51 protein-coding genes and 2 pseudogenes (2 of these 53 cut by a window edge) are annotated in these 57,671 nt (G+C 72.9%); 17 read left to right on the top strand and 36 right to left on the bottom strand.

The annotated features are described in order from the left end of the window. From FE251_RS04840 to ileS, 18 genes are all read right to left on the bottom strand, one after another. On the bottom strand, positions 1-254 hold the 5' end (the start) of the coding sequence (locus tag FE251_RS04840; protein WP_230976551.1) for an alpha-galactosidase. Its footprint begins 1,924 nt before the window's first position; the window shows 254 of its 2,178 coding nt (coding positions 1-254); its start codon is at positions 252-254; its stop codon lies off the left edge, out of view. Between the two features lie 213 nt (positions 255-467). Next, positions 468-1,481, bottom strand: a complete 1,014-nt coding sequence (locus FE251_RS04835) for a LacI family DNA-binding transcriptional regulator (protein WP_176554797.1) — start codon at positions 1,479-1,481, stop codon at positions 468-470. Positions 1,482-1,568: 87 nt separating this feature from the next. Then, positions 1,569-2,657, bottom strand: coding sequence for an amidohydrolase family protein (locus tag FE251_RS04830; RefSeq protein ID WP_139948136.1), 1,089 nt, complete (start codon positions 2,655-2,657; stop codon positions 1,569-1,571). A 1-nt stretch (position 2,658) separates the two neighbouring features. Continuing rightward, entirely contained in the window at positions 2,659-4,236 is a 1,578-nt protein-coding gene (gene ffh, locus FE251_RS04825) for a signal recognition particle protein (protein WP_139073640.1), read from the bottom strand. Positions 4,237-4,384: 148 nt separating this feature from the next. After that, positions 4,385-6,175 (bottom strand): [protein-PII] uridylyltransferase family protein, encoded by a 1,791-nt coding sequence (locus FE251_RS04820; protein ID WP_139948135.1) that lies wholly within the window; start codon positions 6,173-6,175, stop codon positions 4,385-4,387. Between the two features lies 1 nt (position 6,176). Further along, the gene (locus tag FE251_RS04815) at positions 6,177-6,515 is read right to left on the bottom strand and encodes a P-II family nitrogen regulator (RefSeq protein WP_139073642.1); all 339 of its coding nucleotides are present in this window, start codon (positions 6,513-6,515) and stop codon (positions 6,177-6,179) included. After that, positions 6,512-7,831, bottom strand: a complete 1,320-nt coding sequence (locus FE251_RS04810) for an ammonium transporter (RefSeq protein ID WP_139948134.1) — start codon at positions 7,829-7,831, stop codon at positions 6,512-6,514. Before FE251_RS04810 ends, FE251_RS04815 begins: the two co-directional genes overlap by 4 nt. A 158-nt stretch (positions 7,832-7,989) precedes the next feature. Next, positions 7,990-9,153, bottom strand: a complete 1,164-nt coding sequence (gene ftsY, locus FE251_RS04805) for a signal recognition particle-docking protein FtsY (protein WP_139073644.1) — start codon at positions 9,151-9,153, stop codon at positions 7,990-7,992. Between the two features lie 127 nt (positions 9,154-9,280). Beyond that, a complete protein-coding gene (locus FE251_RS04800) occupies positions 9,281-9,607 on the bottom strand; it encodes a hypothetical protein (RefSeq protein ID WP_139073645.1) in 327 nt (108 codons plus the stop codon). 44 nt (positions 9,608-9,651) lie between these two features. Continuing rightward, a complete protein-coding gene (gene smc, locus FE251_RS04795; protein WP_179954776.1) occupies positions 9,652-13,212 on the bottom strand; it encodes a chromosome segregation protein SMC in 3,561 nt (1,186 codons plus the stop codon). Between the two features lie 188 nt (positions 13,213-13,400). Then, positions 13,401-13,835 (bottom strand): nucleoside-diphosphate kinase, encoded by a 435-nt coding sequence (ndk, locus tag FE251_RS04790; RefSeq protein ID WP_139073646.1) that lies wholly within the window; start codon positions 13,833-13,835, stop codon positions 13,401-13,403. A 9-nt stretch (positions 13,836-13,844) separates the two neighbouring features. Further along, a complete protein-coding gene (locus FE251_RS04785) occupies positions 13,845-14,267 on the bottom strand; it encodes a DUF4233 domain-containing protein (RefSeq protein WP_139073647.1) in 423 nt (140 codons plus the stop codon). A gap of 10 nt (positions 14,268-14,277) precedes the next feature. Next, positions 14,278-15,078, bottom strand: a complete 801-nt coding sequence (locus tag FE251_RS04780) for an HAD-IIA family hydrolase (RefSeq protein WP_139073648.1) — start codon at positions 15,076-15,078, stop codon at positions 14,278-14,280. A 62-nt stretch (positions 15,079-15,140) separates the two neighbouring features. After that, positions 15,141-15,821 (bottom strand): dihydroxyacetone kinase phosphoryl donor subunit DhaM, encoded by a 681-nt coding sequence (dhaM, locus tag FE251_RS04775; protein WP_139948133.1) that lies wholly within the window; start codon positions 15,819-15,821, stop codon positions 15,141-15,143. Next, on the bottom strand, positions 15,818-16,468 hold the full coding sequence (dhaL, locus tag FE251_RS04770; RefSeq protein WP_139948132.1) for a dihydroxyacetone kinase subunit DhaL: 651 nt from the start codon (positions 16,466-16,468) through the stop codon (positions 15,818-15,820). The genes dhaM and dhaL overlap by 4 nt, the downstream gene beginning before the upstream one ends. Before the next feature lie 7 nt (positions 16,469-16,475). After that, entirely contained in the window at positions 16,476-17,477 is a 1,002-nt protein-coding gene (gene dhaK, locus FE251_RS04765; protein ID WP_139948131.1) for a dihydroxyacetone kinase subunit DhaK, read from the bottom strand. Between the two features lie 219 nt (positions 17,478-17,696). Continuing rightward, positions 17,697-19,220, bottom strand: a complete 1,524-nt coding sequence (locus FE251_RS04760) for a bifunctional folylpolyglutamate synthase/dihydrofolate synthase (protein WP_230976550.1) — start codon at positions 19,218-19,220, stop codon at positions 17,697-17,699. Beyond that, on the bottom strand, positions 19,217-22,465 hold the full coding sequence (gene ileS, locus FE251_RS04755) for an isoleucine--tRNA ligase (RefSeq protein WP_139948130.1): 3,249 nt from the start codon (positions 22,463-22,465) through the stop codon (positions 19,217-19,219). The genes FE251_RS04760 and ileS overlap by 4 nt, the downstream gene beginning before the upstream one ends. A 378-nt stretch (positions 22,466-22,843) precedes the next feature. Here ileS and FE251_RS04750 point away from each other — a divergent pair, with 378 nt between their 5' ends. The 4 genes from FE251_RS04750 to FE251_RS04735 are packed head-to-tail and all read left to right on the top strand — an operon-like array spanning position 22,844 to position 25,675. After that, positions 22,844-23,143, top strand: coding sequence for a hypothetical protein (locus FE251_RS04750; RefSeq protein WP_139072100.1), 300 nt, complete (start codon positions 22,844-22,846; stop codon positions 23,141-23,143). Beyond that, positions 23,143-24,306: a hypothetical protein gene (locus FE251_RS04745; RefSeq protein WP_139948129.1), complete on the top strand. Its 1,164-nt coding sequence runs from the start codon at positions 23,143-23,145 to the stop codon at positions 24,304-24,306. The genes FE251_RS04750 and FE251_RS04745 overlap by 1 nt, the downstream gene beginning before the upstream one ends. Next, positions 24,303-25,001, top strand: a complete 699-nt coding sequence (locus FE251_RS04740; protein ID WP_139948128.1) for a hypothetical protein — start codon at positions 24,303-24,305, stop codon at positions 24,999-25,001. Before FE251_RS04745 ends, FE251_RS04740 begins: the two co-directional genes overlap by 4 nt. Continuing rightward, on the top strand, positions 24,998-25,675 hold the full coding sequence (locus FE251_RS04735; protein ID WP_139948127.1) for a hypothetical protein: 678 nt from the start codon (positions 24,998-25,000) through the stop codon (positions 25,673-25,675). The genes FE251_RS04740 and FE251_RS04735 overlap by 4 nt, the downstream gene beginning before the upstream one ends. A 252-nt stretch (positions 25,676-25,927) precedes the next feature. On the opposite strand, the gene FE251_RS04730 is transcribed toward FE251_RS04735, so the two are convergent. After that, positions 25,928-27,412 carry an ATP-dependent nuclease gene (locus tag FE251_RS04730; protein ID WP_456237479.1) on the bottom strand — a complete coding sequence of 495 codons (1,485 nt, stop codon included), beginning with the start codon at positions 27,410-27,412 and terminating at the stop codon, positions 25,928-25,930. A 291-nt stretch (positions 27,413-27,703) separates the two neighbouring features. Then, a pseudogene (locus tag FE251_RS04725) lies at positions 27,704-27,911 on the bottom strand (ISL3 family transposase); the annotation flags it as partial. On the opposite strand from FE251_RS04725, the gene FE251_RS15470 reads away from it, so the two are divergent. Next, positions 27,876-28,040: a hypothetical protein gene (locus FE251_RS15470; RefSeq protein ID WP_168202592.1), complete on the top strand. Its 165-nt coding sequence runs from the start codon at positions 27,876-27,878 to the stop codon at positions 28,038-28,040. The pseudogene FE251_RS04725 and the gene FE251_RS15470 overlap by 36 nt on opposite strands. Positions 28,041-28,193: 153 nt before the next feature. Continuing rightward, positions 28,194-29,174 carry a DUF2332 domain-containing protein gene (locus tag FE251_RS04720; protein WP_139948126.1) on the top strand — a complete coding sequence of 327 codons (981 nt, stop codon included), beginning with the start codon at positions 28,194-28,196 and terminating at the stop codon, positions 29,172-29,174. Between the two features lie 13 nt (positions 29,175-29,187). Here FE251_RS04720 and FE251_RS04715 read toward each other — a convergent pair whose 3' ends face one another. Further along, positions 29,188-29,955: an SDR family oxidoreductase gene (locus FE251_RS04715; RefSeq protein ID WP_139948125.1), complete on the bottom strand. Its 768-nt coding sequence runs from the start codon at positions 29,953-29,955 to the stop codon at positions 29,188-29,190. 76 nt (positions 29,956-30,031) lie between these two features. Here FE251_RS04715 and proC point away from each other — a divergent pair, with 76 nt between their 5' ends. From proC to FE251_RS04690, 5 genes and pseudogenes are all read left to right on the top strand, one after another. Then, entirely contained in the window at positions 30,032-30,847 is an 816-nt protein-coding gene (gene proC, locus FE251_RS04710; protein WP_139948124.1) for a pyrroline-5-carboxylate reductase, read from the top strand. Between the two features lie 68 nt (positions 30,848-30,915). Next, on the top strand, positions 30,916-32,349 hold the full coding sequence (locus FE251_RS04705) for a sugar porter family MFS transporter (RefSeq protein WP_139948123.1): 1,434 nt from the start codon (positions 30,916-30,918) through the stop codon (positions 32,347-32,349). Between the two features lie 147 nt (positions 32,350-32,496). Continuing rightward, positions 32,497-33,483, top strand: coding sequence for a putative F420-0 ABC transporter substrate-binding protein (locus FE251_RS04700; RefSeq protein WP_139948122.1), 987 nt, complete (start codon positions 32,497-32,499; stop codon positions 33,481-33,483). Then, positions 33,480-34,580, top strand: a complete 1,101-nt coding sequence (locus FE251_RS04695; protein WP_139948121.1) for an iron chelate uptake ABC transporter family permease subunit — start codon at positions 33,480-33,482, stop codon at positions 34,578-34,580. Before FE251_RS04700 ends, FE251_RS04695 begins: the two co-directional genes overlap by 4 nt. Positions 34,581-34,684: 104 nt before the next feature. Beyond that, positions 34,685-35,380: pseudogene (locus tag FE251_RS04690) on the top strand (ABC transporter ATP-binding protein); the annotation flags it as partial. A gap of 12 nt (positions 35,381-35,392) precedes the next feature. Here the strand turns inward: FE251_RS04690 and FE251_RS04685 are convergent. From FE251_RS04685 to FE251_RS04655, 7 genes are all read right to left on the bottom strand, one after another. Beyond that, on the bottom strand, positions 35,393-36,469 hold the full coding sequence (locus tag FE251_RS04685) for an ABC transporter ATP-binding protein (protein ID WP_139072084.1): 1,077 nt from the start codon (positions 36,467-36,469) through the stop codon (positions 35,393-35,395). Further along, positions 36,469-37,533, bottom strand: coding sequence for an ABC transporter ATP-binding protein (locus FE251_RS04680; protein WP_139948120.1), 1,065 nt, complete (start codon positions 37,531-37,533; stop codon positions 36,469-36,471). Before FE251_RS04680 ends, FE251_RS04685 begins: the two co-directional genes overlap by 1 nt. Continuing rightward, positions 37,533-38,444, bottom strand: coding sequence for a carbohydrate ABC transporter permease (locus tag FE251_RS04675; RefSeq protein WP_139072082.1), 912 nt, complete (start codon positions 38,442-38,444; stop codon positions 37,533-37,535). Before FE251_RS04675 ends, FE251_RS04680 begins: the two co-directional genes overlap by 1 nt. After that, positions 38,444-39,382 (bottom strand): carbohydrate ABC transporter permease, encoded by a 939-nt coding sequence (locus tag FE251_RS04670; RefSeq protein ID WP_139948119.1) that lies wholly within the window; start codon positions 39,380-39,382, stop codon positions 38,444-38,446. Before FE251_RS04670 ends, FE251_RS04675 begins: the two co-directional genes overlap by 1 nt. An 8-nt stretch (positions 39,383-39,390) precedes the next feature. After that, positions 39,391-40,761, bottom strand: coding sequence for an extracellular solute-binding protein (locus FE251_RS04665; protein WP_223147567.1), 1,371 nt, complete (start codon positions 40,759-40,761; stop codon positions 39,391-39,393). 113 nt (positions 40,762-40,874) lie between these two features. Next, a complete protein-coding gene (locus FE251_RS04660; protein ID WP_139948117.1) occupies positions 40,875-42,356 on the bottom strand; it encodes an NAD-dependent succinate-semialdehyde dehydrogenase in 1,482 nt (493 codons plus the stop codon). Further along, a complete protein-coding gene (locus FE251_RS04655) occupies positions 42,353-43,624 on the bottom strand; it encodes an iron-containing alcohol dehydrogenase (RefSeq protein WP_139948116.1) in 1,272 nt (423 codons plus the stop codon). The genes FE251_RS04660 and FE251_RS04655 overlap by 4 nt, the downstream gene beginning before the upstream one ends. Positions 43,625-43,782: 158 nt before the next feature. Between FE251_RS04655 and FE251_RS04650 the strand changes: the two genes are divergently transcribed. The 3 genes from FE251_RS04650 to FE251_RS04640 all read left to right on the top strand — a co-directional run bounded on the left by FE251_RS04650 (position 43,783) and on the right by FE251_RS04640 (position 46,036). After that, entirely contained in the window at positions 43,783-44,505 is a 723-nt protein-coding gene (locus tag FE251_RS04650) for a GntR family transcriptional regulator (RefSeq protein WP_223147566.1), read from the top strand. 132 nt (positions 44,506-44,637) lie between these two features. Beyond that, on the top strand, positions 44,638-45,201 hold the full coding sequence (locus FE251_RS04645) for a DJ-1/PfpI family protein (RefSeq protein ID WP_139948115.1): 564 nt from the start codon (positions 44,638-44,640) through the stop codon (positions 45,199-45,201). Positions 45,202-45,223: 22 nt separating this feature from the next. After that, positions 45,224-46,036, top strand: coding sequence for an alpha/beta fold hydrolase (locus FE251_RS04640; RefSeq protein WP_139948114.1), 813 nt, complete (start codon positions 45,224-45,226; stop codon positions 46,034-46,036). A 17-nt stretch (positions 46,037-46,053) separates the two neighbouring features. Here FE251_RS04640 and FE251_RS04635 read toward each other — a convergent pair whose 3' ends face one another. From FE251_RS04635 to FE251_RS04620, 4 genes are all read right to left on the bottom strand, one after another. Then, positions 46,054-46,500: a DUF1801 domain-containing protein gene (locus tag FE251_RS04635; protein ID WP_139948113.1), complete on the bottom strand. Its 447-nt coding sequence runs from the start codon at positions 46,498-46,500 to the stop codon at positions 46,054-46,056. Between the two features lie 135 nt (positions 46,501-46,635). Further along, complete coding sequence (locus FE251_RS04630) at positions 46,636-46,998, bottom strand: hypothetical protein (protein WP_139948111.1); 363 nt, start codon at positions 46,996-46,998, stop codon at positions 46,636-46,638. Positions 46,999-47,073: 75 nt separating this feature from the next. Continuing rightward, positions 47,074-48,693 carry an ABC transporter permease gene (locus tag FE251_RS04625; protein WP_139948109.1) on the bottom strand — a complete coding sequence of 540 codons (1,620 nt, stop codon included), beginning with the start codon at positions 48,691-48,693 and terminating at the stop codon, positions 47,074-47,076. Continuing rightward, positions 48,690-49,610 (bottom strand): ABC transporter ATP-binding protein, encoded by a 921-nt coding sequence (locus tag FE251_RS04620; protein WP_139072072.1) that lies wholly within the window; start codon positions 49,608-49,610, stop codon positions 48,690-48,692. The genes FE251_RS04625 and FE251_RS04620 overlap by 4 nt, the downstream gene beginning before the upstream one ends. Before the next feature lie 92 nt (positions 49,611-49,702). Between FE251_RS04620 and FE251_RS04615 the strand changes: the two genes are divergently transcribed. After that, positions 49,703-50,338: a TetR/AcrR family transcriptional regulator gene (locus FE251_RS04615; RefSeq protein WP_139948107.1), complete on the top strand. Its 636-nt coding sequence runs from the start codon at positions 49,703-49,705 to the stop codon at positions 50,336-50,338. Positions 50,339-50,413: 75 nt separating this feature from the next. Here FE251_RS04615 and cofE read toward each other — a convergent pair whose 3' ends face one another. Both cofE and FE251_RS04605 read right to left on the bottom strand, forming a co-directional pair. Continuing rightward, on the bottom strand, positions 50,414-51,199 hold the full coding sequence (gene cofE / locus FE251_RS04610; RefSeq protein ID WP_407925284.1) for a coenzyme F420-0:L-glutamate ligase: 786 nt from the start codon (positions 51,197-51,199) through the stop codon (positions 50,414-50,416). Beyond that, positions 51,199-52,191, bottom strand: a complete 993-nt coding sequence (locus FE251_RS04605) for a TIGR03557 family F420-dependent LLM class oxidoreductase (protein WP_139072070.1) — start codon at positions 52,189-52,191, stop codon at positions 51,199-51,201. Before FE251_RS04605 ends, cofE begins: the two co-directional genes overlap by 1 nt. Before the next feature lie 131 nt (positions 52,192-52,322). On the opposite strand from FE251_RS04605, the gene valS reads away from it, so the two are divergent. Both valS and FE251_RS04595 read left to right on the top strand, forming a co-directional pair. Further along, positions 52,323-55,031 carry a valine--tRNA ligase gene (valS, locus tag FE251_RS04600; RefSeq protein WP_139948106.1) on the top strand — a complete coding sequence of 903 codons (2,709 nt, stop codon included), beginning with the start codon at positions 52,323-52,325 and terminating at the stop codon, positions 55,029-55,031. 105 nt (positions 55,032-55,136) lie between these two features. Continuing rightward, positions 55,137-56,900, top strand: coding sequence for an AMP-dependent synthetase/ligase (locus tag FE251_RS04595; protein WP_230976549.1), 1,764 nt, complete (start codon positions 55,137-55,139; stop codon positions 56,898-56,900). Between the two features lie 9 nt (positions 56,901-56,909). Here FE251_RS04595 and FE251_RS04590 read toward each other — a convergent pair whose 3' ends face one another. Then, on the bottom strand, positions 56,910-57,212 hold the full coding sequence (locus tag FE251_RS04590; protein ID WP_139072067.1) for a chorismate mutase: 303 nt from the start codon (positions 57,210-57,212) through the stop codon (positions 56,910-56,912). A 92-nt stretch (positions 57,213-57,304) separates the two neighbouring features. Further along, on the bottom strand, positions 57,305-57,671 hold the final stretch of the coding sequence (locus tag FE251_RS15465) for a baeRF2 domain-containing protein (protein ID WP_168202653.1). The gene runs 815 nt beyond the window's last position; the window shows 367 of its 1,182 coding nt (coding positions 816-1,182); the start codon falls outside the window, past its right edge — the gene reads right to left on this strand; the stop codon is at positions 57,305-57,307.

Raw genomic sequence — 57,671 nt, 5'->3', positions numbered from 1 at the left:
GACCACGCCCGGCCCAGCCGGTGACCGGCCAGCCCCGGCGTGCCCGTCCACCCGGACCACGCCTCGGGCAGGACCGCGACCCGGTGTGGCTCGTCGAGACCGTTCGCGGCGTTAGGGGCGCTCGTCACCCGGCCGAGGGCGGTGAGGTCGACGTCGGTCAGATCGCCGGTGTCACGGCCCCAGTGCACCACCCGGGGCAGCGACCCCTCCGGGAGCTCGAGGACGAGGGCGACACCGTCGGCGGCGAACCGCACGCGACGAGGCGCCGGCACATTCTGGCCGGTCGCCGCCCGGACGGCCGGTGGGAACAGCACCACGTCAGTTGACCCCCCCTTGGTTTGACCAACGTTTGCGCAAACGTTGGTCAGACCGTACAGGGCTCGTCTCGAGCCACGCAATGGTCCTCAGGACGGAGCTGTCGGGGTCTCACCTCGGTCGATCGTCGGTGTGACGAGGGCGGGCCCCTCCTAGGCGCCGGGCCTCGGCCCCGCGGTGCTCTGCCGCAGCACAAGCCTCGGGAGGACGGTCGAGTGCGCGGGCTGCTCGTTGGAGAGGATCCAGGAGTGGAGCATCGCGAACGTGCGCTTGCCGAGGCCCACGAAGTCCTGGCCCACGGTGGACAGCGACGGCACCCACATCGCGGCGAAGGGCTGGTCGTCGAACCCCATGAGGCTGACGTCGCGCGGGATCGAGACGCCTCGCTCCTGGAGGCGCCGGGCGACGCCGATCGCGACCTCGTCGTTGCCGCACAGCACGGCGGTCGCCCCGGGATCGAGCCGCTCGGCGGCCGCGTACCCGGACTCGGGGTCGTACCCCGCCCGGACCACGTCCGGCACGACACGGCCCGCGTCCGTCAGCGCGCGCCGCCACCCCCACTCCCGGCCGGAGTGCTCGCTCGTGGACGGGATGGCGACGTGATGAACCGTGTGGTGTCCGAGCGAGAGGAGGTAGTCGGTCGCCTGGCGGGCGCCCTCGAAGTCGTCGAGGTATGCATGTGGCCGATCCGCCCCCGGCTGCCAGGCACCGGACGCCGCGACGACGGGGACGTTGTGGGGCAGGGCATCGAGAGTTGCCGCACCGACCGCGTCGAAGTCGATGACGACGGCCCCGGCGATCGGCTGCGACCACACACCGTCGATGGCGCGACGGACCTCGGCCGGGTCGCTCGACTCGACGACCGCGATCATGACCGAGAAGCCGGCCGCGCGCGCCTGCTCCTCGATGCCGTGCAACGTCGCCGCGTATCCCCAACGCAGGGTGTGGTTGGCGATGACCGCGACCGTCGACGAGCGGCCGTTGACGAGCGCCTGCGCCGCGGCGTTGGGCCGGTACCCGAGCTGGGCGACCGCCTCCATGACGCGGCTCCGGGTCTTCTCCGACACCGGCGCGCGACCGGTGATCACCCGTGACACCGTCGACAGGCTGACACCTGCTGCGGCGGCCACGTCCGCCAGCACGGGGACCCTGTCGATTGCGTCCATCATGCGCAGGATAGCCAGCGCCGGTCGTCCGAGCCCGCACGGCGGCACCGGACCGGCTGCACCCTCGGAACGCCGGTCATCCCGTGCTCAGAAGAGCTCGCCGCGCAGCACGACGGCGGTCGGCCGGGTGAGCACGGAGACGTCCTCGCGCGGGTCCTGCGGGTAGACGACGACGTCGGCGGGCGCGCCGTCGGCCACTCCGGGCACCCCGAGGATGTCGCGGCCGCGCCAGCTCGCGGCGGCGACGACGTCGTGGACCGGCACCCCGGCCCGGACCACCTCGGCGAGCTCGGCGGGCAGCGAGCCATGGCGGATGGTGCCGCCGGCGTCGGAGCCCATGAGGAGCGGGACGCCGGCCTCGTGGAAGGCGCGGACCTGCTCGTGGCGGCGCGCGTGCATCCGCAGCATCCGCTCGGCGAAGACCGGGTACTTCGCCCCGGCCTGCGCGGCGAAGTCGGTGAAGTGGGCGACCTGGAGGAGCGTGGGGGTCACCGGGATCCCCCGGCGTGCGGCCTCGGCGATGTGGTCGGCCGTCATCCCCGTGCCGTGCTCGATCCCGTCGATCCCGGCGGCCAGGAGGTCGTCGACAACCTCCCGGGAGAAAGCGTGGGCGGTCACCCGCGCCCCGTTCTCGTGGGCGGCGGCGATGCCCTCGGCGAGGACGTCGGCGGGCCACAGCGGGCGCAGGTCGGACTCGGCGCCGTCGGACCGGTCGATCCAGTCGGCGACGATCTTCACCCAGCCGTCGCCGTAGCGGGCCTCCTGCGCCATCGCCTCGGGCAGCTGCGCGACGTCGTCGAGCTCGCGCCCGTAGTGGCGCAGGTAGCGCTTGGGGCGGGCGAGGTGGTGGCCGGCACGGATGAGCCGCGGCAGGTCCGGGCGGCGCTGCACCCACCGGGTGTCCTGCGGGGAGCCCGCGTCACGGACGAGGAGGGTGCCGGCGTCGCGGTCGGCCCGGGCCTGGGCCTCGGCCTCCTCGACGCTCACCTCGCCCTCGGGTCCCAGGCCGATGTGGCAGTGGACGTCGACGAGGCCCGGCAGCACCCAGCCCTCGAGCTCGCGCGCGGGCACGTCCGGAGGGTCGAGGGTCAGCCGACCCTCGACCACCCAGCACTCGTCGAGTTCGGCGCCGTCCCCGACGACGACCGTGCCGGTGAGGTGCAGCGGCCGCGCCACGTCAGCGCAGGTACTTCTGGAGCTGCTCGAGGTCCGGTACGGCGTCGGGCTCGCTCGCCGTCTGGCCACCACCCAGCCCGAAGGCCGAGCCGGCCGGCGCCGACGGGCGCTCCTGGGCCTGGCGCGCGGCCTCGGCCTCCTGCTGCGCACGCTTCGCGGGGTTGCCCGACTTGCCCTTCTTGCCCTTCTTCGGCGGCGGGGCCATGCGTCCGCGCGACTTCTTGCCACCGCCCGGCAGGCCACCGGGACCGAAGCCGCCGCGCGGCAGCTTCCCGCCGGAGCGCGCCATCTGGCGCATCATCGTGCGCGCCTGCTCGAAGCGCTCCATGAGCTGGTTGACCTCGGTCACCGTGGTGCCCGAGCCGCGGGCGATGCGCGAGCGGCGCGAGCCGTTGAGGATCTTGGGGTTCGCGCGCTCCTGCGGGGTCATCGAGCGCACCATCGCCTCGATGCGGTCGACCTCGCGCTCGTCGAAGTTCTCCAGCGCCTCGCGCATCTGCCCGGCGCCCGGGAGCATCCCGAGCACCTTCTTCATCGAGCCCATCTTCTTCAGCTGCTGCATCTGGTCCAGGAAGTCCTGCAGCGTGAAGTCCTCGCCGCCGGCGACCTTGGCCGCCATGCGCTCGGCCTCGTCCTGGTCGAAGGCCCGCTCGGCCTGCTCGATGAGGGTGAGGACGTCACCCATGTCGAGGATGCGCGAGGCCATGCGGTCGGCGTGGAAGCGCTCGAAGTCGGTGAGCTTCTCACCGGTCGAGGCGAACAGGACCGGCCGGCCGGTGACCTTGGCGACCGACAGGGCGGCGCCACCACGGGCGTCGCCGTCGAGCTTGGTGAGGACGACGCCGGTGAAGTCGACGCCCTCGAGGAACGCCTGGGCGGTGGCCACGGCGTCCTGACCGATCATCGCGTCGAGGACGAAGAGGGTCTCGTCGGGCTGGACTGCCTCCTTGATGGCGGCGGCCTGGGCCATCATCTCGGCGTCGACGCCGAGGCGGCCCGCGGTGTCGACGATGAGGACGGAGTGGAGCTTGTCCTGCGCCTGGGCGAGGCCGGAGCGGGCGACGGCGACCGGGTCGCCGACGCCGTTGCCGGGCTCGGGCGCCCACACCGGCACCCCGGCCCGCTCCCCCACGACCTGGAGCTGGGTGACGGCGTTGGGGCGCTGGAGGTCGGCGGCGACGAGGAGCGGGGTCTGGCCCTGGTCCTTGAGCCACTTGGCGAGCTTCCCGGCGAGCGTCGTCTTACCGGCGCCCTGGAGGCCGGCGAGCATGATGACCGTCGGCGGGCGCTTGGCGAAGCGCAGGTCTCGCGCCTGGCCGCCGAGGATCTCGATGAGCTCGGCGTTGACGATCTTGACGATCTGCTGGCCCGGGTTGAGGGCCTTGGAGACCTCCTCGCCCAGCGCGCGCTCACGGACGGCGGCGGTGAACTCGCGCACCACCGGGAGGGCGACGTCGGCCTCGAGGAGGGCGCGCCGGATCTCGGAGACGGTGGTCGTGATGTCCTGCTCGGACAGCCGTCCCTTGCCGCGAAGGTTGCGGAAGGTGGCTGTCAGGCGGTCGGAGAGGCTGGCGAACAAGGAGGGTCCTCGCGTGCTCGATGGGGTGGTCTGTCTCCCAGGGTATCCGCCCTGCGGCCGGTTCAGCGGGCCGGGGCTCTACCTGGCGGCGAAGTCGGCCCTTGTCCGGCACTCCCGCGGAGCACCGCCGCGCCCGCCGCGGGCCGGGTCAGGCAGCCCCCGGGTCCCGCGCGACGGTCCCGCGCAGGCGCTCGGTGGCCGCTCCGACGAGCCGGGCGACCAGGCCCGCCCGCCACGGCGTCCAGGCGGTCGGCCCGGCGGCGGAGGCGTCGGCGGCCGTGAGCAGGTGCAGCGCCTCGAGCAGCGCGGGGTCGTGCCGGACGGCGTCGAGCAGCTCCTGCGCCACGGCCGGGTCGGCGACGTCGCGGGTAGTCGCGAGGTCGGCGAGCGTGAGGTGCTCCCGGACGAGCAGGACGACGGCCTCGCGCACCGCGGGGTCCACGCCGAGCCTGTCGAGCACGTCGGCGGCGCGCCGCGCGCCCTCCTCGGAGTGGTCGCCCGCCCCGGCCACCTTCCCGATGTCGTGGAGGATCGCGGCGAGGAGCACGCGCTCCTCGAGCGCGGGCGCCAGGTCGCGGCGCTCACGCAGCAGCACGGCGGCGTTCGCAGCGGTCTCGACCAGGTGGCGGTCGACCGTGTGCCGGTGGACGGGGGCGCGCTGGGGGCGGTTACGCACGTCGGCCCACTGCGGCACCCAGCGGGTGACGACCCCGGCGAGGTCGAGTGCCTCCCACACGGGCACCTGCGCCGGACCGGCGGCGAGCAGGGCGAGCAGGTCGGCGCGGGCCTCGGCAGGCCACGGCACCGGGGGCGCCGGTGCCCTGTCCAGGGCGGTGAGGGTCACCGGGGAGAGCGGCAGCCCGGTGCGCGCGGAGGCGGCGGCGGCCCGCAGGGTGAGCCCGCTGTCGCCCTCGAGGTCGACGTCCCCGGCGAGGACGAGCTCGCCGTCGTGCTCGGCGAGACCGGGCGCCACGAGCCGCAGCCGCGGCGGCACCCGCTGCCCTCGCACCGTGCGCGGGCCGCGCCAGCGGGGGGTGGTGCGCCGTAGCGCCTGGCGGGCCCGGCGGGTCGTGACGTCGAGCGCGGCGCTCACCACCCGCGCGGCCTGCGCGAGCTCGGTGAGCAGGGCGTCCGAGTCGGTCAGCCCGAGCCGGGCGGCGACGTCGGGAGCGTCGGCCCGCAGCAGCCGGTTCGTGCGGCGCCGGGAGACGAGGGCGACGGCGTCGCGGACGTCGAGGAGGAAGGCGGCGGCGTCGTCGACCTCCCCGTGCGGGCGGTCCGCGAGCCACGTCGCGGTGAGCGCGTCGAGGACGACGACGTCGCGCAGTCCGCCGCGGGCCTCCTTGAGGTCCGGCTCGATGAGGTAGGCGAGCTCCCCGTGGCGCTCGCCCCGCTCGCGCACCGAGGCGAGGAGCTCGGGCAGCCGCCGGCGGGCGGCGCCGCGCCAGTCGTCGAGCAGGGCGCGGCGGGCGCGGGTGACGACGTCGGGGTCGCCGGCGACGTGGCGGACGTCGAGCAGCCCGACCGCCGAGACGAGGTCCTTTGAGGCCACCTGACGGCACCCGGCGAGACTGCGCACGGAGTGGTCGATGTCGAGCCCGGCGTCCCACATCGGGTACCACAGCGACTCGGCGAGGGGGGTGACGGCCGCGACGTCGTGCCGGCGGCCGTCGTGGACGAGGACGACGTCGAGGTCGCTCGTCGGCCCGGCGTCCCGGCGGCCCTGGGACCCGACGACCGCAAGGGCGAGGCCGGTGTGGTCGGCGGGTGCCACCGCCTCCCAGAGGTCGCACAGCGCCTCGTCGACGAGCGCCGCCAGCTGCTCGCGGTAGCGGGCACCCGACACGCCGGCCCCGCCCGCCCCGGCAGGGGTGGGCGGGGCCAGCGCGAGCCGGGCCTCGCGCAGCGCGGCGACAGCGGCGGCGGAGGCCCGGCCCACGTCAGATCGCGACGACGCCGCGGTCGCCGGTACGCACCCGGACGACCTCCTCGACCGGCACGACCCACACCTTGCCGTCCCCGATCCGGCCCGTCTGGGCCGCGTGGACGATCGCGCCGCTCACCAGGGTGACGTCCTCGTCCTCGACGAGGACCTCGACGCGGATCTTGGGGACGAGGTCGACGGCGTACTCCGCGCCGCGGTAGACCTCGGTGTGCCCGTGCTGGCGGCCGTAGCCGCTCGCCTCGGAGACCGTCATGCCCTGGACGCCGACGCTGGTGAGCGCCTGCTTGACGTCGCCGAGCCGGTGGGGCTGGATCACTGCGGTGATGAGCTTCATGAGCCGACCTTCTCTTCGGTGCTGACGGGGGCGGAGGCGGCCACGCGCTGCGGGAGGCTGGTGGCCAGGCCGCCGCCGAGGCCCTCGTAGGCCGACTCGCCGTGGACGGCGGAGTCGATCCCGCCGGCCTCGACCTCGTCGCTCACGCGCCAGCCGAGGGTCGCCTTGAGAGCGAGGCCGATGACGAGGGTGACGACCCCCGAGAAGAGGATCGCGACGACGGCGATGATCACCTGGACGGCGAGCAGGTTGAGGCCGCCGCCGTAGATCAGGCCACCGTCGGTGGCGAGGAAGCCGATCATCACGGTGCCGACGAGGCCGCCGACGAGGTGGACGCCGACGACGTCGAGGGAGTCGTCGAAGCCGAGGCGGTACTTGAGGGAGACGGCCATCGCGCACAGACCACCGGCGACGAGGCCGAGGGCGATGGAGCCGACCGGGCTGAGGGAGCCGGCGGCGGGGGTGATCGCGACGAGGCCCGCGACGATGCCGGAGGCGGCACCGAGGGAGGTGGCGTGCCCGTCACGCAGCTTCTCCACGACCAGCCAGCCGAGGATCGCGGCGGCGGTGCACGTCGTGGTGTTGACCCAGGCGAGACCGGCGAGGCCGTCTGCGGCGTAGGCGGAGCCGGCGTTGAAGCCGAACCAGCCGAACCACAGGAGGGCGGCGCCGAGCATGACGAAGGGGAGGTTGTGGGGGCGGCTGGGCTCACGGCCGAAGCCGCGACGCTTGCCCACGACGAGGGCCAGGACGAGGGCCGCGACACCCGCGTTGATGTGGACGACGGTGCCGCCCGCGAAGTCGATCGGGTCGGCGATGGAGGCGAAGGGGCCGTCCCCGCTGAGCAGGCCGCCGCCCCAGACCATGTGTGCCATCGGGAAGTAGGCCAGGGTGACCCACAGGCCGGCGAAGACCATCCAGGTGCCGAACTTCACGCGCTCGGCGAGCGCGCCGCTGATGAGGGCGGTGGTGATGATCGCGAACGTCACCTGGAAGCCGACGTCGACGACGACCGGCAGGCCGCCGTCCATGACGAACTCCCCGGCGTCGTCGAGGATCGCGCCCTGGAGGCCGAACATCTCCAGGGGGTTGGCGAAGATGCCGCCGATGCTCTCGCTGCCGTAGGACATCGACCAGCCCCACAGCACGTAGATCACGCCGATGACGCCCATCGCCCCGAAGGACATCATCATCATGTTCAGGACGGACTTGGACCGGGTCATGCCGCCGTAGAAGAACGCCAGACCTGGCGTCATGAGCAGCACGAGGGATGCCGATATCAGCATCCATGCGGTGGTACCGCTGTCGAGTTCCATAGGTGGTCCTCTCGCTCCCGGCTCTCGTGCGGCCGGCTGAGGGACACCCTCCTCGCGTGAGGTTTCACGTGTGCCGCCGCCACGTTTCACTCCCGTTACGGTCACGGCGGGCGTGTGACGGGCGTGTTACGGGGCGGCGGCGCAGCGCCCGGACGGGCTCAGCTGAGCAGCGCGTCGACGAACTCCTCGGGGACGAACGGGGCCAGGTCGTCGGCCCCCTCCCCCAGTCCGACGAGCTTGACGGGCACCCCCAGCTCACGCTGGACGGCGATGACGATGCCGCCCTTGGCGGTGCCGTCGAGCTTGGTGAGGACGATTCCGGTGACGTCGACGACGTCGGCGAAGACCTGCGCCTGGCGCAGCCCGTTCTGGCCGGTCGTCGCGTCGAGCACGAGGAGGACCTCGCTCACCGGCGCCTGCCGGGAGATGACGCGCTTGATCTTGCCGAGCTCACCCATGAGGTCGGCCTTGTTCTGCAGCCGGCCCGCGGTGTCGACGACGACGACGTCCGCGCCGCTCTCCCGGCCGGCGCGCACGGCGTCGAACGCGACGGCGGCCGGGTCGGCGCCCTCGCGGTCCGAGCGCACCGTCCGGACGCCGACGCGCTCGCCCCAGGTCTGCAGCTGGTCGGCAGCCGCGGCGCGGAAGGTGTCGGCGGCGCCGAGGACGACGTCGAGGTCCTCCGCGACGAGGACACGGGCGAGCTTGCCGACCGTCGTCGTCTTGCCGGTGCCGTTGACGCCGACGACGAGGACGGTCGCGGGGTGCGGCTCGCCGTCGTCGCCCACGCCCTTGGCGGTGTGCAGCGAGCGGTCCATCGTCGGGTCGACGAGCTGGACGAGCTCCTCGCGCAGGATGTCGCGGACGGTGGCGGTGTCCTTGCTGCCGAGCACCTGCACGCGGGTGCGCAGGCGGTCCATGAGCTCGGTCGTCGGGCCGATGCCGACGTCGGCGAGCAGGAGCGTCTCCTCGATCTCCTCCCAGTCCTCCTCGGTGAGGGTCTCGCGGGAGAGGACCGAGAGGATCGACCGGCCGATGGTGCCGGAGCGGGACAGACGCTCACGCAGCCGCACCATGCGGCCGGCGACGGGCGCGGGACGCTCGGTGGTGACCGCGGGCGCCTCGGGGGCCGGCGCGTCGGTCGCGGGCGGCCGCTCGAGGGTCGCGGTGTCCTGCGGCTCCTCGGTGAGGACGCCGCTCTCGGCGCGCTCCTCCGGCAGGCTCGGTGGGCGCCGGCGGCGCAGGCCCGAGGTGAGGGCCGCCCCTCCGGCGACGAGGACGACGAGGACGACGGCGAGGATGGCCCACAGCTGATCGGTCACAGCAGACCAGTCTGGACCACGACCGGCGGCCGGGGCCACCGGGCGTGCTCGAACCGGCGCGCCTCGCGGCACGTCAGCGCCTTGCCGGGGCCGGGCGCGGCAGCGTCCTGCCGGGGCCGGGCGAGGGTCAGGCGCGCGCCTCGCCGGGCTCGCCGAGCTCGGGGGCGCGCTCCCGCAGGTCGCGCAGCCGGGCGGCGAGCTTGGTCGTGCCGAGCTCCTCGGGGGTGGTGTAGGCGTGACCAGGCTCACTCATGAGGTAGAGGGTGCCCAGGCCACCGGCGTCGTCCTCGTCGACCTCGTCGGTCCACTCGATCTCGTCGGTGCGCCACGCGCGCACGGACTCGCGCACCCACGCGACCCAGCCGCCCTCCGGCTTGTTGGCCGAGAGCACGGCGACGAAGACGAGCACCGCGCACAGTGCCGCCAGGATGGTCACCAGGATCGCCCCCGTCATGGCTTCATTATCACCCAGGCTCCGACGGTTCGTGCCACCGGGAGTCACACGGTGGCGTGTCGGTCCTCGTCGGCGAGCCGCTGGCTGATGACGGTCGTCACACCGTCCCCACGCATCGTCACGCCGTAGAGGGCGTCGGCGATCTCCATCGTGCGCTTCTGGTGGGTGATGACGATGAGCTGGGAGTCCTCGCGCAGCTCGGTGAAGATCTCCAGCAGGCGCCCGAGGTTGGTGTCGTCCAGCGCCGCCTCGACCTCGTCCATGACGTAGAACGGGCTGGGCCGGGCCTTGAAGATCGCCACGAGGAGGGCGACCGCGGTGAGTGAGCGCTCGCCGCCGGACAGGAGCGAGAGCCGCTTGACCTTCTTGCCCGGCGGGCGCGCCTCGATCTCGATGCCGGTCCTGAGCATGTCCTCGGGGTCGGTGAGCGTGAGCCGCCCCTCCCCGCCGGGGAAGAGCCGGGAGAAGACGTCCTCGAACGCGGCGGCCGTGTCGGCGTACGCCTCGGTGAACACGCGCTCGACGCGCTCGTCGATCTCCTTGACGATCTCCAGGAGGTCGGCGCGGGACTTCTTGAGGTCGGCGAGCTGCTCGGTGAGGAAGCGGTGCCGCTCGGCGAGGGCCGCGTGCTCCTCGAGGGCGAGCGGGTTGACCTTGCCGAGCCGGGCGAGGTCGCGCTCGGCGAGCCGGCGGCGCTTCTCCTGCTCCTCGCGGACGTAGGGCACGGGGTCGCGCGGCTCCTCGCCGTCGGGCACGACGACGGGCACCGGCTGGTGCGGCCCGTACTCCTCGACGAGGACCTCGGGGTCGATGCCGAGGTCGCTCACCGCGCGCTCCTCGAGCTGGCTGATGCGCAGCCGCTGCTCGGCGCGGGCGACCTCGTCGCGGTGGACGGCGTCGGTGAGCCGGGCGAGGTCCGCCGTGGCCTCCTCGAGCCGCGCGCGCACCTGGCCGATCTCGGCCTCCCGCTCGGCCCGGGCGGCCTCGGCCTCCTCGCGGGCGTCGGCGGCCGCGGCGAGGGAGCGCTCGGCGGCGGCCAGCGCCTGCTCGGCGCCGGCGCGCACGAGCGCCGCGGTCTCGGCCTGCCGGGCGCGGCGGCGTTCCCGCTCCGCCGCCTTGCGGCGGGCGACCCGCTCGGCCTCGGCGGCGCGCTCGAGGGAGGCTGCACGGCCGGACAGCGCGCCCGCCCGTTCCTCCACGGTGCGCAGCGCGAGGCGCGCCTCGGTCTCCGCGGCACGGGCGGTGCGGGCGGCCTGGGCGGCGCGGTCCCGCTCGGCGGTGGCGGTGGTGAGGTCGTCCTCGGTGCGCTCGGGCTCCTGCTGGGCGACGGCGAGCCGGGCGACGAGCTCGGCGAGCTCCCGCTCGTGCTCCTCCCCCTTGGCGACGAGCTGGGCGATGGCGGGGCGGATCCGGTCGGCCTCGGCCTCGGCCGAGCGGGCGACCGACCCGAGCCGGCCGAGCTGCTCGGCGACGCCGGCGAGGCGGGCGTCCGAGGCGTGGAGGGCGGCGAGGGTCCCCTCGACCTCCTCCTGGGCGCGGGCGACCCGGTCGCGGGCGCCGACGAGCGCGAAGCGGGCCTGCTCGGCGCGGGCGGTGGCGGCGTCGACCTCCGCGGCGGCCTCCTCGTGGGCGGCGTGCAGCTCCAGGACGCTCGGCCCGCCCGGCGTCCCGCCGCCGGCGGAGACGCGGGACAGGAGGTCGCCGTCGCGGGTGACGGCGAGGACGTCGGCGGCTGCCACGGCCGCGCGGGCCGCGGCGAGGTCCTCGACGACGACGGCGCCCGCGAGGAGCGTGCGCACCGCCCCGGCGACCTCCTCGGACGCGGTGACGACGTCGCGCAGCCAGCGTGCGCCCGCGGGAGGTGCGGCCTCCTCACCGGTGGGCGCGACCGCCCCGGCGACGACGAGCCGGACCTGGCCGAGGTCCTCGTCGCGGGCGCGCCGGATGGCGTCGACGGCGACGTCGGTCGACTCGACGACCGCCGCGTCGGTGTGCGCGGCGAGGACGGCGGCGACGGCGGTCTCGTACCCGTGCTCGACGCCGAGCGCGTCCGGCAGCGAGCCGCGCAGGCCGGGGAGGCGGTCGGTGGCGGCGAGGAGCGCCCCGGTGCCGTCCTTGCGGGTGAGCGAGAGCTCGAGGGTGTCGCGGCGGGTCTGCCAGGTGCGCCGCTCGCCGTCGGCGGCGCGTTCCTCCTCCTCCAGGGCGCGGACGGCGGCCTCGGCGGCGTCGAGCTCCTCGACGGCCTCCTCGTGCGCCTCGTCGAGCCCCTCCTCGCCCTCCTCTGCGCCCGCGACCTGCTGCTCCAGCAGGGTGAAGTCGGCCTGCGCCTGGCGCACGCGCTCCTCGGCCTCGGCGAGGTTGGCGCGCAGGCGGCCGAGCTCGGACTGGGCAGCCTCGGCGGCGCTGCGCCGGGCGGCCACCTGGCCGGTGAGGCGGGCCAGGCCCTCGCGGCGGTCGGCGACGCCGCGGTGGACGGCGGCCAGCCCGCGCTCCGCCTCGCGCTCGGTCTCCTCGGCCTGCGTGCGCTCGGCGACGAGTGCCTCGAGCGCGGCGCGGGCGGCCTCCACCTCGGCGGCGAGCGCCTGCTCCTCCTCGCGGGCGCGGGCGGCGCGGGCGTCGAGCTCCTCGGGGTCGGTGCCGCGGTGCTCCTGGGCGGGCGTGCCGAGCAGGCGGCTGCGCTCGGCAGCGAGGGAGTGCAGACCGCGCAGCCGCTCGCGCAGGCCGGACAGGGAGTGCCAGGTGTCGGTGGCCTCGCGCAGCCGGGGCGCCGCGGCGGCGGCGTCGGACTCCAGGGCGGCGAGCCGGGCGCGGGCGGCGTCGGCGGCGCCCTCGACGGCGGCGCGGCGCTCGCGCAGCGCCGTCTCGTCGGCGATCTCCCGCTGGAGGGTGGCGGTGAGCTGGACGAGGTCGTCGGCGAGCAGCCGGGCGCTGGAGTCGCGCAGGTCGGCCTGGATGACCTGGGCGCGGCGGGCGACGTCGGCCTGCCGGGCGAGCGGGCCGAGCTGGCGGCGGATCTCGGTGGTGAGGTCGGTGACGCGGTCGACGTTGGCGCGCATCGCCTCGAGCTTGCGCAGCGCCTTCTCCTTGCGGCGGCGGTGCTTGAGGACGCCGGCGGCCTCCTCGATGAAGCCGCGCCGCTCCTCGGGGCCGGCGGACAGCACGGCGTCCAGCTGCCCCTGCCCGACGATGACGTGCATCTCGCGGCCCATGCCGGTGTCCGAGAGCAGCTCCTGGATGTCCAGGAGACGGCAGGACTCCCCGTTGATCGCGTACTCCGAGCCGCCGCCCCGGAAGAGCGTGCGGGAGATCGTCACCTCGCTGTAGTCGATCGGCAGCAGCCCGTCGGAGTTGTCGATCGTCAGGGAGACCTCGGCGCGGCCGAGCGGGGCGCGGTTGGACGTCCCGGCGAAGATGACGTCGGACATCGAACCGCCGCGCAGCGACTTCGCGCCCTGCTCGCCCATGACCCAGGCGAGGGCGTCGACGACGTTCGACTTGCCCGAGCCGTTGGGCCCCACGACGCACGTGATGCCCGGCTCGAGGTGCAGGGTCGTCGCCGAGGCGAAGGACTTGAACCCCCGCAGCGTCAGCGTCTTGAGATGCACGGGGGCAGCCTAACGGCACAGTGCCGCGGTTCTGCGTCGCCCACCCGCCGTCTTCCTCACCGTTTCGCGCCCCGCCCCCACAGACGCCGCTCGCCTCGTCCCTCCCTCCCTCGCCCGGGGCGAGGGGTGAGTCGGGAGGACGAGGCGAGCAGGTGCGTGCGGGCCGGTGCGCCCGCGTCCGCGGCTGGTCAGAGGGCGGGGAACCAGAGCCCGATCTCGCGGGCGGCGGACTCCGGGGAGTCCGAGCCGTGCACGAGGTTCTGGATCACCTGGGTCTCCCACGCGCGCGCGAGGTCGCCGCGGATGGTGCCGGGGGCGGCCGTCGTCGGCTCGGTGGTGCCGGCCAGGGAGCGGAAGCCCTCGATGACGCGCACGCCCTCGACGACGGCGGCGACGAGCGGCCCGGAGCCCATGAACTCCACGAGCGGCTCGAAGTGGGGACGGCCGCGGTGCTCGGCGTAGTGCTCCCCGAGGAGCTCGGCGTCGGCGCTGCGCATCTCGAGCGCGACGATGCGGTAGCCCTTGGCCTCGATGCGGCGCAGCACCTCCCCGACGAGGGAGCGCTGGACGCCGTCGGGCTTGATGAGGACGAGGGTGCGTTCGGTGGTCTGGGTGGAAGTCACGGGGCGACCCTACCTGGCGGGAGGCGCGTCCCCGGTGACGGCCGGGCCCTCACCCGCGCGCGCCTGGTACTCGCGCTCCTCGCGCTCGCGCACCACCCGCTCGGCGTCGATCTGGCTGCCGACGCGCAGCGACACGAGCCACAGCACGGCGAAGACGGCGCCCACGATGAACATCATCGGCACGACGACACCGGTGGCGAGGAGCGCGACCTGGAGCATGGAGCCGAGCACGTACCCGGCCACGCCGCGGCGCACGAGCGCGCCGGCCACCAGCGCCCACAGGGCGAGCACGCCGCCGCCGACGAGCAGGACCGGCACGGAGGTCAGGCGCAGGCCGTAGACGACCAGTCCGGCGAAGAGGACGACGAACGCCTCGCTGATCAGGAGGGTGGCGGCGAAGAGCGCGCGGGCGCTGCGGGTGGGACGACTCATCGCCACGATCCTACTGAGCCGGGGAGAGCTCGCCGACGAGCGGGACGACGTCGGCGATGGAGTCCATCACGCGCGTGGGCACGTAGGGGAAGCGGTCGACCTGCTCGGGCTTGGTGGAGCCGCTGAGGACGAGGATCGTGCGCATGCCGGCCTCGAGGCCGGAGACGACGTCGGTGTCCATCCGGTCCCCGATCATCACCGTGGACTCGGAGTGCGCGTCGATCCGGTTGAGCGCGCTGCGCATCATGAGCGGGTTGGGCTTGCCGACGAAGTAGGGCGCGACGCCGGTGGCGCGGGTGATGAGCGCGGCGACGGCGCCGGTGGCCGGCAGGGTGCCCTCGGCCGAGGGGCCCGAGGGGTCGGGGTTCGTCGCGATGAAGCGCGCCCCCTTCTCGATGAGCCGGATCGCGCGGGTGATCGCCTCGAAGGAGTAGGTCCGCGTCTCGCCGAGGACGACGTAGTCCGGGTCGACGTCGGTCATCGTGTAGCCGACCTCGTGCAGCGCCGTCGTCAGCCCCGCCTCCCCGACGACGTAGGCACTGCCGCCGTGGCGCTGCCCGTCGAGGAACTGGGCCGCCGCCATCGCGGAGGTCCAGATCGCCTCCTCGGGCACGTCGATGCCGCCGGCCCGCAGCCGCGCGCACAGGTCGCGCGGCGTGTAGATCGAGTTGTTGGTCAGGACGAGGAAGCGCCGGCCCGAGGTCATGAGCGCCTCGATGAACTCGGCGGCGCCCGGCAGGGCGCGGTGCTCGTGGACGAGGACCCCGTCCATGTCGGTGAGCCAGCTCTCGACGTGCTTCATCTCGCTCATGGACACATCGTGCCGCACCGGGGAGCCCCTCACGCCCCGGTCTCACCCAGGGGGACCCGGACCTACGTCTCGCCGAAGCCGTCCTCGACGACCTGGGCGACGGCGTCGAGCGCGTGCTCGGCCTGGGGCCCGGTCGCCCGGACGGTGAGCTGTGCACCGCCCGGCAGGCCCAGCCCGATGAGGGCGAGCACGCTCGCCCCGTCGACCCCGTTGACCTCGACATGGGCGTCGAACCCGGAGACGAGCCGGGCGAGGGTCGCGGCCGGGCGCGCGTGCAGGCCGAGGGAGTTGCGCAGGACGAGCACCCGCTCGAGGACCTCCTCCCCCGGCTCGGACGCGGTGGTCTCGGTCGGGTGCGCGCCGGGGAAGGACGCCGCCGCGGCCTCGGCCGCGCGGGCCACCGCCTCGGCCCCGGCCCCGCCCTGGGCGGCGACGGCAGCCGCCACCGCACCCTCGACGAGCGGGGCGTCGGCGAGCACGACGTCGTCGCCCCCGACGAGCTCGAGGACCGACTCGGCGGTCATCGTCGCCGAGCCGAGGTCGGTGATGACGACGACGCCGTCCTCACCCTCGGTGAGCTCCTCCAGCGCGCTGGCGACCTTGTCGAAGCTCGTGCCGATGCGACCGTCGACCGTGCCGCCCGCGGCGCGGAGCACGACGTCGGGCGCCATCTGCTCGGCGACCTCGCACACCCCCCGGGCGAGCTGGGCCGAGTGGGACACGACGAGGATCGCCGTCGTCATGACGACTCCTGGTCCCCCGCCGCGGCGTCTGCGGCGGCCCGCAGGACGAGCGCGCTCGACTGCGCGCCCGGGTCGCGGTGACCGGCGGACCGGTCACCGAGGTAGCTGGCCCGCCCCTTGCGGGCGACGAGCGGCTCGGTGGCCCGGGCCCCCTCCTCCGCGGCCTCGGCGGCGGCCTTGAGGGCGGCGCGCGCCGAGCCCCCGACCTCGGCCACCGAGCGCGCGGCCGCGGCGGCCGGGGCGAGCGCGTCGACCATGGTCTTGTCCCCGGTGGTCGCCTTGCCGCGGGCCTGGACGCCCTCGACGGCCGCCGTGAGCATGGCGGCGACCCCGCCGGCGTCGAGCGGGCCCTGCCCCGCCGCCGTCGCCGCGCGGAGGAAGGCGGTGCCGTAGAGCGGCCCGGCGGCCCCGCCCACCGTCGACATGAGCGTCGTGGCGATGAGCTTGAACACCGCGGCTGGGCTGTCCGGCGTCGCGTCGGCGAGCTTGGCGGTCACCGCGGTGAACCCGCGGTCGAGGTTGTCGCCGTGGTCGCCGTCGCCGATCTCCCGGTCGAGCTCCATGAGCGCGATGCGGTTCTCGGCGACCGAGCTCTGCGCGAGTTCGGCCCAGCGCACCGCCCAGGCGGTGTCGAGTGTGTCGTCCATCTCGTCCTCACATTCCCTGACGCAGTGCCACCGTAAGCGCCGGAGCGTCCCACAGCGAGACGAGCTCCTCGTCCAGCGGCATGACGCTGATGCTCGCGCCCGCCATGTCCAGGGAGGTGACGTAGCTGCCGACGAGCGAGCGCACGACCGTCGCGCCGCGGGCCTCGAGGATCCGCCGGGCGGCGCCGTAGAGGATGTACAGCTCGAGCGACGGGGTGGCGCCCATGCCGTTGACGAGGAGGAGGACGTCCTTGCCGTCGACCCCGCCGAGGTCGGAGAGGACCGGCTCGAGGAGGAGCTCGGCGGTCTCGTCGGCGGACACGGCCTTGACGCGGCGGCGGCCCGGCTCGCCGTGGATGCCGATGCCGACCTCGACCTCGTCGTCCTCGAGGTCGAAGGAGGGCCGGCCGGCGGCGGGGACGGTGGGGGCGGTGAGGGCGATGCCCATGGTGCGCACGGCCGCGGCGGTGCGCTCGGCGACGGCGACGACGGCGTCGAGGTCGTCACCGCGCTCGGCGGCCGCCCCGGCGATCTTCTCCACGACGAGCGTGCCGGCGACGCCGCGACGGCCCGCCGTCCACGTCGAGTCCTCGACGGCGACGTCGTCGGCGACGAGGACGCTGCGCACCGTGAGCCCCTCGGCCTCACCGAGCTCGGCCGCGACCTCGAAGTTGAGGACGTCCCCGGTGTAGTTCTTGACGATCTGGACCACGCCCGCCCCACTGTCGGCGGCCTGCATGGCGGCGAGGATCGGCTCGGGGCTGGGCGAGGTGAAGACGGCGCCGGGGACGGCGGCGTCGAGCATGCCGACGCCGACGAAGCCGGCGTGGAGCGGCTCGTGGCCACTCCCCCCGCCGGACACGAGGCCGACCTTGCCGGGGACGGCGCCGCCGGCGCGCGAGACGAAGAGCGGGTCCTGGCTGGCGGTGAGGATGTCGGGGTGCGCGGCCACGAGGCCGGCGACGGACTGGGTGACGACGTCACCCGGGTCGTTGATGAGCTTCTTCACAGCGGTCTCCCTCGTCGTCGTGGGACGGTGCGGCCGCCGCCCGCACACTCGTGCGACCCGGCGTCCCCGCCTGTGTCCACACCGTACCCGCCGCGCCCCCGCACCGGCAGGCCCAGCACTCCCGCATTCGTGCCCTCCATCCCGTCCCCCTCGCCCTTCCGCCGAGCGCTGGATCGTGCACGCGCGGGGCGTGCGGGATCCAGCGCTCGGCGGAGGGGGTCAGTGGCCGCGGAGGAGGAGGCGGGCCTCACCGACGAGGACGATCGAGCCGGTGACGAGGATGGCCCCGTCCTGCTCCCCGCCGTACTCCGCGCGGGCGGCCGCGAGGTCGATCGCCTCGTCGAGCCGCTCGGCGACGTGGACGCGGTCCTCGTCGAAGACGTCGCGCGCGAGGTCCGCGAGGTCCTCGAGGTCATACGCACGGCTCGAGGACGGCCGGGTGATGACGACCTCGTTGAGCAGCGGCTCGAGCCCGGAGAGGATCGACTCGGCGTCCTTGTCGCCCATGATGCCGACGACGCCGACGAGCCGGCTGAGCGAGAACGCCTCCTCCAGCGCGCGGCGCAGCGCCTCGACCCCGGCGGGGTTGTGCGCGGCGTCGAGCAGGACCGTCGGGCTCGTGCGGACGAGCTCGAGGCGGCCCGGGGAGTCCGAGCCGGCGAGCCCCTGCTCGATGACCTCCGCGCTCAGCGCCCCGCCGCCGAAGAACGCCTCGACGGCGGCCACGGCGAGGAGCGCGTTGTGCGCCTGGTGCTCCCCGTGGAGCGGCAGGAAGACGTCGGTGTACGTCGCTGCGGGGGTGCGCAGGACGAGCATCTGCCCGCCGACGCCGAGCTGCCGGTCGACGACCGCGAGGTCCGCGCCGTCGACGAGCAGCCGCGCATCGAGGGCGTGGGCGGCGTCGCGCACGAGCGCCGCGACGTCCTCCTCCTGCTCGGCGCACACGACGGTGGAGCCGGGGGTGAGGATGCCGACCTTCTCGGCGGCGATCTCGGTGAGCGTGTGCCCGAGCCAGCGCTCGTGGTCGCGGGAGATGGAGGTGAGGATCTCCACGGTGCCGTCAGCGACGTTCGTCGCGTCCCAGCGCCCGCCCATCCCCGTCTCGACGACGGCGACGTCGACCGGCGCGTCGGCGAACGCCGCGTAGGCCATGACGACGAAGACCTCGAAGAAGCTCAGGCGCGGCCCTCCCTCGGCGCGCGAGCGCTCGTCGACGAGCTCGACGTAGGGCGCGACCTCCTCCCAGAGCGCGACGAACGCCTCCGGGGAGATCGGCTCGCCGTCGATCGCGATGCGCTCGCGCACGTCGCTGAGGTGCGGGGAGGTGAAGCGCCCGGTGCGCAGGCCGCGCTCGCGCAGCAGGCGCTCGGTGATGCGGGCGGTGGTCGTCTTGCCGTTCGTCCCGGCGATGTGGATGACCGGGTAGGCCCGCTGCGGCTCACCGAGCAGCTCGAGCACCTGGCGGACCCGCTCGAGGCTCGGCTGGACGTCGTGCTCCGGGGCGCGGGCGAGGATCTCGGTGTAGATCCGGTGCACCTCGGACTGCGCCTGGGCGCGCTCGACGGGGTCGACCTCGGCGGTGACGTCCGGGGAGGCCAGGACGTCGTCCACGACCGTCGGGTCCGGCCCGGCGAACAGGCCGGACGACGTGAGCTCCTGCGCGGCGAGGTCGTGCTCGGCCTGCGCGGCCTCCTCCTCGGCCGTGCGGTCCTCGTCCTCGTCCATGTTCATGTCCCTGCTCACGCCTCCACGACCTCCAGTCGGACGCCGACCTCGTCGGTCGGGCTCACGTCCACGGCGAGGGAGACCGCGAGGGTCTCCGCGGTGACGAGCTCGGCGTGGTTCTCGATCCACCGCGCGTAGCGGCCGGGCACGTCCACCGCGAGCGCGATGCGGTCGGCGACGTGCAGGCCGGCGGCCTTGCGCTCGTCCTGGACGCGGCGCACGAGGTCGCGGGCGAAGCCCTCGGCGAGCAGCTCGTCGTCCAGGCCGGTGTCGAGGACGACGAAGCCGCCGCTGTCGAGCACGCCGGCGGCGCGCTCGTCCCCGGGCCGGTCCTCGACCTCGGTCGTCAGGGTGTACTCCTGCTCCTCCAGGGCGATGCCGTCGACGACGACGCCGTCCTCGGTCTGCTCCCAGGCGCCCGAGCGGGCGGCCTTGATGACCCGCTGGACGTCCTTGCCGAGCCGCGGCCCGGCGACCCGGGCGTTGACGGTGAGGCGGGTGTACACGCCGTACTCCTCCGCGGCGCCGTCGGCGAGCGAGCGCAGCTCGACCTCCTTGACGTTGACCTCCTGCGCGACGAGCGCGGTGAAGGGCTCGAGCAGCCCGGGCTCGTCGGTGACGACCTGGAGGCGGCGCAGCGGCTGGCGCACCCGCAGGGAGCCGGCCTTGCGCAGGCCGAGCGTGGTGGACACGACGTCCCGCACGCGGTCCATGGTGGCGACGAGCTCGTCGTCGGCGAAGGCGTCGTCGAGCACCGGCCAGTCGGTGAGGTGGACGCTGCGCCCACCGGTGAGCCCGCGCCACACCTCCTCGCTGATGAGCGGGGCGAGCGGGGCCATGACGCGCATGAGGACCTCGAGCGCCGTGTGCAGGGTGTTGACGGCGTCGGCGTCCTCCTGCCAGAAGCGGTCCCGCGAGGTACGCACGTACCAGTTGGTGAGGACGTCGAGGTGCTCGCGCACGGCCTGGCTCGCGCCGGGAACGTCGTAGGCCTCGAGCAGGCGGCGCACGTCGGCGGCCAGCGTGCGGGTGCGGGCGAGGAGGTAGCGGTCCATCACCGGCAGGCCGGCGGCCTCCTCGGGGCGCACCTCGCGGCCGACCATGCCGGCCCCGTCGTTCGCGGCGCCCGCGTACAGGGACAGGAAGTACCACGTGTTCCACACGGGCAGGAGCACCTGGCGCACGTTCTCCCGGATGCCCTCCTCGGTGACGACGAGGTTGCCACCGCGCAGGATCGGGGAGGCCATGAGGAACCAGCGCATCGCGTCCGAGCCGTCGCGGTCGAAGACCTCGTTGACGTCGGGGTAGTTGCGCAGCGACTTGCTCATCTTCCGGCCGTCGGACCCCAGGACGATGCCGTGGGAGACCGACGTCGTGAACGCCGGGCGGTCGAACAGCGCGGTCGCCAGGACGTGGAGGGTGTAGAACCACCCGCGGGTCTGCCCGATGTACTCGACGATGAAGTCGCCCGGGTTGTGGTGCTCGAACCAGTCGGCGTTCTCGAACGGGTAGTGCACCTGGGCGTAGGGCATCGACCCGGAGTCGAACCACACGTCCAGCACGTCGGGGATGCGGCGCATCGTCGACCGGCCGGTCGGGTCGTCCGGGTTCGGCCGGGTGAGCTCGTCGATGAACGGGCGGTGGAGGTTCGGCCGGCCGTCACGGTCCAGCGGCAGACGCCCGAAGTCGGCCTCGAGCTCGGCGAAGGAGCCGTAGACGTCGATGCGCGGGTAGGCCGGGTCGTCCGAGACCCACACCGGGATCGGGGTACCCCAGTAGCGGTTGCGGGAGATCGACCAGTCGCGCGCCCCGGCGAGCCAGTTGCCGAACTGGCCGTGCTTGATGTGGTCGGGCACCCAGCTGATCTGCTCGTTGAGCTCGACCATCCGGTCACGGAAGTCGGTGACGCGCACGAACCAGCTCGTCACCGCCTTGTAGATGAGCGGCTGACGGCAGCGCCAGCAGTGCGGGTAGGAGTGGTCGTAGGTCTCCTGGCGCACGAGGACGGCGCGCTCGGCCTCCGCACGGCGGGCCAGCGGGCCGGTGCCGTGCTTGAGGTCGGCGATGATCGCGCGGTTCGCCTCGAAGACCTGGGTGCCGGCGTAGTCGGCGACCTCGGGGGTGAAGCGGCCGCCGTCGTCGACGGGGACGACGGTGCCGATCCCGGCGGCGGCCGAGACGGCCATGTCCTCCTCACCGAAGGCCGGTGCCTGGTGGACGATGCCGGTGCCGTCCTCGGTGGAGACGTAGTCGGCGGCGAGCACCGTCCAGACGTTCTCCCCCAGGCCCTCGCGGCCGACGAAGTAGTCGAAGATCGGCGCGTAGCGGCGCCCGGCGAGCTCACGGCCGGTCGTGCGCGCGACCTCCTGCGGCTCCTCCCCCAGCTCGCGGGCGTAGGCGGCCAGGCGCGCGGCGGCGAGGACCACCCGCTCCCCGGCGAGCGGGCCCTCGGCGGGCACGACGGTGACGTACTCGACGTCCGGCCCGACGGCGAGGGAGAGGTTGGAGGGCAGGGTCCACGGCGTCGTCGTCCAGATGAGGGCGAGCTCGCCCGTCTCCAGGCGCACCCCGACCGTCACCGACGGGTCCTGGCGCTGCTGGTAGACGTCGTCGTCCATGCGCAGCTCGTGGTTGGACAGCGGGGTCTGGTCGTTCCAGCAGTACGGCAGCACCCGGTAGCCCTCGTAGGCCAGGCCCTTGTCGTAGAGCTGCTTGAAGGCCCAGATCACCGACTCCATGTAGGAGGGGTCGAGCGTCTTGTAGTCGTGGTCGAAGTCGACCCACCGGGCCTGGCGGGTGACGTACTCGCGCCACTCGCCGGTGTACCGCAGCACCGAGTCCTGGCAGGCCTTGTTGAAGGCCTCGATGCCCATCGTCTCGATCTGGGACTTGTCGGTGATGCCGAGCTCGCGCTCGGCCTCCAGCTCGGCGGGCAGGCCGTGGGTGTCCCACCCGAAGCGGCGCTCGACGCGCCGCCCGAGCTGGGTCTGGAACCGTCCGACGACGTCCTTGACGTACCCGGTGAGCAGGTGCCCGTAGTGGGGCAGGCCGTTGGCGAACGGCGGGCCGTCGTAGAAGACGAACTCGTTGCTGCCGTTCTCCCCCGCCGGGCGGTGGTCGACCGAGGCCTGGAAGGTGCCGTCGGCGTCCCAGTAGGCGAGCACGTCCCGCTCGAGGGCGGGGAAGCTCGGCGAGGCGGGCACCTCGCCGCCGGCCTGGTGACGCGGGTAGCGGGGGGCGGGCGTGGGGTGCTCAACAGCCATGGGCGGTGGTCTCCTCGTCGTCGTGCCGTGGGTGCGAGGACGACGTCGGACCCTCCCGGGCCGCTGCCGCGGTACCACCTCGCTTGCCGTCGGGTCCGCGGCCGGGGGCCGCGGCCCGGGGCCGCTCTCCTGCGGTGATGACGGTCCGCATCCGGCCGGTTCTACTGGGGGCTGGTGCCCTGTTCTTCCGGCGGCTCACCGGTGATGGCCGGGTCGAAGCCTTTGCTGCCGACGATTGTAGCCACGTCGCGCGGCGGGCCGCGGGCCGCGATGGGGAGTTCTCCCTATCCATACCGGTGTGCAGGACGGGTCGCGCTCGCCATCATGGTCGGCGGGAGGACGCGCACGACGCACGTCCCGGCGAGAGGAGAGGCACACGTGGTCGACCTGTTCATCGACGGTGACGCCCTGGCTGCCACGCGGGCGACGCTGGAGAACATCCGCGAGACGCTGTCCGGCGCCGCCGGCGCGATGGCGTCCGTCCCCGGCGACGTCACCGCCAACGACACCCTCCGCGCCCGGCTGAGCGGCTTCGGCTCGGAGTGGAGCGACGGCATCGACAAGCTCGCCGAGGCCTCCGGCGGTGGCGCCGAGGGCCTACGGGTCATCGCCGAGGGCTTCGCCCAGCTCGACGCCGAGCTCGCGGCCGCCCTGGAGACCTCCGGGGAGGGAGCGTGATGAGCACCTTCACCGCACTGGGCTTCGACCCCGCCCCCGGCTCCCTGGGGGCCGCCGAGTCCGTGGCCGAGCAGGTCCGCACGACCGCCTCGCGCATCCGTGAGGCGGCCGACGTCCTCGGGGGCACGGGCCGCCAGGACTGGAAGGGCGAGACCGCCACCGCCTTCCACGAGACAATGTCGGAGGAACTGACGCCGCGGGTCCTCACGGCGGCGGACAGCTTCGAGACGGCCGCGACCGCGCTGGCCACCTGGGCGAGCTCGCTGCTCACCTTCCAGACCCAGGCGGTGGAGCTCGAGAGCCGCGCCCAGGCCGCCCTGGCCCAGGTCAGCGCCGCCGGCGAGGACCTCACCGCCGCGCAGCACAGCGAGGACCCGGAGGCCGACACGGACGGCCCGGCCGGCCTGCTCTCCGCGGCGGCCGCCGAGCTCGACTCGATCCGCAGCGAGGCCTGGGCGCTGGCCGACAGCTACGCCTGCGAGGCCGAGTACGTCGCCTCGTGCCTGGCCGACGCCGGTGACGCCGCCCCCGACTCCAGCTGGTGGGACGACTTCAAGGAGTGGGCAGGCGACCTCGAGGACTGGCTCCAGGACTACGTCCTCCCCGTGCTCGAGGACCTCATCGACGTCCTCGTCGTCGCGGTCGCCGTCGTCGCCATCATCGCGATGGTGCTCTCCGGGCCGGTGGGCTGGCTCGGCATGGCCGGGCTCATCCTCGGTGGCGCCGCCGTGGCCATCGACGTCGCGCAGTGGGCGGGCGGACGGGAGGACGGCACCGAGGCGCTGACCGGCGCGCTCGGCATGCTCGCCGGCGCCGGGCTCGGCAAGGCCATCCAAGGCCTGGGCAGCATGGCGATGGCGAACGGCGGCATGTCCGGCCTCGTGCCCGCCATCGCCGGGATCTCCCGGGGCACCGGAGGAGCGGGTGCGACGGCCACGGCCGTGCTGTCCTTCAACCCCGTCGGGCCGATGGCCACGTGGGGGTACATCACCGGCCGTGCCTACGAGGAGAGCAAGAACGTCATGGACACGGCCCAGGGCCTCAACGACGTCGGCAACCCCGCCTCCCGCACGGTGGAGCGCTTCCGCAACATGTTCGACGGCCACGGCTTCGTCACGGCCGAGCAGCGCCACGACATCGCCGAGAGGCAGGGCAGCAAGTGAGCGCGCCCGCCCGCGAGCGCTTCTGGGTCCCCACGCCGCCCGGCTGGGTGGAGATCGCCGCGTTCGACTCCGACGCCCGCGCCGAGCAGCACTGGCGCGACATGGTCGAGCCGGCCCGCGAGTACCTCGGAGACGCCCGCACCGACCACCTCTACACCGGGCTGCGGGCGGCGCGCGAGGCGGTCGCCGGCACCCGGATCACCTCAGCCGGCGCCGTCGTCACCGAGGTCGACGACGAGCCCGCGGTCTGGACGTTCTCGACGACGATCGAGCACGTGCGCAGCGGGGAGGTCAACCCGGTCGCGCTGGTCGAGCGGTCCCTCGGCCGGACGGGGACGGTGGAGTCGACCGAGGACATCACGCTGGTCGACGGGCGGACGGCGGTGCAGTCGTTCATCACGCTCACACCCGAGTCCCCGATGGGCCGGGCGGGGGACGACGCACCGGCTGCTCGCCCGGAGGCGGGCGAGCGGCCCGTGGACACGCTCGGCACGTGCGTCGTCGCCGTCGCGCTGCCCGGCCGGCCGCACGACCTCGTCCTCGTCACCGGGAGCTCCCCGGACCCCGAGCATCGCCCGCTGCTCGCGCACGTCGTCAGTGCCATCGCGGCCGGCGCGCACGTCGGCACCGAGCCGCCGGAGGGGGTGGCCAAGGCCGGCGGGGTGCTGCCGGTGAACGGCCCGGAGGGCGCGTGAGGTTCCTGCCGGCGACGGTCGAGCCCTACGTCACTGCCGCGGAGCGCGGGGAGACGACGGGCGCACGCCACCCGGCGGTCCACGCCCTGGTGCGCGAGTACGTGGGGGCGCCTCGCATCCTCACCGGCGCAGGGTTGTGGCTCGGCGTCGTGGCGGCGCTCGTGGTCGCCGTCGTCGGCTGCATGGCGGTCCTCTCCACCGTCGTCGGAGGGGATCCCGTGACCACCGGCGTACTGGGCGGCCTCGGCATCGCCGTCGCCCTCGCGGGTGGCGGCGTCGCGGCGCTGCGAGCGCGTGACCTCATCCGTGCGGGCGGGCGACTGTCACGTGCCGCGGAGGCGTGGATGACGAGCGACCCGTCGCGCACGGCCGGCCTGGGGCACCGGGTGCACGGTCTGCTCTCCGCCCTGCGCCCCGAGATCTTCCCGCGGGTCATCCTCTGCAGCGTCACCGGCCTCGCCGCCGTGCTCTGTGCCTGCGCGGTGGGCTACTCCGTCTGGCAGCTGACCGAAGGCACCCCCGACGTCGCGGTCAACGTGCTCATGGGCGTCGCGTTCGCCGCGCTCGCCGGCGTCTGCGCCGTCCCGGCCGTCGCCCTGTGGCGCGGGTCGCGCCGCATCCAACGTGGACTCGTCCACGACCCGGCGGCGATGGCACAGGACGTTGGCGGATAGCACCCCTGGCGAACCACCGGACGGCGTTTACGGGAGGTAATTACTCGAAGGGGCCCAAGGTGGCGGTCCAACAGTTTCGTTCGCGTTTCACGGGTTCACCTTTCAGACCGGCCTCGACCGCTAGACGCGTACTCAAGACGGCGCCGTGGAGTGGGCGAACACATTGCACGAAGCACCGGCCTGCTTTTGCGTACGCTTCCGTCGGCCGGTGGCATTTCGCTTAAACGACAGCCCTCAGACCGGCTCCTCGTCTCATTCGTCGGCTCGCACTGGTGGCAGCAGGGTCATGTCCACGGGAGGCGTAGTGCGATCGAACTCAACATAGTAGCCTGCGAAGGCCTGCGGAACTTTGACCGTGATGCGATGACGCCCATTCTCAGTGGGAGTGACGTGGACCAACTGCCCGTCCGTGTCCACCGAACTCCCCACCGGCGCGCTAAACTCCGCATCCGGATTTAAACGCTGCGCCACTTGAATGGCCTGCGCGATGCGTTCTACTGCCGCACCGAGCAACTCGAACACGTCCCCTTTCGGGTCAAGCACGAAAGCCGCCCATGATGCCACTTCGTCGATCGGGCCTGGTTTGGATGCAGCTGACTGTACGGCTTCACGCGACTTCGTCTCTGTCCCAAGCACGCTCTCGAGCGTTCCCTGTGAATGAAGCCACAGCCCTGCATCTCTCCAAATCTCAAGCAATTTGGCGCGACGAGACTCATGTCCTGTCCCCACTGGAACGCTCGAGCTGAGCCAAACGGCTCTACTTTTCGGATTACTAGAAACACCCTCCTTGCGCATCTCTTCGATGAGCGGTCGTAAGAGCACGTGCGTCTTTGCAGGCTCGATTGCTAGGTCAACCCGATAGCGCTGCGTCACGTCTGAGCGCCGGTCCATCACTGCTTGCACTTGCGAGTCAAGGCATGCATCGAGATCGGCGATCGCCTTGAAGTTCAGCCCCGCCCTGCTTGCGATGTTGAACCACAAAGCAACCCCTCCACTGCCGCCGCAGTCGATCAGCTCAGTCTGGGCAACTACCTCAGCGGGTTGAGTGCGTCCCATCGCGACAGATAGCGCGGCCACATCCAGGATTCCTTCAACTAAGACGGGCCGGGGGGCGAAGACGAGTTGCGACACCAGGCCCGGGTTCTGAAGGAGGCTTCCCTCCACCCCCCTCTCTTGTTCCTTATCGATAAAATCAGACAATCTTGATGGACGCCCTCCCGGCTGAAATAGCCACAAGGATCGTAGGTCATCTACCGTCTTTGGCGTAATGGCGGCGGGCTCGTGGGTGATGACGACGGCGCTATTCCCTGTCACCTCGCACACCTTGTTCAGTTCGCCTAGCCACAGCCTCAACATTGCGGGGTGCAGGTGCAGTTCCGGTTCATCTACGACAAGGAGTCGCCAGTCGTCGCTATACGTCGCAGCAAGTAGTGAAACCAACTCGCGCAAACCGTGACCCTCGTCGCGGAGGAGCGAGTATGACACAGAACCCATTCTTATGTAAGGGTCGAGGTACCCGGATGTCTCACGGAGCTCTATATCGCGATTGAGCGCCTTTCTAAGGAAGGCGGCAACTCGGAGAAGGACCTCCGGCTTCTCGCGAAGTGCGAAGTAATGCTCGGCAGCGCTACCGACTTTCTCAGACGCTTGTCGAATATGAGGCCTACTAGCTGCATCTAGGGGCAGCCCCTGAAAGTCTTTTGGTGTATGTCCCCAGCCCTGTGGCTGGAAGCCCATGACCCCAGTCAAGCGATCTGTCGAGAGTAGGCGCGCCTCCGGGGTCTTTGAAGCAAGCGCCCGGCCCGCACGGCTCTTACCGCTACCATTCCGTCCGACGAAGTATGTGACATCGCCGGACCGCGCGGACATGGTGAGGAATGGCTCCTGGTCGCCGGACCCTGGGAGCACATCCTCGCCCGTAAGCGTCACTGTGAGCATGGCGGATGGTTCGTCGCCCGGTGTGTTCATGGGGCAAGCATGCCCTGAACGCGACCCGCTCTGCTCGTTTCCGGGCTCGTCACAATTGAGGTGTAGTCGCGACCTAAAACCTCCGGTCTCGAGCAGTGACCTGACGATGTAGTTGGTGAGGTTGCGGAAGTCAAGGGAGGAGCCGCACAGGTGCTCGAGGCGCCCGTTGATCACCTCTTTCGGTCCGCTTGCTGGTGCCGGGCGGTCGAAGTCGGCCAGGGACGTAGGCGGCGTGCTTCTTCGATGTCCGCCCGAGTGTGCGGACCTGGCCACCGAGATCGACTACGACTCCACGCTCGTTGCAGGCACGCGGGCGCTGGTCGAGGAGCTCATGAAGACGTCGGACATCGAGGCACTCCCCGTCCCCACCGACGCCGACCTCAGCTGGCAGGGGTAGACCGTCAACCGCCCTGGGTGACGGTATCCCGGACCTCCGAGCGGGCTCGCGGGGCCGGGGATCGTCACCCCCGCGATTCGGCTCCACCTCCCGGTGACCTGCGCCACAGCCTCATCCACGGACCCCTGCCCGGTCCCCGTGCACAGTGGTCGTATGGACCCGAGCATCCACCGTGGTGAACGTCCCGTCGCCGACGGCTATCGTCTCTTCGCCCGTCGCGAGGCACACGGCATCTCCCCCGTCTACGAGGCCTGGGCGAACGCCGTCGCCGAGGACGACGCGGTCCTCGCCCTCCTCGACACGCTCCCGGGTCCGAAGCGACAGCCGAACCTCGTCTTCGCCGCTGCCCGCCACCACGGCGCTGACGGCACCTACGACTCCTTCCGCAGCACGGTGCTCGAGCAGTGGGAGCAGGTGCGCCGCACCATCACGTCCCGCGCCACGCAGACCAACGAGGCCGCCCGGTGCGCCGTCCTGCTGCCGTTCCTGGCCCGGCTGCCGCAGCCCCTCGCCCTCATCGAGGTGGGAGCGTCCGCCGGCCTGTGCCTGTTGCCGGACCGCTACTCCTACCGGTACTCCGACGGCGCGCGTTTGGACCCGGCGGGCGGCCCGTCCGACGTGGTCATCACCAGTCGGCTCGGTCCCGGCATCACGGCCCCGTCCGCACTGCCGCACATCGCCTGGCGGGCCGGAATCGACCTCGCGCCGGTCGACGTCACGGACCAGGATGCCTGCGCCTGGCTGGAGACGTTGATCTGGCCCGGACAGCCAGATCGCCTCGAGCGTCTGCGAGGTGCCCTGGCCATCGCCCGGCGGGAGCCGCCACGAGTCGTCCGGGGCAACCTCATCGAGGCCCTTCCCGACCTGGCCCGTGAGGCGCCGGCCGACGCCACGCTGGTCGTCTTCCACAGCGCCGTGCTGGCCTACCTGTCGCCCGAGGACCGCTCCCACTTCGCCGGGGTGGTCGACGACCTCCCCGGGCACTGGATCAGCAACGAGGGCCGGGGTGTCCTTCCGGGGCTCCCGTCCCCGGGCGTCCGAACCGACGACGGCCGGTTCGTCCTGGCCGTCGACGGGCGTCCGCGCGCGCTCACCGATCCACACGGACGATCGGTGTCCGGTCTCGCTGAGTGAGCCGGGCGCGCGGTCACCGGTTGCGCGCCACCACGGTGTTCGACGCCTGCGCCCTGGGCCGCAGGACCATGAGGTCGACGTTGACGTGGTGCGGGCGGCTCAGCGCCCACGCGATCGCGTCGGCGACGTCCTCGGCGAGCAGCGGCTCGGCGACCCCCTCGTAGACCTTCGCGGCCGCCTCCTCGTCACCCAGCCGGTTGAGCGCGAACTCCTCGGTGCGCACCATGCCCGGCGCGATCTCCAGGACGCGCACCGGCTGGCCGACGAGCTCCAGGCGCAGAGTGGTGGCGATGGCCCGCTCGGCGTGCTTGGCGGCGACGTACCCGCCGCCGCCCGGGTAGGTGTCCAGCGCGGCGGTCGAGGACACGACGAGCACGTCGCCGGCGCCCGAGGCGCGCAGGTCGGGCAGCAGCAACTGGGTGAGGCGAAGCGTCGCCAGGACGTTGATCTCGTACATCCGCCGCCAGTCCTCCACGCGACCGTGCTCGACCGTGTCCGCGCCGAGCGCTCCGCCCGCGTTGTTGACCAGGCTGTGGAGCGGCCCGCCCGCGCGGACCTCGGCGACGAGCGCGGCGACGTCGTCCTCCTCGGTGAGGTCGGCGGGAACGACGGCGCAGCCGGTCTCGCGCGCGAGGTCGGCCAGGCGGTCGGCGCGCCGGGCGGTGGCGACGACGTCCCAGCCGTCGGCACGCAGCCGGCGCACGGTCGCGGCGCCGATCCCGCTGGAGGCACCGGTGACGAGCGCGCGGCGGGCAGGGGCGGGGGTGGTCCGGGTGTTCATCCCCCCATGGTGCCCGGCCCAGCAGGGTGCGCGGCGCTACTGTGGCCTCCGACCACGAGGCGCAGCAGGAGGCGGCATGACCATCGGATTCGTCGGCGCGGGCACCATGGCGGGCGCCATCGTCCGCGGCATCACGGGCGCGGGAGTCGTCCCGGGCGGGGACGTGCTGCTCTACGACGTCGCCACGGACGCGGCCCGGCGACTGGCCGACGACGTCGGGGCCACCGTGGCGCGCTCGGCGGAGGAGGTCGTGCGCGGCAGCGACGTCGTCGTCCTCGCCGTCAAGCCGCAGGTGCTCCCGGCCGTGCTCACCGACCTCGCCGGCGCCGTCACCGAGCGCCGTCCGGTACTCGTGTCCATCGCGGCGGGGATCACCCTCGCTGCTCTCGAGGAGCACCTGGGCGGCGCGGACGTGCCGGTCGTGCGGGTCATGCCGAACGTCAACGCGATGATCGGCGCGGGCATGGCCGCGGTGTCCGGGAACGCCGCCGCGAGCGCCGCGGACGTCGCGCGCGTGGTCGAGATGTTCGACGCCGTCGGGGGCACCGTCGAGATCGCCGAGAAGGACTTCGCGACCTACACCGCCATCGCCGGGTCCTCCCCCGCGTTCGTCTTCACCTTCGTCGACGCCCTCGCCCGCGGCGCCGTCCGCGGCGGGATGCCCAAGGCGCTGGCCACCCGCATCGCCGCCCAGGCCGTCCTCGGCAGCGCCCGGATGGTCCTCGAGCGCGCCGAGGCCGGGGTGAGCCCGGCCGACCTCGTCGACATGGTGTGCTCGCCCGGCGGCACGACGATCGCCGGCATCGTGGAGATGGAGGAGGCGGGATTCTCCCCCGCCGTCGTGCGCGGGGTCCAGGCCGTCATCGACCGGGACCGCGAGCTGGGCGGCTGACCCCCTCGCCGCGCCGAGGCGCGTTCGCGGCGTTACCGTGCCCTCGACACATCGACGGGGGAGGCGACATGGGCACCGCGGACGACCGGGCGACGACGCTCAACGGCAGGATCCTCGGCATCAGCCTGGCGGCAGCGCTCGGAGGGTTCCTCTTCGGCTTCGACACCGCCGTCATCAACGGCGCGATCGACGCGATGAGCACGGACTTCGGGATCAGCGGCTTCCTCCAGGGCTTCGCGGTCTCCTCCGCCCTGCTCGGCTGTATCGCCGGAGCCTGGTTCGCCGGCCCCCTCGCCTCCCGCCACGGCCGCATCCGGGTCATGGTCATTGCCGCGGTGCTGTTCTTCGTCTCCGCGATCGGCTCCGGCCTGGCTGTCGGCACGTGGGACCTCATCGCCTGGCGGGTGCTCGGCGGCCTGGGCGTCGGGGCCGCCTCGGTCATCGCCCCGGCCTACATCGCCGAGGTCTCCCCGGCCGAGATCCGCGGCCGGCTCGGCTCCCTGCAGCAGCTGGCGATCGTCCTCGGCATCTTCGCCGCCCTCCTGTCCGACGCGTTCCTCGCCGACACCGCGGGCGGCGCGGCGGAGGAGCTGTGGTTCGGGCTCGCGGCGTGGCGCTGGATGTTCATGGCCGAGGCCGTGCCGGCCGTGCTGTACGGCCTGTTCGCGCTGACCATCCCGGAGTCGCCACGGTTCCTCGTCGACCAGAAGCGCGAGAAGGAGGCCGCCGAGGTCCTGCGCCGGTACACCGGGGTCGCGGACACCACGGCCAAGATCACCGAGATCCGGGAGTCGCTCAAGCGTGAGCAGCGCGAGAGCCTCGGCGACCTCCGGGGAGCGCGGCTGGGCCTCAAACCGATCGTCTGGGTGGGAATCGGGCTGGCGGTGTTCCAGCAGTTCGTCGGGATCAACGTCATCTTCTACTACTCGACGACGCTGTGGCGCTCGGTCGGCTTCGAGGAGAGCCAGGCGCTGACGACGTCGGTCATCACCTCGGTGACGAACGTCGTCGTCACGGTCGTGGCGATCCTCCTCGTCGACAAGATCGGCCGCCGGCCGCTGCTCATCGGCGGCTCGGCCGGCATGGCCCTCACGCTCGGGACGATGGCGGTGGCCTTCTCCCAGTCCCAGGGCACCGGCGAGGACGTCGCGCTGCCCCAGCCCTGGGCCACGGTCGCCCTGGTCGCGGCCAACCTGTTCGTCGTCTCCTTCGGCGCGACCTGGGGCCCGGTCATGTGGGTGATGCTCGGGGAGATGTTCCCCAACAAGATCCGCGCCACCGCGGTCTCGGTGGCCTCCGCGGCGAACTGGTTGGCGAACTTCGCCGTCTCGACCACCTTCCCGAGCCTCGCCGAGGTGGGGCTGAGCCTGGCCTACGGGCTGTACGCGTTCTTCGCCCTCGTGTCGTTCTTCATCGTCGTGTGGCAGGTGCCCGAGACCAAGGGCCGCGAGCTCGAGGACATGACCGACGAGTCCCGCCGCCGCAAGCCGGCCCCCACGTAGACCGCGTGGCCCCTGCCGGGGCGGCCGCTGTAGGCTGGCCGCGGATCACGGGCCCTGCCCGGAGACGGGTCACGTCCTGGACCCGCGGTCCGCGCGCGGCGCTGTGACTGCGCAGAGTTCCCTCGTCGAACCTGCCCGGAGTCGCCCGTGTCCCGCCGCCGTACCGCCGTCCTGCTCGCCGTCCCCGCCCTGCTCCTCACCGCCTGCGGGACCGCAGGCCCCGACGAGGGCGCCGACGCGACGCCGTCGCCGACCGCCGCCGACGCCGGGTTCCCGGTCACCGTGGCCACCTGCGGGACGGAGACCACCCTCGCAGCGCCGCCGGAGCGGATCGTCACGATCAAGTCCGCGGCGACCGAGATGGTCCTCGCACTGGGCGCCGGGGACCGGATCGTCGGCTCGGCGTTCGCGGACGGGCCGCTGCCCGAGGGCGTGACCGAGCCGCCCGTGCTCGCCGAGCGCAACCCCTCACGCGAGGCGGTCCTCGACCTCGCCCCCGACCTCGTCTACGCCGGGTGGGAGTCCAACCTGTCCGACGAGGGCGCCGGGGAGCGCGCCGGCTACGAGGAGCTGGGGATCTCGACGTACGTCTCCCCCTCCGCCTGCCAGGACCCGGCCCACCAGCCGAACCCACTGACCTTCGAGGACGTCTTCGCCGAGATCGAGGAGGCCGGGCGGCTCCTGGGCACCCCGCAGGAGGCCGCGGCGCTCGTCGCCGAGCAGCGCGCCGCCCTCGAGGCCGTCGAGCCCGACGGCGAGGGCCGCACCGCCCTCTGGTACTCCTCGGGCCGGGACACCCCGTTCGTCGGCGCGGGGATCGGCGCCCCGCAGATGATCATGGAGGCCGCCGGGCTGACGAACGTCGCGGCCGACGTCCAGGACACATGGACCTCGCTGTCCTGGGAGGCGGTCGCCGAGCGCGCGCCGGACGTCATCGTGCTCGTCGACTCGGCGTGGAACACCGCCGCCCAGAAGGTCGAGGTGCTCGAGGCCAACCCGGTGACTGCGGCCCTGCCGGCCGTGCAGGAGGGCCGTTACCTCACCGTCCCCTTCGCCGCGACGGAGGCCGGCGTGCGCAACGTCGCCGCCGTCGCCGACCTCGTCGACCAGCTCACCGCCCTGGGGGCCGGATGACCGACGCCGCCACCCGGGCACCGGCCCGCCCCTCACCGGGCACGACGCCGCCCGCCGGCACCGCCCGGCGGCGTCTCACCCTGCTCGCCACGCTCGCCGGACTGCTCGTCCTGCTCGTCCTCGTCATGACGTGGGCGGTGACCGTCGGCCCGGCCTCGATCAGCGTGGGCCAGGTGTGGGGCTCGGCGTGGCACCACGTGTGCTCGGCGCTCGCGCCGGGGCAGGTCACCTGCCCCGGCGACCCGTTGACCCCGGTGCAGGAGGCGATCGTGTGGCAGGGCCGCGGCGCCCGCGTCCTCGCCGCGGCGGCGGTGGGGGCGGGTCTGGCGGTCGCCGGGACCGTGGTCCAGGCGGTCGTCCGCAACCCGCTCGCCGACCCCTACCTGCTCGGGGTGTCCTCCGGGGCGGCTCTCGGCGCCGTCGCCGTCCTCGTCCTCGGCGTCGCAGTGCTCCTGCCGGTCGCCGCGTTCGCGGGGGCGGTCGCCGCGCTCCTGCTCACCCTCGCGCTCGCCGCCTCCCGCGGCGGGCTGCCGCCGGTGCGCACCGTGCTCGCCGGGGTGGCCGTCGGCCAGGCGTGCTCGGCCCTCGTCAGCCTCGTGATCTTCTGGTCGACCACCGGGGACTCCTACCGCGAGATCCTCTCCTGGCTCATGGGGTCCCTCGGCGGCATCACGTGGCCCGAGGCACTGCTCGCCGCCGGCGCGACGCTCGTCCTCGGCGGCGCGCTCGCCACCCGGTCGCGCGTCCTGGACGCCTTCGCCCTCGGGGACGTCGCCGCCTCCTCCCTCGGTGTCGACGTGCGCCGCGCGCGCTGGGTGCTGCTCGTGGGAGTCACCCTGCTCACCGCCGTCCTCGTCTCGGTGTCCGGCGCGATCGGGTTCGTCGGGCTCGTCGTGCCGCACGCCGTACGGCTCGTCCTCGGCGCCCGCAACCACCGCGTGCTGCCGGTCGCGGCGCTCACCGGCGCGATCTTCCTGCTCCTGGCCGACACCGCCGCCCGCACCCTGTTCGACCCGCGCGAGCTGCCTGTCGGCATCCTCACCGCCGCGGTCGGTGCGCCGGTGTTCGCCGTCCTGCTGCGCCGGAGCCGGCTGTGAGCGCGGGGACGACGGCGCAGGCGGTACAGGCCGCCGCGCTCGCCGTCGCCGGCCTGCGGCTGAGCATCGGGGAGGCGCAGATCCTGCGCGACGTCGCTGCCCAGGTGCCGCCCGGGGAACTCAGCGCCGTCGTCGGGCCCAACGGCTCGGGCAAGTCGACGCTGCTGCGTGTGCTCGCCGGGGCGCTCGAGCCGGACGGCGGGGCGGTCCTGCTCGACGGCCGCGAGCTCAGCGCGATGCCGCGGCGCGCCCGGGCGCGGGAGGTGGCGCTCGTCGAGCAGGACGGGGCCGCGCCGGCCGCGCTCGACGTGCTCGACGTCGTCCTGCTCGGCCGCACGCCGCACCGGCCCACGTGGGGCGCGGACTCCGCGGAGGACCTCGCCGTCGCACGGGACGCGCTCGAGCGGGCGGGCGCGGCGGACCTCGCCGACCGGGACGTCGCCACCCTCTCCGGCGGCGAGCGCCAGCGGGTCCACCTCGCCCGGGCGCTGGCGCAGTCCCCCCGGCTGCTCCTGCTCGACGAGCCGACCAACCATCTCGACGTCGCAGCCCAGCTCGACGTCCTCCACCTGGCCGGTGAGCTGGCGGGGGTCGGCGTCACCGTGCTCGCCGCACTCCACGACCTGGGCCACGCGCTGCGGTACTGCTCGCACGTCGTCGTCCTCGACGGGGGCCGGGTCGTCGCCGCCGGGCCGCCCGCCGAGGTGCTCTCGGCCGAGCTCGTCTCGCGCGTCTACGGGGTACGCGCGGAGCGGGTCGTCGTCGGCGGACGGGACATGCTCCTGTACGAGCGGCGCTGACCGGCGCGGCTCCTAGCGGCCCACCTCCGAGAGCGTGAGCCCGGTGGCCGCGTCGAAGAGGTGGGCGCGGTCGAGGTCGACGCTGACGGACAGGCGCTCACCGAGCGTTCCGGTGACGGCCGGCCGGGCCTTGACCTTGAGCATCTCCTTGCCCACCTTGACGTCGACGACGGTGCGGTCCCCGAGCGGCTCGAGCCCGTAGAGCTCCCCGGCGAGCGCCGCGGCGCCGCGTGCCTCGACGGACACGTCCTCGGCGCGCAGGCCGAGCAGCAGCGGGCGCCCGTCCTCCGCCGTCGTCCACCGCGGTCGCGGCAGGGTCCAGCCCTCCTCCCCCACGAGCCGGTCCCCCTCGGCGCGGCAGGCGAGCAGGCTGATCCGCGGGCTGCCGACGAACCCGGCCACCCACTGGTTGGCCGGGCGGTCGTACACCTCGGTCGGGGTGCCGACCTGCTGCACCGCCCCCTCCCGGAGCACCGCGACCTGGTCCGCCATGGACAGCGCCTCGACCTGGTCGTTGGTGACGTAGACGAACGTGCCGCCGAGGCTGCGGTGGATCCGGGTGAGCTCGGTGCGCATCTCGACGCGGAGCTTGAGGTCGAGGTTGGTCAGCGGCTCGTCCATGAGGAACGCGCGCGGGTTGCGGACCAGTGCCCGCGCCAGGGCCACACGCTGCATCTCCCCGCCCGAGAGCTGGGCAGGCTTGCGGGCGAGGAGCCGCTCGATGTGGAGCAGGTCGGAGACCTTCGCGACGGCGGAGGCGATCGCGTCGGCCGAGGCACCCCGGGCCCGCAGCGGCGAGGCGATGTTCTCGAAGACGGTCTTGCGCGGGTACAGGGCGTAGCTCTGGAAGACCATCGCGAGGTCGCGCGCGGCCGGGGTGTCACCGGTCGCGTCACGCCCGTCGAGGTGCACCGTGCCGGCGTCGAGCCGCTCGAGGCCGGCGATGGCCCGCAGGGTCGTCGTCTTGCCCGCCCCCGAGGGTCCGAGGACGACGAAGAACGCGCCGTCGGGCACCTCGAGGGTCACCCCGTCGAGCGCCTGCACCTCACCGAAGGACTTGCGCAGCCCGTAGGCAGCCACCGTTCCCATCAGGCCACCAGCTCTTCCGTGCTCGAGTCGTAGACGGGCGGGGGCCCGCCGGTGTGCCGCAGTCCCACGGCCTCCTCGGGGTCGAAGCGGACGGTCCGAGGCATGCGGACACGGACGTCCTGCTCCCCGCTGGTGACGACGTAGATGATCTCGTCGCCCAGCACCTCGACGGACACCACCTCGCAGGGCACCGTGTCCTGCGTGCCGGGCGGGGTGATCTCCAGTGCCTCGGGCCGCACGCCGGCAACGAGCGGCCGGTCGCGCCGCAGGCCGGACGGCGGGGTGAGGGCGAGCCCGCCGGGCGCGCGCAGCAGCCCGTCGGCAACCTCGACGTCGAGGAGGTTCATCGGCGGGGAGCCGATGAACGCCGCGCAGAACAGGCTGGCCGGGCGGTTGTAGACCTCCAGGGGCGTGCCGACCTGCTCCACCCGGCCCTTGTTGAGGATCGCGATGCGGTGACCGAGCGACATCGCCTCGACCTGGTCGTGGGTGACGTAGACCATCGTCGTGCCGAGCTCGGCCTGCAGGTGCTTGATCTCGGTCCGGGTGTCGGCGCGCAGCTCGGCGTCGAGGTTGGTGAGCGGCTCGTCCATGAGGAAGGCGCGCGGCCGCCGCACGAGGGCCCGGGCGAGCGCGACCCGCTGCTGCTCCCCGCCGGAGAGCCGGTGCGGCTTGCGGTCCATGAGCGGACCGAGGCGCATCATCCGGGCGGCCTCGTCGACCCGCTCGCGGATCTCCGCCTTGGGCATGCCCTCGGCACGCAGCGGGAAGGCGAGGTTGTCCCGGGTCTTGAGGTGCGGGTAGAGGGCGTAGAACTGGAACACCATGGCGATGTCCCGCTCGGCGGGCGGCAGGTCGTTGACCAGGGTGTCCCCGATGCGGATGTCGCCCGACGTCTGGCGTTCCAGACCGGCCATGGCGCGCAGCGTCGTCGTCTTGCCGCAGCCCGACGGGCCGAGCATGACGAAGAGCTCGCCGTCACCGATGGACAGGTCGACGTGCTCGACCGCCACCGTCCCGTCCGGGTAGCGCTTGTGCAGGGAGGTGACCTCGATGCCGGCCATCAGCGCCTCACCGCCCCGAGGGTCACGCCGGCGACGAGGTGCTTGCGCACCAGGTAGGCGAACACGAGGACCGGGAGCGCGAACACCACCGCCGAGGCGGCGACCAGGCCCCAGTTCACCGTGGTGCCGCCGATGAGGCCGGCGATGGCCGGTGGGGCCGTCCGCACCTCCTGGCTGGACGTGAGGAAGATGGCATAGACGAACTCGTTCCACGAGAAGATGAGCGCGAACACCGCCGTCGCGGCGATGCCCGGGATGAGCAGGGGCAGGGTGAACTTCCGGAACGCCTGCAGGCGGGTGTAGCCGTCGAGCATGGCCGCGTCCTCGTACTCCGAGGGCACCTCGTCCACGAAGCCCTTCATCATCCAGATCGTGAACGGCAGGTTGAACGCCGTGTAGATGAGGATGAGCCCGAGCCTGGTGTCGATGAGCCCGAGCTCGCGGTACATGAGGAAGACGGGGATGACGACGACGACGGGCGGCATGAACCGGGTGGAGAGGATGAAGAACAGCTGGTCCTTCTTTGCCTTGAGCGTGAACCGTGAGTAGGCCCATGCCGCGGGGACGCCGAGCAGGGTGGCCAGCAGGGTCGAGGACCCTGCGACCACGACGGAGTTGAGGAACGACTGGGACAGGTCCGAGCGACCCCCGCCGGGGGCCACGAAGACGTCCTTGTAGTGCTGCAGGGTGACGTCGAACCCGAGGAACTTCGCCGGGACGGCGTAGATGTCCTGGCCGGTCTTGACGGACGTCTGAAGCATCCACATCACCGCGAAGAGCGAGCTGCCCAGCAGCACGGCCAGCAGCGCGATCTCGATCGCGGACCGGGCCCTGCCGACGTTCCCGCGGCGCGCACGCGTCGAGCCGCGGCTGACGGGACCGGGGACGGCGTCGTCGACGGAGATCGCCATCAGCCCTCCTTGAGCTTGTTGAGGTAGCGCAGGTAGAGCTGCGCCAGGACGATGACGACGAGGACCATGAGGATCCCGTACGCCGAGGCGGCCCCGGTACGGAAGCCGAGGAACGCGACCTTGTAGATGTGGAACGACAACGTCTCGGTGGACACCCCCGGTCCGCCGTTGGTGAGGACGTAGACGAGGTCGAACTGGCGGAAGGCCTCGATGGCTCGGAACATCACCGCGATGAGGAGCAGCGGCCACACCATCGGCAGCGTGATGTTGCGGAACCGGAACCACTCCGAGGCCCTGTCGATGGACGCTGCCTCGTACAGGTACTTGGGCACCGCGGTGAGCCCGGCGAGCGCGATGAGCATGATGAACGGCGTCCACTGCCAGGTGTCGACCAGGATCAGCGAGAACAGCGCCGTCCGCTGCTGGGTGAGCCACTCCACCGGTTCGAGCCCGAGGGAGACGAGCAGGCTGTTGACCACGCCGAACTGCGCGTCGAGCATGAAGCGCCAGAACAGCCCGACGACGACCGGCGAGAGCATCATCGGGACGAGGAACAGCGTGGTCAGCAGCCCGCGCCCCCGCGTGCGCCGCGAGATGAGGTACGCGATGGAGAAGCCGAGCACGGTCTGCAGGACGACCGCACCGGCGACGAACAGCGCCGTCGTCAGGGCTCGCGCGTGGACCTCCGACGACGTGAGGACGTCGGCGTAGTTCTCGAACCCGACGAAGCTGCCGGGCTCGCTGCTCGTGGCCGAGTAGTCCGTGAACGACAGGTACAGGGCCCACAGCAACGGGAAGACCGACATGCCGAGCAGCAGGAGCATCGCCGGGGAGATGAAGGCCACGGCGAGCCCACGGTCACGCAGGCGGGGGGAGCGCCCCGGTGAAGGAGGCAGGGATGCTGCCTCCTCCACCGGCGCATCGATCGACGTCGTCATGCTCCGGCTCACAGCCCGCCGTCGCCGTCCAGCACCGACTGCTGCTCCCGGGCGATGTCGTCGAGTGCCGTCTGCGGGTCCTTGGCCCCGTTGAGGGCCGCGTTGACGTTCGTGTTCTCGATGTCGATGAGGCGGGCGTACTCGGGCACGTTCCACATGTCCCGCTGCCGGGAGACGGAGTCGGCGTAGACCTGGTTGAACGGTCCGGCCTCGAGGAACTCCGCGGACTCCAGGGCGTCCGTGCGCGAGGGCACGCCGCCGGCCGCGGCCCACTTCTTCTGGATGTCCTCCTGCTCGAACCACCGCATGAAGTTCAGCGCCTCGGCCACCCGGTCGTCGGGGGCGTAGGCCGAGATGTGCATCCCCATGCCGCCGAGCGGCACGAGGTCGGTCTCCTGCGTCGGCAGGGTGGCGAAGCCGAGCTTGTCGAGGATCTCCTCGCGTGTGTCCCCGAGCGTGGACTGCGCCGGGTCGAGGAGCCCGCCACTCGCCGCGATCCAGTTGAACGCGATGCACGCGCTGCCCTGCGCGACGGCGGCGTTGACCTCGTCGAGGAACCAGTTGCCGGAGCCGGGGGCCGTCAGCGGCTTCATCTCGTTGACGAGGACGTCCATCGCCCGCTGACCGGCCTCGTCGTTGATGACGCCCTCGATCTGGCCCTCCTCACGGTTCCAGAGGTTGCCGCCGTAGAGGGCGTTGACCGTGTTGTAGGTGACCGCCGCGGCGTCCGAGCCGTTGGCCTGGTGGAAGGCGAGCCCGCTGACGCCCGGGTTGTCCTCCTGGCACTGCGCGGCGACCTCGATCATCTCGTCCCACGTCTCGGGGGGCTCGTCGCCGATGAGGTCCTTGCGGTAGATCATCGTCCACGTGTCGCCGAGCAGCGGCAGCCCGTACATGCGCGCGTTCTCGTCACGCTGCCCCGTCTCCGCCTGCGGGTACTGGCCGTAGGCCGCCAGGAGGTAGGGGTCGTAGGCGTCGGTCTCGATGTTCTCGTTGATGAAGTCGGTGATGTCGAGGATGTTGCCGTTCGTCACGGCCTCACCGATGTGCTGGGAGTCGAGGACCGCGATGTCGAAGTCCGTCTGTCGCGCGGCGAACTGGGTGAACATCGCGTCGTGCCAGTTCGCGTTCGGCACGGTGTTGACCGTGATGGTGACGTTCGGCCGCTCCTTGGAGTACTCCGCGTTGGCGAAGTCCTCGAGGAGCTGGGCGGGGGGCCACTCGAACCAGATGAAGCTGAGCTCGAGCGGCTCGTCGGTGAGCTCGGGGATCGTCGCGGGCGCTACGGGACCCTCTGCGTCCGCGTCGTCGGTGCTGCCCTCGCCGCCGCCGCCGCCACAGGCGGCCAGGGCGAGGGCGAACAGCGTGGTCGCTGCCACTGCCCCAGCCCGGCGGCCGTGGCGAGAGCTCCGTCGGTCTCGCTGTGGGTTGGTCATCGGTACTCCTGCTTCCTGCCTCGGGGATGGTGCGGTCGGTTCCTTGCGGTGCGGTGTCACCAGGACGTCGCTACGTACTGGGTCTCCATGAACTCGAGCAGGCCCTCGGTGCTCCCCTCGCGGCCCAGGCCGCTCTGCTTGGTGCCGCCGAAGGGCGCGGCAGGGTCGGACACGAGCCCCCGGTTGAGGCCGACCATGCCGCTGTCGATGCTCTCGGCCAGCCGCAGCCCGCGGCCGAGCTCGCCCGTGTAGAGGTAGCTGACGAGGCCGTACTCCGTGTCGTTGACCATCGTGAGCATCTCCTCCTCCCGCTCGAAGCGGACCACCGGGGCCACCGGCCCGAAGATCTCCTCGTGCAGGAGGCGGGCGTCCGCCGGCACGTCGACGAGCACGGTCGGCGGGTAGTAGGAGCCCGGTCCGTCCTCCGGCCGGGCGCCGCCGAGGACGGCGCGGGCGCCGCGGGCGAGCGCGTCCTGGACGAGCTCGTCGACCTTCCGGACGGCGTCGTCGTTGATGAGCGGCCCGCACTGGGTGCGCTCGTCGGAGCCCGGCCCGACCCGGACGGCGGCCATCCGGGCGACGAGGCCCTCGACGAAGGTGTCGTGGACCGGTGCCTGGACGAAGAACCGGTTCGCAGCGGTGCACGCCTGGCCCCCGTTGCGCATCTTGGCGACCATCGCCCCCTCGACCGCCGCGTCGACGTCGGCGTCGGCGAGGACGACGAACGGCGCGTTGCCGCCGAGCTCCATCCCGCACTTGAGCACCTGGTCGGCGGCGGTGCGCAGCAGGCGGCGGCCGATCTCCGTCGAGCCGGTGAAGGAGAGCATGCGGGTGCGGGGGTCGGTGAGCACCGCCTCGATGACGGGACCGGGCCGCCTCGTGGTGAGGACATTGAGGACCCCGTCGGGCAGCCCTGCCTCCTGGAGCAGGGCCGCCACCGCGAGCGCCGTCAGCGGTGTCTCGGTGGCCGGCTTGAGGATCGCGGTGCACCCGGCGGCGAGGGCCGGCGCGATCTTGCGGGTCGCCATCGCCGCGGGGAAGTTCCACGGGGTGATGAGCACGCTGATGCCGACGGGCCGGTGGGTGACCACCAGCCGGTTGCCCCCGCCCGGGGAGAGTCCCACCTGGCCGCGCAGCCGGACCACCTCCTCGCCGTACCACCGGAAGAACTCCGCGGCGTAGGCGACCTCGGAGCGGGCGTCCGCCAGCGACTTGCCGTTCTCGAGGCTGATGAGGAGGGCGAGCTCCTCGCTGCGCTCGTGCATGAGCGTGTGGACGCGCAGCAGCAGCTCGGCCCGGGCGCGGGGCGCGGTCGCCGCCCACCCTGCCGCGGCGGCGGCCGCGGCGTCGACCGCGTCCTGGGCGTCCGGGACCCCGGCGTCGGCGACGGAGGCCAGCACCTCGCCGGTGGCGGGGTCGCGCACGTCGATACGTCCCCCGTCGTGGCCACCGCGCCAGGCACCGGCCACGAGGAGGTCGGTGGGGACGTCGAGGCGGTCGAGGACCGGTCGCACGGACTCGTGCATCCTGAGGCTCATCGGGCAGCTTCCTTCGTGGTGAGGTCCGGGGCGGACGGCCCGGACGCCTGGCGCAGCGACGCCCGGTCGCCGCTGTGGGCGGCGCGCACGATCCGCTCCAGGGAGTCGGCGTCGACCGGACGGGGGTTGTTCGCGACGAGCCGCGCGGCCCCGAGGGCCTGCTCCGCCGTCCAGCGCAGCCGGTCGGCAGGCAGCCCGAGGTCGGCGAGTGTGGCGGGGATGCCCACGGCAGCGAGCAGGGCCGCGACCCGGTCGATCGCCTCGTCGGCCAGGTCCTCCTCGGCGGCGTCCGGGGACGCGCCCATCGCCAGGGCGACGGCGGCGAGCTCGGGGACGCGGGCCGGCCGGTTGAACTCCATGACGTAGGGCAGCAGGACCCCGACCCCGACGCCGTGCGGGGTGTGGGTGAGCGCGCCGACCGGATACTGGATCGCGTGGGCCACGGCGGTGCCGGCCGTGCCGAGGGCGAACCCGCCGGCGGTGGCCCCGAGCATCATCGCCTCGCGCGCCGCCATGTCGGTCGGGTCCGTCCACGCGCGCACCAGGGCGCCGGCGATCTGCCGGACGGCCATGAGGGCGTAGGTGTCGGTCAGCGTGTTCTTCCCGACGAAGACCCGCTCCGTGGCGAGCTCGGCGCTGACCGGACGGCGGATCGCGGTGAAGGCCTCGATCCCGTGGGACAGGGCATCGGCACCCGCACTCGCGGTGAGGGCGGGCGGGCAGCCGACGGTGAGCTCGGGGTCGCACACGGCGGTGTGCGGGATGAGGTGTGGGCTGGAGATGCCGACCTTGCTCACCCGCTCGGGGTCGGTGAGCACGGCGACGGGCGTCACCTCCGACCCGGTCCCGGCGGTCGTCGGCAGCGCCACGACCGGCATCACCGGGCCGGGCACGCGGCACTCCCCGTAGTAGTCCGACGGCACTCCCCCGTGCGTGAGGAGCACGGCCACCGCCTTGGCGAGGTCGAGACAGCTGCCACCTCCCATGCCGACGACGACGTCCGGCTCGGCGTCGGCGGCGAGGGCGGCGCACTCGATCACCTGGTGCACGGGGACGTCCGCGAGCACCTCGGCGAAGACCGTCACCCGCACCCCCGCGCCCTCGAGCAGCCCGACGAGCTCGGCGAACTCCTCCGTGGCACCGAAGCGGGCGTCCGTGCAGACCAGGGCCCGGGAGCCGAGAGCGGCGGTGAGGCTGCCCAGGGCGCGACGCTGCCCGACGCCGAACACGACCTGTCGAGGTGCACGCAGGACACCGAGCATGCTCATGGGGGCTCCATGGGTAGTGGAAGAAGCCGGCGGGACGTACGCGACAATGCGATGTGGATGAAGCGCCGATGCTTTCCGATACGATCCGATGTGCCGAGATCATGGAGCACCCGGCGAGCCGCTGTCAACCACCGCGAGACGAAAGTGGGCACACCCCTGTGAACGAGGACATGACGCCGGAGCGCGCGGCCGGCGGCCCGCACCCGGGAGCACAGCCCGGCCGGCCCCTCGCCGACGAGGTGCACGACACCCTCCTCCGCCAGCTCATGTCCTCGCGGTTCGTGCCGGACTCCCGGGTGACGATCGACGCCCTGGCACGCGAGCTCGGCGTCTCGCAGACGCCGATCCGGGCTGCCCTCAACCGCATGGAGGCCGACGGCCTGGTCGTCCGGGTGCCGCACGCCGGCTACCGGATCCCTCCCCTCATCACCCGCGAGCGGTTCGACGACATGCTCGAGCTCCGCCTGCTCCTCGAGCCCGCGGCTGCCCGCCGCGCCGCCGAGCGAGCAACGTCTGCCCAGGTCAACGAGCTGCGCAGGCTACTGGAGGAGATGGCGGGCCTGGAGGAGGGTGACGGGCCGAGCGCCTACGGCACCTTCGGCCTGCGCGACGCCGCCTTCCACGACCTCGTCGCCTGCAGCGCCGGGAACCAGCTCGTGCGCGAGGCACTCGCCCGGCTGCACACCCACGTGCACCTCTTCCGGCTCGTCTACGACACCCAGGTGACCTACCTGGCCATGAGCGAGCACGACGAGATCCTCGCCGCCATCGCGGCGCGCGACCCCGACCAGGCCGCCTACGCCATGCGCCAGCACATCCTCCTCTCGGGCGACAGGTTCCGGCCGCTGTTCGACGACGCACTGCTCGCGACCGCTCCGTAGACGGGGGTTGACTGGCAGCCGCCCGGCGCGCGATCCTTGGGCGTCAGACGAGATCGGATCGGATCTGATCCGCTCGGCCCCACCGGCCGAGCGGCACCCCTCACCCAACGTCGAGTGCGAGGAGACAGTCAGGTGCCCAGAGCGTTGCTCCTGACCGGCGATGCCGCCGAGGAGCTTGACACCATGTACCCCTACTACCGCGTGCAGGAGGGCGGCTGGGACGTCGACGTCTCGTCGAGGACGATGCGCGACGTGCAGCTCGTCATCCACGAGTTCGACCCGAACTCCGACGCGTACGTCGAGAAGAACGGCCGCAAGCTGCCGGTCGACGTGCCCTGGGAGGACGTCGACGTCGAGCTCTACGACGCCCTCATCATCCCCGGGGGCCGCGCCCCCGAGTGGATGCGCGTGGACGCCCACGTCCGCCGGATCACCGAGCACTTCTTCGCCCGCAACCTGCCGATCGCCCTGGTCTGCCACGGCGCGCAGGTGCCGGCGGTGTACGGGCTGCTCAAGGGCCGGCGGACCGCGTGCTTCCCGCCCATCACCGGCGACATGGAGAACGCGGGGGCGACGGTCGTGGACGCCCCCGACGTCGTCGACGGCAACCTCGTCTCCTGCCGGGGATGGCCGGACATGCCGCAGTTCGGGCGGGCGATGATGGACCTCTTCTCGAAGTCCCTCGTCACCGCCTGATGCGCCCGACCACCCTCGACCGGTGAGGGCCGAGCGCACCGTCGTCGTCGACGGTTCGCCGGTCCACGTGACCGAGGGCGGCGCCGGACCGGCGGTCCTGCTCCTGCACGGCTCCGGACCCGGGACGACCGGGTCCGGAGCCTGGGCCGCCACCATCGACGCGCTCGCGGGCTCGTGGCGGCTGGTGGCCCCCGACCAGGCGGGCTTCGGCCGCACCCCCCTGCCGCTGGGCTCGCGCGGCGGGCTGCGGGTCTGGACGGAGCAGGCCGCCGCGCTCATGGACGCCCTCGACCACGAGTCCTACGCCGTCGTGGGCCACTCCATGGGTGGCGCCGTCGCCCTGGCGCTGGCGGCCGCGCGTCCCCGGCAGGTCACCCACGTCGTGCCGGTGGGGACGATGGGCGCCCCGGGGGCGCCGTTGTCGCCCGACCTCGACGCCGTGTGGGCCGCTCCCGCCACCGAGGACGGCGCGCGGGACATGCTCGAGCGCATCCTGCTCGACCGGTCGCTGGTCACCGAGGCGGCGGTGTCGGCCCGGACTGCGGCGATGCGGGCCGGCCAGGCCGCGTTCGCCCGGCTCTTCCCGCCGCCCCGCACGCGGTGGGCTGAGGACCTCACCCTGTCGGCGCAGACCCTGGCAGCGGTCCGCGCGCCGGCCCTGCTCGTCCACGGCGCCCAGGACCGCCTCACTCCCCTGCGCGCGGCGGCGCTGCCGCTGCTCGACCACCTCGCCGACGTCCGGCTGCACGTCCTGGGGCGGTGCGGTCACGCGCCGCAGGTCGAGCACCCGGAGGAGTTCCACCGGCTGCTGGGCGGCTTCCTCGGCCGGGAGTGAGAGCCGGGCCCACCTGCTCAGTTCGTGGCGCCCGCCGCTCTCCGGACGAGCTGGGCGATCTGCTCCTGCTCGGCCGGACCGAGCGGGCCGGTCACGGCGTACGACGTCGGCCACATGACGCCGTCGTCGAGCCGGGCCGCCTCCTCGAACCCGAGGCTGTTGTAGCGGGTGCCGTACTTCGCAGAAGAGTGGAAGAAGACGACGACCTTGCCGTCGGCGTCGGTCCACGCCGGCTGCCCGTACCAGGTCTTCGGGCGCAGGCCGGGCGCGGCCTCGGAGACGATGACGTGGACGCGCTCGGCGACGGCCCGCTGGTCCTCCGGCATCGCGCGGATGCTCTTCAGCAGGTCCTCGAGTCCCGCCGCAGCCTTCTTCCCTCCCTTCTCCGCGCGCAGCTCCGCAGCGCGTTCCCTGATCGCCGCGAGCTCCACCTCGGTGAACCCACCGGACTCCTCGTGTGCCATGAGCCGCTCCTCCCTCGTCGATGAGGTCACGCTAGGGCGACGGGCGGCACGGTCGCTTCTCGAATCCTGATCGAGTTCCGCGGCGCCTCCTCCAGCAGGTACCGAGACATCCGGTCCGGGACCCGCTCGCGGTCGTCAGTACCCGGTGACAGAACCCGCCGAGCCCCGCACCGCTCCGATGCCGGCGATCGCGACGAGGACGAGGACCAGCATCGCCGCACGGGTCAACCAGCGCCGGCGACGCCCCCAGGTCGACGCGACGACGACGGACAGTGCGTAGACCGCCGCGACGATGCCCGTCCACGTCACCCCGGCAGGCCTTCGCTCCGCGCCGCCGCACCCTGGCGGAGCCGGATAGATCGCGGGGCAGACGACTTCCATGGGAACCACCAGCCACCAGATGGCTGCCAAGGTGGCCACGAGGACGACGGTCGCAGCGATGACCACGCTTCGCGTCCCCATGCCGGGTGACGTCGCCGTCGAGTCGTCAACGGTCATGTCGTGCAGGTTAGCGTTCTCGGCGGCCGGGGCGAACGGCACTCGGTACGCAGACTCCGCAAGCGCGCGGCGGGATCAGCGGGCGAGGTCGCGGCGACGGAACCCGGCGAAGCCGATGAGGAGGAAGCCTGTGGTGAACAGGGTGATCCACAGGAGCCCGGTGAGGTCGACGGCGGTCGCAGTCACCTCGGGGACGTGCCAGAAAGGGCTGATTCCCAGGACCCAGTCGTCCAGGCCGAACGTGGGTCCCAGGAGGGTGAGGCCGAAGGAGGCCACGACCCCGATCCAGGCGGCCAGGCTGACGGCCGGCCGGGCGCCGATGACGGCGGCGGAGACGGCGACGACGGTCCACACGGCAGGGACGGTGGCGAGGGCCTGCAGGAGGACGTCGGAGAAGGTGACGCCGATGTCGGAGCCCGAGGCGAGGGCGGCGACGAGGGTGCCGGCGATCAGCAGGTAGATGGTGGGCGCACCGAGCGCGAGGAGCACATTGCCGACGTAGTAGCGGGAACGGGTGACGGCGGTCGCCATGACCGGCTCGACGCGGTCCTCCATCTCCTCGCTGCGGACCTTGAGCATGGTCTGGACGCCGGGAACGGCGGCGATGATGCCGAGCAGGCTCAGGAGCGTGAGGAGGAACGCGGAGATCAGGTGGGACTGTCCGGTCGCACCCGCGGCGAGGATCTGCCCGGCCGGGCTGTCGGGGCCCAGGACGTCGGTGATGGAGGCCGCGAGGTATCCGAACACGATGCCGAGAAGGGCGAAGGCGATGGTCCAGGCGATGAGAAGACCGCGGTTGAGCCTCAGCGTCAGCCCCCAGGCGGTGCGGGCCCTGCCGCGCGAGGGTCCGGGCGCCGGCTTGATCGCTCCCTGCCCGAAGTCACGACGTGCCTGCAGGATGAATGCGGCGACCAGGGCGACGAGTGTGAGCGCGCCGGCGAGCAGCAGGGGCCACCAGTGGTCGCCCGTCGCCGGCCGGGTCTCGGTCATCCAGCCGAGCGGGTTGGCCCAGACGGCCCACGCGGGTGCCTCGACGGCGTAGGCGAAGCCACGGAGGACGAACAGGGTGCCGAGGGTGGCCACGGCGATGGAGCTCGCGGTGTGTGCGTCGGAGCCGAGCTGGGCGGCGATCGCCGCAACGCCGGTGAACATCCACCCGGTGGCGGTGAAGGTGGCCCCGAGCAGCATGGAGGGTCCCCACCCGCCTCCGCAGGCGACGGTGAGCAGGGCGGAGACCAGGCCGAGCGCGAGGCTGCCGGTCAAGGCCATGGCGACGCCGGTGAGCAGGCGACTGGAACGGCCGAGCACACCGGAGGCCAGGAGCTCGGCCTGTCCGGAGTCCTCCTGGCCGCGGGTGGCACGCATGACGGTGGAGATGGCCCCGAGCGCCGCGAGGAACCCGCCCAGGGCCAGGGCGCGCCAGGCGTTGAACCCGTCGGCGGTGGTCACGTCGAACGCCGGTCCGAAGATCAGGCCGAGGGCCGGGTTCGCGCCGACCGCAGCCGCCAGACCCTGGCGAGCCTGCTGCGTGTGGAAGACCCAGGGGTAGACGAGGACCGAGGAGGCGGACAGGACGGTCGCGATGGCAACCCATGGCGCGAACTTGCGCCCGTCGTGCCTGAGGGACGTGCGCAGGAGTGGGAGCGTCCCGGTGAGGCTTCCTCCTTCGGCCCTGGCAGTGGCGGCCGGGCTCATCGCGTCCCTCCGGCGGCGTGTGCGGCGTCCTCGTCCTCGTACAAGCGGAGGAACACGCTCTCCAGGGACGGCGGCTCGACGGTCAAGGACACGAGCCCGTACCCGGTCAGCAGGGTCATGGCGTCACCGATGCGGTCGGACTCGACCGTGACGTCGAGACGGTTCCCCTCGAGACGGACGTCGTGCAGGCGGGTGAGGTCGTTCGGGTCCGGGACCCGCTCGAGGACGGCGTGCACCGCGGTCCGGGCGTCGCCTCGCACGTCGGTCAGGGTGCCGGACCGGATGATCCGCCCGTTGCGGATGATGCTGAGCCGGTCGGCCAGCGTCTCGATCTCCGCCATGATGTGGCTGGAGAGCAGCACCGTCGTGCCCCGCGCCCGGGCCTCGGCGATGACGTCCTGGAACACCTTCTCCATCAGGGGGTCCAGGCCGCTGGTCGGCTCGTCGAGGATGAGCAGCTCGGCGTCGGAGGCCAGGGCGGCGACGATCGCCACCTTCTGACGGTTGCCCTTGGAGTACTGGCGGCCACGCTTGGTGGGGTCGAGCTCGAACCGTTCGACGAGCTCCGCCCGGCGATCCTCGTTCAGGCCGCCGCGCATGGAACCGAGCAGGTCGATCGCCTCTCCGCCCGTCATCCCGGGCCACAGCGAGACGTCGCCGGGCACGTACGCCAGGCGTCGGTGCAGAGCCACCACGTCGCGCCACGGGTCCTGGCCGAGCAGCCGCACGGTGCCGCCGTCGGCCCTGAGCAGCCCGAGGAGCACGCGGATGGTCGTGGACTTCCCTGCGCCGTTCGGGCCGAGGAAGCCGTGCACCTGGCCGCGCTCGACCCGGAGGTCCACGCCTCGCAACGCCGGGAACTTGCCGTAGGACTTCGTCAGGCTGTCGATCTCGATCACTGCCTCTGCCGCGCTCATGCGTCTCTCCCAGCCTGCGAGTACCCATCCATGGCAGGTCCACCATAACTCCACGGGTGAGGAACTCTGCAAGTGGGGAGTTAAGGTGGGGTATGACCGACGACCCAGCCGGATCCCGTCGTCGACCGACGGGGCGACGCCCCGGCGACAGCGGGACCCGCGAGGCGATCCTGGACTCCGCCCTGGCGCTCTTCGCCGAGCGCGGGTACGAGGGAGCCTCGATCCGTGCGATCGCGACCGACGCAGGCGTGGACCCGGCACTGATCCGCCACTTCTTCGGGGACAAGGACACCCTCTTCGCCGTCGCGGTCTCGGACCGCACGGCGATACCCGAACGTCTGGCGGCCTCGCTCGCCGGCGCCCCGCAGGAGATCGGCCACCGCGTCACGGACAGCTACCTGCGCATGTGGGACGAACCGCAGACGCGTCGGGTCCTGCTCGCCCTGGTCCGCTCCACGACCACCGCGGAGCGGGCAGCGGACATGGTGCGCGACCTCCTCGGAGCGCACATGCACGAGACGACGGGGATCACCGCAGAGGACCCCCGGATGCTGGGCGTCGCACTCGCCGCCTCCCATCTCCTCGGCGTCGCCCTCGCCCGCCACGTCATCCGGGTGCCCGCCCTCGCCACCATGGATCACGCCGCCCTCGTGGACCAGGTCGCACCTGCGGTGCAGCACTACCTGGGGAACGTCCTCGCGCTCCCCGGCGGCGCACGGAGGGACTAGCCCCACCGCCCGGCAGGTCGGCCGCAGCGGGGTCCCCTCTGCGTGCCTGGACGCGTGGGACGCGCCCTGCGCCGGTCAGCCGCGGCCGTCGGCCAGGCCGCGGGCGTACGCCTCGGCCGAGCCCTCCCGGAACAGGTCGTCCTCGGACCGGCGGGCGAGCACGCGGGCTCCCTCGCCGTCCTCGCGGGTGACGAGGTGCCCCAGCCCGCGGACGACGGCGACAGGGCGTCCGTCGGCCTTGCCCTTGACGAGCTCGGCCGCGGCGGCGATCTCGTCGGCGGCGGCGATGACGGTCATCCGCAGCTCGCGGCCGTAGCCGTCGCGCCGGCCACGGTGGTCCTGGAGGGTGCGGATGCCTGCGGCGCCGATGGCGATGTCGGTGACGCCCTCGCGCCACGGCCGCCCCACGGTGTCGGTGACGACGACGCCGGGCCGCACCCCGAGCCGCGCGTCCAGCCCGCGGCGCAGCGCCCGGGCGGAGGCGTCGGGGTCCTCCGGCAGGAGCAGCGCCGTCCCGAGCGGGACGTCGGAGGTGTCCACGCCCGCTGCCGCGAGGACGAGCCCCTGCGGGTTCTCCACGATGCGCAGCGTCGAGCCGTCGGGGCGGACGCGCTCGGCCACCACGCGCACCGTCTGGCCGGCGATCACCTGCTCCAGCTCCTCGCGGGTCCGCGCGGCGACGAGCCGTCGCTCGGCCTTGGCCACGACCTTGCTCGCGACGACGACGACGTCCCCCTCGACCATCCCCGTCGAGCCGTCGGGCCAGGTGAGGGCGCGCAGCCCCGGGCTGAGCAGCGCGGCGAGGTCGTCCCCGCCGGTGACGGGCGGGACGCCCTCGACTGCCTGAGCCATGATCATCATCAGCGCACCACCTTGGGGAGGACGTCGCGGCCGAAGACCTCGAGCCACCGGCGCTGGTCGCGCCCGACGTTGTGGAGATAGACGTGGTCGACGCCGAGGTCGGCGTACTTCTGCAGCTCGGCGCGGTGGACGTCGGGGTCGGAGGAGATGACCATCCGCCCGGCGAAGTCCTCGGGCCGCACGAGGCGGGCCATCGCGGCGAAGTCGAAGGGGGAGCGGATGTCCGCCTTGGCGAAGCGCATCGCCCCGTTGGGCCACTCGGTGAGCGCGTTCGCGAGCGCCTCCTCCTCCGTGGGCGCCCACGACAGGTGGAGCTGGAGGATCTTCGGCATCGTCGCCGGGTCCTTGCCCGCCTCCCGGGCGCCCTGGGCGAAGCGGTCGAACAGCCCGGCCACCTTCTCCACCGGGGCGCCGACGGTGATGATCCCGTCGGCGTGCTTGCCCGCACGCCGCGCGGTCACCGGGCCGCCGGTGGCGACGTAGATGGGCGGGGCCTGCTCCGGCATCGTCCACAGCCGGGTGGACTCCAGCCGGAAGAAGGTGCCCGAGTGCTTCGTGTCCTTGCCCGCGAGGGAGGCGGTGAAGAGCTTGGAGATGATCTCCACGGCCTCGAACATCCGGTTGATCCGCTCGGGCGCCTCGGGCCAGTACGGCGCGACGACGTGCTCGTTGAGCGCCTCCCCGGAGCCGATCCCCAGCCAGTGCCGTCCCGGGTACATCGCCGCGAGCGTCGCCGAGGCCTGCGCGACCACCGCCGGGTGGTAGCGGAAGGTCGGCGCGGTGACGCCCGGGCCGATGTCCCCGCGGGTGCGCTCCCCCAGCGCCGCCAGGACGTTCCACACGAAGGAGGCCTGGCCCTGCGTCGGTGTCCAGGGCTGGAAGTGGTCGGCGGCCATGACGCCGGTGAAGCCGTGGGCCTCGGCGTGGGCCGCGTAGTCGAGCACCTCCCGCGGGTGGAACTGCTCCAGGGCAGCGGCGTAGCCGATCTTCATGCCGGCCAGTCTCCCAGGCCCGCGCTGCGGCCCGCACACGCCCCCTCCGTGCCGCGGCCCACACGACGTCACCGGGGCTGCGCCAGGACCCCTGCGCGCCGCGGGGCGGGACCGTGGAAGAATCGGGTCCCATGACCGACGAGCACGACCTCACGCCCGCCGCCCCGCTCGCCAACCCGTCCGTCCCGGACAAGGTGAGCCTCGAGGGCCTCGAGGACAAGTGGGAGACCCGCTGGAGCGAGCAGGGCACCTACCGCTTCGACCGCACGGCGACGCGCGAGCAGGTCTTCTCGATCGACACCCCGCCGCCGACCGTCTCCGGCTCGCTGCACGTGGGGCACGTGTTCTCCTACACCCACACCGACGTCGTCGCCCGCTACAAGCGGATGACCGGCAAGAAGGTCTTCTACCCGATGGGGTGGGACGACAACGGCCTGCCCACCGAGCGCCGGGTGCAGAACTACTACGGCGTGCGCGTGGACCCGACGCTGCCCTACGTCCCGGACTTCGTGCCCCCGCACGACGGCGGTGACGGCAAGAGCGTCAAGGCCGCCGACCAGCAGCCGATCTCCCGGCGCAACTTCGTCGAGCTGTGCCAGCGCCTCACCCAGGAGGACGAGAAGCAGTTCGAGGCGCTGTGGCGCCACCTCGGCCTCAGCGTCGACTGGGCCATGCACTACCAGACCATCGGGCGGGAGTCCCAGCTCGTCGCGCAGGCCGCGTTCCTGCGCAACCTCGCGCGCGGCGAGGCCTACCAGGCCGCGGCCCCCGGCCTGTGGGACGTCACGTTCCAGACCGCCGTCGCCCAGGCCGAGCTCGAGGCGCGCGACTACCCCGGCCACTACCACCGGGTCGCCTTCCACCTGGCCGACCCGGCCGTCGGCGAGGGCCTGGAGCAGGTGACGGACGGCAAGGTCTACATCGAGACGACCCGCCCGGAGCTGCTGCCCGCCGTCGTCGCCCTCATCGCCCACCCCGACGACGAGCGCTACCAGCCGCTGTTCGGCACCACCGTGCGCTCCCCGCTCTTCGGCGTCGAGGTGCCGGTCCTCCCCCACCCCGCCGCGGAGATGGACAAGGGCGCCGGCATCGCGATGTGCTGCACCTTCGGTGACCTCACCGACGTCCAGTGGTGGCGCGAGCTCGACCTGCCCACCCGCTCGGTCATCCGCCGCGACGGCCGCCTCCTCGCCGAGGTGCCCGAGTGGGTCACCGAGCCCTCCGCCGTCGCCCTGTGGACCGACTCGCTCGCGGGCAAGACGACCTTCAGCGCCCGCAAGGAGATCGTCGAGGCGCTGCGCGCGAGCGGCGACCTCGACGGCGAGCCCACGCCCACCCAGCGCAAGACCAACTTCTTCGAGAAGGGCGACAAGCCCCTCGAGATCGTCACCTCCCGCCAGTGGTACATCCGCAACGGCGGACGCCCGGCCACCGACGCCCAGGGCCGTGACCTGCGCGAGGCGCTGCTCGAGCGCGGCCGCGAGCTGGGCTTCCACCCCGACTTCATGCGGGTGCGCTACAACAACTGGGTCGAGGGCCTCAACAGCGACTGGCTGATCTCGCGCCAGCGCTTCTTCGGGGTGCCGATCCCCGTGTGGTACGCCCTTGACGACGCCGGCGAGCCGGACTACGACCGCGTCCTCACGCCCTCGCAGGACATGCTCCCCGTCGACCCGAGCATCGACGTCCCGCCGGGCTACACCGAGGAGCAGCGCGGCCAGGCCGGCGGCTTCGTCGGCGAGGTCGACATCATGGACACGTGGGCGACGTCCTCGCTCACCCCGCAGATCGCCGGTGGCTGGCTGCGCGACGAGGACCTCTTCTCCCGCGTCTACCCGATGGACCTGCGCCCGCAGGGCCAGGACATCATCCGCACCTGGCTGTTCGCCACCGTCGTCCGCGCGCACCTCGAGTTCGACGGCCTGCCGTGGAGCGACGCCGCCATCTCCGGCTGGATCCTCGACCCGGACCGCAAGAAGATGTCGAAGTCCAAGGGCAACGTCGTCACCCCGATGGGCCTGCTCGAGGAGCACGGCTCGGACGCGGTGCGCTACTGGGCCGCCTCCGCGCGCCTGGGCACCGACGCCGCCTTCGAGGTCGGCCAGATGAAGATCGGCCGGCGCCTGGCGATCAAGGTCCTCAACGCCTCGAAGTTCGCCCTGACGATGGGCGGGGACATCCCCGCCCGGCTCGACGTCTCGGCCGTCACCGAGCCGCTGGACAGGTCCCTGCTCGCCGCGCTCGCCGACGTCGTCGAGGGCGCGACGACGTCCTTCGAGCGCTACGACCACACCCGCGCGCTCGAGCTCACCGAGACGTTCTTCTGGACGTTCTGCGACGACTACCTCGAGCTCGTCAAGGACCGCGCCTACGGCACCACCGAGGCCGGCTTCACGCCCACCGAGGTCACCTCCGCGCGCACGACGCTCGCGGTGACCATCGACGTCGTCCTGCGGCTGCTCGCCCCGTTCCTGCCCTTCGCCACCGAGGAGGTCTGGAGCTGGTGGCGCAGCGGGTCGGTGCACACCGCACCGTGGCCCTCCGCCGCTCCCCTGCGCCAGGCCGTGCCCGACGCGGACCCGGCACTGCTCCAGGTCACCGGCAGCGCCCTGGCGGCGCTGCGGAAGGTGAAGTCCGAGGCCAAGGTCTCCCAGCGGACGACCTTCGCCCGGGTGCGCCTGGACCTGCCCGCCGCCGACGTCGAGCGCATCGGCCACGCGGTCGGTGACCTGCGGGCCGCCGGGCGCGTCCGCGGCGACCTCGAGATCGCCGGGCACACGGACCTCGAGGGAGCCGTCGTCGGCGCCCACGAGCTCGACGAGCCGCCCGCCAAGCGCTGAGACCCATACCCGGGGCGCCACCACTGCCCCAGACCGCGAGGAGATCCCATGAACGCGCCACGTCCGGAATCCAGTACCCCGGGGCTCGGCCACCTCGAGCCCTCCATGTCCCTGCCGTGGGTGCTCAGTGACCGTCTCTCCCGCGACCCCGCCGGGGTGATCTTCGAGCGCAAGGCCTCCCTGGGCGGGCGCTTCGTCCCGGTGACCGTGCAGACGTTCGCCGGCGAGGTCACCGCCGTCGCCAAGGGCCTCATCGGCCTGGGCATCGAGCCGGGCGACCGCGTGGCGATCATGGCGCACACGAGCTACGAGTGGACGCTGCTCGACTTCGCCGCGTGGTCGGTGGGCGCGGTGCCCGTGCCGATCTACGAGACGTCCTCCGCCGAGCAGGCCGAGTGGATCATCACCAACTCCCAGGCCCGCATCGTCTTCGCCGAGACCCGTGCGATGGGCGCCCTCGTCTCCCCGCTCATCGAGCGCACCGAGCACCTGGAGCAGGTCCTCGTGCTCGACGAGGACGCCATCGACACGGTCATCGGCCACGGCACCGACGTCCCCGCCGAGCGGGTCACCGAGCGGGCGGCGGCCACGTCGATGGACAGCCTCGCGACGATCATCTACACCTCGGGCACCACCGGCCGCCCCAAGGGCGTCGAGCTCACGCACGGCAACTTCGTCCACCTCGTCGTCAACGGCAGCGACGACCCGAACTTCTCCGGCGTCGTGCGGGGCTCGGACAAGCGCACCCTGCTGTTCATGCCGCTCGCCCACGTGTTCGCACGGTTCATCCAGGTCCTGTGCGTGTACTCCGGCGCGGCCATGGGCCACGTCCCCGACGCGAAGAACCTCGTGGCCGACCTCGACGCGTTCAAGCCCACGTTCCTCCTCGCCGTCCCGCGGGTGTTCGAGAAGGTCTACAACTCCGCCGACGCCAAGGCGGGTGGCGGTGCGAAGCAGCGGGTCTTCCGCTGGGGCGCGAAGGTCGCGATCACCTACTCCCGCGCCCTGGAGACCCCCGAGGGGCCCTCCGCGGCGCTCAAGGCGCAGCGCGCCCTGGCCGACCGCCTCGTCTACCAGAAGATCAAGGCGGCGATGGGCGGCAACCTCGCCTGGGCGGTCTCCGGCGGCGGTCCCCTGGGCGAGCGGCTCGGGCACTTCTTCCGCGGGATCGGGGTCGGTGTGCTCGAGGGCTACGGCCTCACCGAGGTCGGCGCGCCGACCACCGTCAACCGGCCGGGCCTCGTGAAGATCGGCACGGTCGGCCCGCCCTACCCCGGCACGAGCGTCGCCATCGCCGAGGACGGGCAGGTGCTCGTCAAGGGTGCCCACGTCTTCCGCGCCTACCACGGCAACCCGGAGGCGACCGCCGAGGCGTTCACCGAGGACGGCTGGTTCATCACCGGCGACCTCGGTGAGCTGGACTCCGACGGCTACCTGCGCATCACCGGCCGCAAGAAGGAGATCATCGTGACCGCGGGCGGCAAGAACGTCGCCCCCGCGATGCTCGAGGACCGCCTGCGCGGCCACCCGCTCGTCTCCCAGGTGGTCGTGGTCGGCGAGGGCCGCCCGTTCATCGGCGCGCTCATCACGCTCGACGCGGAGATGCTCCCCGGCTGGCTCGCCAACCACGACCTGCCGCCCATGACCGTGGACCAGGCCGCCACCGACGAGCGCGTCCTCGCGGCCCTGGACCGGGCGGTGACGCGCGCCAACGAGGCGGTCTCGCGGGCCGAGTCCATCCGCAAGTTCAAGGTCCTCACCATCGACTTCACGATGGAGAACGGCTACCTCACGCCCAGCCAGAAGGTGAAGCGCGCCAAGGTCATCAGGGACTTCGCCGCCGAGATCGACGACATCTACGGCACCTGAGGCCGCGCGTCAGGACGTGTGCCGTGACTCCGCCACCGCCTCGTGGTGGCGGATGACCTCCTGGACGATGAAGGAGAGGAACTTCTCGGCGAACACCGGGTCCAGGCCAGCCTCCTCGGCCAGTGCCCGCAGCCGCCGGATCTGCTCCGCCTCGCGGTTCGGGTCCGACGCCGGCAGCCCGAGGTCCGCCTTGATGTGCCCCACCCGCTGGGTGCACTTGAAGCGCTCGGCGAGCAGGTGGATGAGGGCGGCATCGATGTTGTCGATCGTGCCGCGCGCCTGGGCCAGCTCGGCCGGGATGGTCTCGCTCATGCCCCGATCCTAGGTCTCCCCCGGCGCCCCGCCGGCGCCATCTCACGGCGAGGCCCCCGCCCCCTCTCGGGGACGGGGGCCTCGCGCGTCCGTCAGGAACGGGTGTCGTCCCCGCTGATGTTGTAGGCGTGCTCGTGCGGGGTGGACGCGTCGCGCCACCGCAGGATCGCTCCGACGCCGTCGGCGAGCTCGACGCTCGCGTCGTCGACGATCGTCACGCCCGCGCCCTGCTCGGCCGCCGCCCGGCCGATCGCGAGGTCGGCGCGCACCTCGTGCGGCTCGCTCACCCCGAGGTCGGCGACGAGCGCCCGCGTCGGCGCGATCTGCAGCGGGGAGTCCCCGGCCCACACCGTGCGCAGCCGCAGCGCGGAGTTCTGCCCCGTGACGCCCTCGCGCAGGATGAGCTCGGCGACCTGGCCGCGGGCCAGCGCCGCGACGACGTCGTCCAGGCTCTGCGTC

The sequence above is a fragment of the Georgenia wutianyii genome (assembly GCF_006349365.1).
Classification (GTDB): domain Bacteria; phylum Actinomycetota; class Actinomycetes; order Actinomycetales; family Actinomycetaceae; genus Oceanitalea; species Oceanitalea wutianyii.
This window is presented reverse-complemented; position numbering and strand designations above follow the sequence as displayed.

Coding starts and splice junctions, on each gene's coding strand:
- FE251_RS04675 (WP_139072082.1), bottom strand. CDS start 38,444: ATGGCGATCTCCGTCGACGACGCCGTCCCCGGTCCCGTCAGCCGCGGC.
- cofE (WP_407925284.1), bottom strand. CDS start 51,199: ATGATGATCATGGCTCAGGCAGTCGAGGGCGTCCCGCCCGTCACCGGC.
- proC (WP_139948124.1), top strand. CDS start 30,032: ATGACCATCGGATTCGTCGGCGCGGGCACCATGGCGGGCGCCATCGTC.
- FE251_RS04780 (WP_139073648.1), bottom strand. CDS start 15,078: ATGAGCGAGATGAAGCACGTCGAGAGCTGGCTCACCGACATGGACGGG.
- FE251_RS04720 (WP_139948126.1), top strand. CDS start 28,194: ATGGACCCGAGCATCCACCGTGGTGAACGTCCCGTCGCCGACGGCTAT.
- FE251_RS04835 (WP_176554797.1), bottom strand. CDS start 1,481: ATGGACGCAATCGACAGGGTCCCCGTGCTGGCGGACGTGGCCGCCGCA.
- FE251_RS04705 (WP_139948123.1), top strand. CDS start 30,916: ATGGGCACCGCGGACGACCGGGCGACGACGCTCAACGGCAGGATCCTC.
- FE251_RS04680 (WP_139948120.1), bottom strand. CDS start 37,533: ATGGCCGGCATCGAGGTCACCTCCCTGCACAAGCGCTACCCGGACGGG.
- dhaL (WP_139948132.1), bottom strand. CDS start 16,468: ATGGACGACACACTCGACACCGCCTGGGCGGTGCGCTGGGCCGAACTC.
- FE251_RS04800 (WP_139073645.1), bottom strand. CDS start 9,607: ATGACGGGGGCGATCCTGGTGACCATCCTGGCGGCACTGTGCGCGGTG.
- FE251_RS04815 (WP_139073642.1), bottom strand. CDS start 6,515: ATGAAGCTCATCACCGCAGTGATCCAGCCCCACCGGCTCGGCGACGTC.
- FE251_RS04660 (WP_139948117.1), bottom strand. CDS start 42,356: ATGAGCCTCAGGATGCACGAGTCCGTGCGACCGGTCCTCGACCGCCTC.
- FE251_RS04670 (WP_139948119.1), bottom strand. CDS start 39,382: ATGACGACGTCGATCGATGCGCCGGTGGAGGAGGCAGCATCCCTGCCT.
- FE251_RS04625 (WP_139948109.1), bottom strand. CDS start 48,693: ATGAGCCCGGCCGCCACTGCCAGGGCCGAAGGAGGAAGCCTCACCGGG.
- FE251_RS04620 (WP_139072072.1), bottom strand. CDS start 49,610: ATGAGCGCGGCAGAGGCAGTGATCGAGATCGACAGCCTGACGAAGTCC.
- FE251_RS04695 (WP_139948121.1), top strand. CDS start 33,480: ATGACCGACGCCGCCACCCGGGCACCGGCCCGCCCCTCACCGGGCACG.
- FE251_RS04595 (WP_230976549.1), top strand. CDS start 55,137: ATGTCCCTGCCGTGGGTGCTCAGTGACCGTCTCTCCCGCGACCCCGCC.
- ileS (WP_139948130.1), bottom strand. CDS start 22,465: ATGGCTGTTGAGCACCCCACGCCCGCCCCCCGCTACCCGCGTCACCAG.
- FE251_RS04745 (WP_139948129.1), top strand. CDS start 23,143: ATGAGCACCTTCACCGCACTGGGCTTCGACCCCGCCCCCGGCTCCCTG.
- FE251_RS04590 (WP_139072067.1), bottom strand. CDS start 57,212: ATGAGCGAGACCATCCCGGCCGAGCTGGCCCAGGCGCGCGGCACGATC.
- FE251_RS04615 (WP_139948107.1), top strand. CDS start 49,703: ATGACCGACGACCCAGCCGGATCCCGTCGTCGACCGACGGGGCGACGC.
- FE251_RS04785 (WP_139073647.1), bottom strand. CDS start 14,267: ATGAGTCGTCCCACCCGCAGCGCCCGCGCGCTCTTCGCCGCCACCCTC.
- FE251_RS04630 (WP_139948111.1), bottom strand. CDS start 46,998: ATGACCGTTGACGACTCGACGGCGACGTCACCCGGCATGGGGACGCGA.
- FE251_RS04730 (WP_456237479.1), bottom strand. CDS start 27,412: ATGGGCTTCCAGCCACAGGGCTGGGGACATACACCAAAAGACTTTCAG.
- FE251_RS04635 (WP_139948113.1), bottom strand. CDS start 46,500: ATGGCACACGAGGAGTCCGGTGGGTTCACCGAGGTGGAGCTCGCGGCG.
- FE251_RS04715 (WP_139948125.1), bottom strand. CDS start 29,955: ATGAACACCCGGACCACCCCCGCCCCTGCCCGCCGCGCGCTCGTCACC.
- FE251_RS04605 (WP_139072070.1), bottom strand. CDS start 52,191: ATGAAGATCGGCTACGCCGCTGCCCTGGAGCAGTTCCACCCGCGGGAG.
- FE251_RS04810 (WP_139948134.1), bottom strand. CDS start 7,831: ATGGAACTCGACAGCGGTACCACCGCATGGATGCTGATATCGGCATCC.
- dhaM (WP_139948133.1), bottom strand. CDS start 15,821: ATGACGACGGCGATCCTCGTCGTGTCCCACTCGGCCCAGCTCGCCCGG.
- valS (WP_139948106.1), top strand. CDS start 52,323: ATGACCGACGAGCACGACCTCACGCCCGCCGCCCCGCTCGCCAACCCG.
- FE251_RS04685 (WP_139072084.1), bottom strand. CDS start 36,469: ATGGGAACGGTGGCTGCCTACGGGCTGCGCAAGTCCTTCGGTGAGGTG.
- FE251_RS04655 (WP_139948116.1), bottom strand. CDS start 43,624: ATGAGCATGCTCGGTGTCCTGCGTGCACCTCGACAGGTCGTGTTCGGC.